44 protein-coding genes (1 of these 44 only partly in view) are annotated in these 45785 nt (G+C 68.7%); 28 read left to right on the forward strand and 16 right to left on the reverse strand.

What is annotated here, in order from left to right; translation table 11 throughout:
- Positions 1 to 414 carry the 3' portion of a MarR family winged helix-turn-helix transcriptional regulator gene (locus tag B2J86_RS09285; RefSeq protein ID WP_173025339.1) on the forward strand. It extends 75 nt beyond the left edge of the window, so 414 of the gene's 489 nt are visible here — the last part of the coding sequence; the start codon falls outside the window, past its left edge; its stop codon occupies positions 412 to 414.
- Here the strand turns inward: B2J86_RS09285 and B2J86_RS09290 are convergent.
- A complete protein-coding gene (locus tag B2J86_RS09290) occupies positions 390 to 1328 on the reverse strand; it encodes a LysR substrate-binding domain-containing protein (protein WP_169170258.1) in 939 nt (312 codons plus the stop codon). The two genes, B2J86_RS09285 and B2J86_RS09290, sit on opposite strands and share 25 nt — an antisense overlap.
- Before the next feature lie 110 nt (positions 1329 to 1438).
- On the opposite strand from B2J86_RS09290, the gene B2J86_RS09295 reads away from it, so the two are divergent.
- From B2J86_RS09295 to B2J86_RS09310, 4 genes are all read left to right on the forward strand, one after another.
- Positions 1439 to 2404 carry a tripartite tricarboxylate transporter substrate binding protein BugE gene (locus B2J86_RS09295; protein WP_169170257.1) on the forward strand — a complete coding sequence of 322 codons (966 nt, stop codon included), beginning with the start codon at positions 1439 to 1441 and terminating at the stop codon, positions 2402 to 2404.
- Positions 2405 to 2530: 126 nt separating this feature from the next.
- Positions 2531 to 3460 carry an N-formylglutamate amidohydrolase gene (locus B2J86_RS09300; protein ID WP_169170256.1) on the forward strand — a complete coding sequence of 310 codons (930 nt, stop codon included), beginning with the start codon at positions 2531 to 2533 and terminating at the stop codon, positions 3458 to 3460.
- A gap of 88 nt (positions 3461 to 3548) precedes the next feature.
- Positions 3549 to 4223: a response regulator transcription factor gene (locus B2J86_RS09305; protein WP_169170255.1), complete on the forward strand. Its 675-nt coding sequence runs from the start codon at positions 3549 to 3551 to the stop codon at positions 4221 to 4223.
- An 81-nt stretch (positions 4224 to 4304) separates the two neighbouring features.
- On the forward strand, positions 4305 to 5747 hold the full coding sequence (locus B2J86_RS09310) for a sensor histidine kinase (protein WP_169170254.1): 1443 nt from the start codon (positions 4305 to 4307) through the stop codon (positions 5745 to 5747).
- A gap of 13 nt (positions 5748 to 5760) precedes the next feature.
- On the opposite strand, the gene B2J86_RS09315 is transcribed toward B2J86_RS09310, so the two are convergent.
- The 3 genes from B2J86_RS09315 to B2J86_RS09325 are packed head-to-tail and all read right to left on the reverse strand — an operon-like array spanning position 5761 to position 7844.
- A complete protein-coding gene (locus B2J86_RS09315) occupies positions 5761 to 6450 on the reverse strand; it encodes an SPOR domain-containing protein (protein WP_169170253.1) in 690 nt (229 codons plus the stop codon).
- Positions 6451 to 6453: 3 nt separating this feature from the next.
- Positions 6454 to 7320, reverse strand: coding sequence for a biotin--[acetyl-CoA-carboxylase] ligase (locus B2J86_RS09320; RefSeq protein WP_169170252.1), 867 nt, complete (start codon positions 7318 to 7320; stop codon positions 6454 to 6456).
- Positions 7317 to 7844 carry an SET domain-containing protein gene (locus B2J86_RS09325; protein ID WP_169636983.1) on the reverse strand — a complete coding sequence of 176 codons (528 nt, stop codon included), beginning with the start codon at positions 7842 to 7844 and terminating at the stop codon, positions 7317 to 7319. The genes B2J86_RS09320 and B2J86_RS09325 overlap by 4 nt, the downstream gene beginning before the upstream one ends.
- Positions 7845 to 7965: 121 nt before the next feature.
- Between B2J86_RS09325 and B2J86_RS09330 the strand changes: the two genes are divergently transcribed.
- The 10 genes from B2J86_RS09330 to B2J86_RS09375 all read left to right on the forward strand — a co-directional run bounded on the left by B2J86_RS09330 (position 7966) and on the right by B2J86_RS09375 (position 22143).
- Complete coding sequence (locus B2J86_RS09330) at positions 7966 to 10911, forward strand: DNA topoisomerase III (protein WP_173025340.1); 2946 nt, start codon at positions 7966 to 7968, stop codon at positions 10909 to 10911.
- A gap of 46 nt (positions 10912 to 10957) precedes the next feature.
- Positions 10958 to 12952, forward strand: a complete 1995-nt coding sequence (locus B2J86_RS09335; RefSeq protein WP_173025341.1) for an ATP-dependent helicase — start codon at positions 10958 to 10960, stop codon at positions 12950 to 12952.
- 141 nt (positions 12953 to 13093) lie between these two features.
- A complete protein-coding gene (locus tag B2J86_RS09340; protein WP_169636209.1) occupies positions 13094 to 14098 on the forward strand; it encodes a glycerophosphodiester phosphodiesterase family protein in 1005 nt (334 codons plus the stop codon).
- Positions 14099 to 14224: 126 nt separating this feature from the next.
- Positions 14225 to 15019, forward strand: coding sequence for a tyrosine-protein phosphatase (locus B2J86_RS09345; protein WP_173025342.1), 795 nt, complete (start codon positions 14225 to 14227; stop codon positions 15017 to 15019).
- 166 nt (positions 15020 to 15185) lie between these two features.
- Complete coding sequence (locus tag B2J86_RS09350) at positions 15186 to 16163, forward strand: tripartite tricarboxylate transporter substrate binding protein (RefSeq protein ID WP_169170245.1); 978 nt, start codon at positions 15186 to 15188, stop codon at positions 16161 to 16163.
- A 102-nt stretch (positions 16164 to 16265) separates the two neighbouring features.
- A complete protein-coding gene (locus tag B2J86_RS09355; protein ID WP_173025343.1) occupies positions 16266 to 17027 on the forward strand; it encodes a 3-oxoacyl-ACP reductase in 762 nt (253 codons plus the stop codon).
- 333 nt (positions 17028 to 17360) lie between these two features.
- Positions 17361 to 17786: a VOC family protein gene (locus tag B2J86_RS09360; protein WP_173025344.1), complete on the forward strand. Its 426-nt coding sequence runs from the start codon at positions 17361 to 17363 to the stop codon at positions 17784 to 17786.
- 27 nt (positions 17787 to 17813) lie between these two features.
- Positions 17814 to 18233 carry a YciI family protein gene (locus B2J86_RS09365; protein ID WP_173025345.1) on the forward strand — a complete coding sequence of 140 codons (420 nt, stop codon included), beginning with the start codon at positions 17814 to 17816 and terminating at the stop codon, positions 18231 to 18233.
- 138 nt (positions 18234 to 18371) lie between these two features.
- Complete coding sequence (locus B2J86_RS09370) at positions 18372 to 20201, forward strand: DEAD/DEAH box helicase (protein WP_173025346.1); 1830 nt, start codon at positions 18372 to 18374, stop codon at positions 20199 to 20201.
- Positions 20202 to 20226: 25 nt separating this feature from the next.
- Entirely contained in the window at positions 20227 to 22143 is a 1917-nt protein-coding gene (locus B2J86_RS09375; protein ID WP_173025347.1) for an AAA family ATPase, read from the forward strand.
- A 399-nt stretch (positions 22144 to 22542) separates the two neighbouring features.
- On the opposite strand, the gene B2J86_RS09380 is transcribed toward B2J86_RS09375, so the two are convergent.
- The gene (locus B2J86_RS09380) at positions 22543 to 23673 is read right to left on the reverse strand and encodes a Fic family protein (protein WP_173025348.1); all 1131 of its coding nucleotides are present in this window, start codon (positions 23671 to 23673) and stop codon (positions 22543 to 22545) included.
- A 280-nt stretch (positions 23674 to 23953) separates the two neighbouring features.
- On the opposite strand from B2J86_RS09380, the gene B2J86_RS09385 reads away from it, so the two are divergent.
- The 5 genes from B2J86_RS09385 (at position 23954) to B2J86_RS09405 (ending at position 27670) form a co-directional block, all read left to right on the forward strand.
- A complete protein-coding gene (locus tag B2J86_RS09385) occupies positions 23954 to 24268 on the forward strand; it encodes a DUF4148 domain-containing protein (protein ID WP_173025349.1) in 315 nt (104 codons plus the stop codon).
- A 228-nt stretch (positions 24269 to 24496) separates the two neighbouring features.
- Entirely contained in the window at positions 24497 to 24883 is a 387-nt protein-coding gene (locus tag B2J86_RS09390) for a VOC family protein (protein WP_169170699.1), read from the forward strand.
- A gap of 143 nt (positions 24884 to 25026) precedes the next feature.
- Positions 25027 to 26034 carry an NAD(P)-dependent alcohol dehydrogenase gene (locus B2J86_RS09395; RefSeq protein WP_173025350.1) on the forward strand — a complete coding sequence of 336 codons (1008 nt, stop codon included), beginning with the start codon at positions 25027 to 25029 and terminating at the stop codon, positions 26032 to 26034.
- 215 nt (positions 26035 to 26249) lie between these two features.
- A complete protein-coding gene (locus B2J86_RS09400; protein WP_173025351.1) occupies positions 26250 to 26858 on the forward strand; it encodes a class I SAM-dependent methyltransferase in 609 nt (202 codons plus the stop codon).
- Positions 26840 to 27670 (forward strand): tRNA-uridine aminocarboxypropyltransferase, encoded by an 831-nt coding sequence (locus tag B2J86_RS09405; RefSeq protein ID WP_173025352.1) that lies wholly within the window; start codon positions 26840 to 26842, stop codon positions 27668 to 27670. Before B2J86_RS09400 ends, B2J86_RS09405 begins: the two co-directional genes overlap by 19 nt.
- A 97-nt stretch (positions 27671 to 27767) precedes the next feature.
- Here the strand turns inward: B2J86_RS09405 and B2J86_RS09410 are convergent, their stop codons facing one another.
- The 3 genes from B2J86_RS09410 to B2J86_RS09420 form a co-directional block, all read right to left on the reverse strand.
- Entirely contained in the window at positions 27768 to 28406 is a 639-nt protein-coding gene (locus B2J86_RS09410; RefSeq protein ID WP_173025353.1) for a DUF924 family protein, read from the reverse strand.
- Between the two features lie 93 nt (positions 28407 to 28499).
- Complete coding sequence (locus B2J86_RS09415; protein ID WP_173025354.1) at positions 28500 to 29498, reverse strand: tripartite tricarboxylate transporter substrate binding protein; 999 nt, start codon at positions 29496 to 29498, stop codon at positions 28500 to 28502.
- A 68-nt stretch (positions 29499 to 29566) separates the two neighbouring features.
- Complete coding sequence (locus B2J86_RS09420; protein WP_173025355.1) at positions 29567 to 30568, reverse strand: tripartite tricarboxylate transporter substrate binding protein; 1002 nt, start codon at positions 30566 to 30568, stop codon at positions 29567 to 29569.
- A gap of 217 nt (positions 30569 to 30785) precedes the next feature.
- Between B2J86_RS09420 and B2J86_RS09425 the strand changes: the two genes are divergently transcribed.
- The 5 genes from B2J86_RS09425 to B2J86_RS09445 all read left to right on the forward strand — a co-directional run bounded on the left by B2J86_RS09425 (position 30786) and on the right by B2J86_RS09445 (position 36621).
- Entirely contained in the window at positions 30786 to 31385 is a 600-nt protein-coding gene (locus B2J86_RS09425; RefSeq protein ID WP_254068023.1) for a DUF1439 domain-containing protein, read from the forward strand.
- A gap of 128 nt (positions 31386 to 31513) precedes the next feature.
- Complete coding sequence (locus B2J86_RS09430) at positions 31514 to 31765, forward strand: hypothetical protein (RefSeq protein ID WP_169170494.1); 252 nt, start codon at positions 31514 to 31516, stop codon at positions 31763 to 31765.
- A gap of 177 nt (positions 31766 to 31942) precedes the next feature.
- A complete protein-coding gene (locus B2J86_RS09435; RefSeq protein ID WP_371736350.1) occupies positions 31943 to 34780 on the forward strand; it encodes a PAS domain S-box protein in 2838 nt (945 codons plus the stop codon).
- 273 nt (positions 34781 to 35053) lie between these two features.
- Positions 35054 to 36085, forward strand: a complete 1032-nt coding sequence (locus B2J86_RS09440) for a pirin family protein (protein ID WP_169170496.1) — start codon at positions 35054 to 35056, stop codon at positions 36083 to 36085.
- 65 nt (positions 36086 to 36150) lie between these two features.
- Entirely contained in the window at positions 36151 to 36621 is a 471-nt protein-coding gene (locus B2J86_RS09445) for a peptidylprolyl isomerase (RefSeq protein ID WP_169636226.1), read from the forward strand.
- Positions 36622 to 36648: 27 nt separating this feature from the next.
- On the opposite strand, the gene B2J86_RS09450 is transcribed toward B2J86_RS09445, so the two are convergent.
- The 6 genes from B2J86_RS09450 to B2J86_RS09475 form a co-directional block, all read right to left on the reverse strand.
- A complete protein-coding gene (locus B2J86_RS09450) occupies positions 36649 to 37113 on the reverse strand; it encodes a universal stress protein (RefSeq protein ID WP_169636227.1) in 465 nt (154 codons plus the stop codon).
- Between the two features lie 107 nt (positions 37114 to 37220).
- Complete coding sequence (locus B2J86_RS09455; protein ID WP_206042718.1) at positions 37221 to 37859, reverse strand: hypothetical protein; 639 nt, start codon at positions 37857 to 37859, stop codon at positions 37221 to 37223.
- Entirely contained in the window at positions 37859 to 38377 is a 519-nt protein-coding gene (locus B2J86_RS09460; protein ID WP_169170499.1) for a carboxymuconolactone decarboxylase family protein, read from the reverse strand. Before B2J86_RS09460 ends, B2J86_RS09455 begins: the two co-directional genes overlap by 1 nt.
- Positions 38378 to 38391: 14 nt before the next feature.
- Complete coding sequence (locus B2J86_RS09465; RefSeq protein WP_173025356.1) at positions 38392 to 39369, reverse strand: tripartite tricarboxylate transporter substrate binding protein; 978 nt, start codon at positions 39367 to 39369, stop codon at positions 38392 to 38394.
- A gap of 38 nt (positions 39370 to 39407) precedes the next feature.
- On the reverse strand, positions 39408 to 40238 hold the full coding sequence (locus tag B2J86_RS09470) for an SDR family NAD(P)-dependent oxidoreductase (RefSeq protein WP_173025357.1): 831 nt from the start codon (positions 40236 to 40238) through the stop codon (positions 39408 to 39410).
- Positions 40239 to 40257: 19 nt separating this feature from the next.
- Positions 40258 to 41163 (reverse strand): amidohydrolase, encoded by a 906-nt coding sequence (locus tag B2J86_RS09475; protein WP_173025358.1) that lies wholly within the window; start codon positions 41161 to 41163, stop codon positions 40258 to 40260.
- A 117-nt stretch (positions 41164 to 41280) separates the two neighbouring features.
- Between B2J86_RS09475 and B2J86_RS09480 the strand changes: the two genes are divergently transcribed.
- Positions 41281 to 42189, forward strand: a complete 909-nt coding sequence (locus B2J86_RS09480; RefSeq protein WP_169636232.1) for a LysR family transcriptional regulator — start codon at positions 41281 to 41283, stop codon at positions 42187 to 42189.
- Between the two features lie 107 nt (positions 42190 to 42296).
- Here B2J86_RS09480 and B2J86_RS09485 read toward each other — a convergent pair whose 3' ends face one another.
- A complete protein-coding gene (locus tag B2J86_RS09485) occupies positions 42297 to 43169 on the reverse strand; it encodes a gamma-glutamyl-gamma-aminobutyrate hydrolase family protein (protein WP_169170504.1) in 873 nt (290 codons plus the stop codon).
- 192 nt (positions 43170 to 43361) lie between these two features.
- On the opposite strand from B2J86_RS09485, the gene B2J86_RS09490 reads away from it, so the two are divergent.
- A complete protein-coding gene (locus B2J86_RS09490; protein WP_169636233.1) occupies positions 43362 to 43709 on the forward strand; it encodes an HPF/RaiA family ribosome-associated protein in 348 nt (115 codons plus the stop codon).
- Between the two features lie 132 nt (positions 43710 to 43841).
- Entirely contained in the window at positions 43842 to 44060 is a 219-nt protein-coding gene (locus tag B2J86_RS09495; protein WP_169170506.1) for a SlyX family protein, read from the forward strand.
- A 38-nt stretch (positions 44061 to 44098) separates the two neighbouring features.
- On the opposite strand, the gene B2J86_RS09500 is transcribed toward B2J86_RS09495, so the two are convergent.
- The gene (locus tag B2J86_RS09500; protein WP_173025359.1) at positions 44099 to 45499 is read right to left on the reverse strand and encodes an aspartate ammonia-lyase; all 1401 of its coding nucleotides are present in this window, start codon (positions 45497 to 45499) and stop codon (positions 44099 to 44101) included.
- Between the last annotated feature and the right edge of the window lie 286 nt (positions 45500 to 45785).

Below are 45785 nucleotides of genomic sequence, written 5' to 3' on the forward strand. Positions count from 1 at the left end.
CGCTTCGATGCGCGCGTGCTGCAGCTGATGGCGCACGACGTCGAGGTACCGCTGGCGCTGTCGAACCTCGCCGCGCGCGATCAGGTCAGCGCCGCCCATGTGCACATCACGCGCCACCTCTCGCTCGCGGGCGACCGCCTGACCGACCTGGCGCAGCGCGCCGGCATGACCAAGCAGGCCATGGCCGCGCTGGTGGACCAATGCATCGCCTGGGGCCTGGTCACGCGCACGGTCGACCCCTACGACGCGCGCGCGCGCCGCGTGTGCTTCACGCCCACGGGCCTGGCCTGGCTGCAGGCCTTCCGCAGTGCGGTGGCGCAGGCCGAGGCCGAGTTCCGCGCCGAAGTGGGCGACGAGGTGGCCGCCGTGGTCGCGATCGGGCTGGAGGCCTATGCCGGCGGCGCGCCGCCCTGATCGGCGGGGGCCGGCTCGGCCGGCTCGGCATTGGCCAGCAGCCAGGTGCGGAAGCTGTCGAGCGTGTGCAGTCGGTTGCGCCCCTCGGGGTAGCAGAACCAGTAGCCCAGGCGGCTGCGGTAGCCGCCGCCGGGCAGCGGCTCGCGCACCAGGCCGGCGCTGATTTCGTCCTGCACCAGGCAGCGCGGCACCAGGGCCAGGCCCATGCCCGCCATCACGGCGCGGATCATGGTCTGGAACTGGTCGAATTGCGTGCCGGCCCAGGGCTGCAGCCCGTCCATGCCGTGCGTGTCGCCCCAGCGCAGCCAGGCGTCGGGCACCGTGACATGGCGCAGCAGCGGGTAGCCGGCCACGTCCTGTGGCTCGGCGATCGGCCAGTCGGCCACGCGCGTGCGCGGCGCGATCAGCGCCACGTCATTGCCGGCCAGATAGTGGGCATGGGCGCCGGGCCAATGGCCGTCGCCGAACAGGATGGAGCAGTCGAGCTCGGGGCGTTCGAAGTCGTAGCCGTGCACATACGGCACGAAATGCAGTGTGATCTGTGGGTGCTGCAGCTGGAACTGCGGCAGGCGCGGGATCAGCCACTTGGCGCCGAAGGTCGGCAGGCTCGACAGGTGCAGGGCGCCGCCGCCGTCGTCGCTGGTGATGAGGTCGAGCGTGGCGGCCTCGAGCTGCGCGAGCACGGCGCGCACGGCCTTTTCGTACTGCGCGCCGGCGGGCGTGAGCGCCAGGCGCTTGCGGCTGCGCTCGAACAGCGGCACGCCCACCCAACTCTCGAGCTCCTTGACCTGCTTGCTGACGGCGCTTTGCGTCAGGTGCAAGGCCTCGGCCGCGCGCGTGACGCCGCCAAAGCGCGCCACGGTGGAGAACGAACGCAGCAGGTGCAGCGGCGGGGCCAGGCGGCGCAGGGACATGGTAGAAACCTCTTTCAACATTCTCAAACGGAATGTTATCAGGCGCAGGCGTTGCTTTGGATTCTGCCGCTGTTGCGCTACTCTTTGTTGGAATCAAAGGAGATCCATCCATGCAACGCCGTCAATTGTTGGCCTCGCTCGCCGCCGCATCTTTCATTCCTGGAATGTCTTTTGCCCAGGAAGGCAAACCCCTGCGCATCGTCATTCCGTTTCCGCCGGGGGGCGCAACCGACATCACGGCGCGCAGCCTGCAAGAGGCGCTCGCGCGCATCCTCAAGCAGCCGGTGGTGCTGGAAAACCGCGCCGGCGCCGGCGGCTCGATCGGCACCACGGAAGTGGCCCGCGCCACGCCCGACGGCCTCACTTTCGGCATTGCGACGCTGTCCACGCACGGCGTCAACCCCGCGGTCTATGCCAAGCTGCCCTACGACCCGGTCAAGGACTTTGTCGGCGTGACGGAAATCGTCAAGGCACCCGGCGTGATCGTCGTCAACCCCAACGTCTTGCCGGTCAACAGCTTTGCCGAGCTGGTCAAGTACCTCAAGGCCAACCCCGGCAAGGTGTCGTACGCCACGCCGGGCAACGGCACCATCGGCCACATGTGGGGCGAGCTGTTCAAGAGCAGCACGGGCACCTCGATGGTCCACATCCCCTACCGCGGCGCCGGCCCGGCCATCAACGACGTGCTTGGCGGCCAGGTGCCGGTGTACTTTGACCAGGTGGCTTCGTCGCTGCCGCACATCCAGGCCGGCAAGCTCAAGGCGCTGGCCGTGTCCTGGCACGAGCGCCTGGACGTTCTGCCCGCGGTGCCCACCTATGGCGAGCTCGGCTATGCGGTCAACAACGACCCGTCGTGGTTCGGCATGGTGGCCCCGGCCGGCACGCCCGCCGCCTTGGTCGAGCGCATGCAGCAGGCTGTGGCCCAGGCGCTCAAGGAGCCCGCGGTGCGCCAGCGCCTGGCGGGCCAGGGCCTGTACCCCTCGGGCTCCACGCCCAAGGAGTTCAGCGCGCAGATCGTGCGCGAAATAGAAAAGATGAAACGCGTGGCTGCCTTCGCCCACGTGAAGATGGACTAAGCCCCACCCCGCTCCCCCTGGCGCGGGCAGCATGCCCTGGCGCCGGCCGCGTCCCGCAGGGGCCGGCCGGGGCTGGCGCAGACCGCGCAGACGTGGGAGCATTTCCCCTGCCACCTGAAGACCCCTATGCACGCAGCACTGAAGTTGATGAACCACCGTTTCCAGAACGCCCAGCCGGGCGCGTCCGGAGAGGCCGGCGCGGCCTGCCGGCCCCCGCCCATGGTGACGCGCATCGCTGGCAGCACGCCGCTGGTGCTGGACTCGCCGCATAGCGGCACCCATTACCCGAGCGACTTTGGCGCCGCCTGCGACCTGGCCACGCTGCGCCGCGCCGAGGACACGCACGTCGAAAAGATCTATGCGTTTGCGCCCGCGCTGGGCGTGGACTGGATCGAGGCGCATTTCCCGCGCATCTACCTCGACGCCAACCGCGACACCACCGAGGTGGACACCGGCATGTTCGACGGCGCATGGACCGATCCCGTCACCACCGACGAGCTGGTGCTGCAAAAGGTGCGCCTAGGCAAGGGCCTGATCTGGAAGTTCACCGACGAGGGCGTGCCCATCTACGACCGCCTGCTCTCGGTGGACGAGGTGCGTGCGCGCATCGCGCGCTGCTGGCAGCCCTACCATGCCGCCGTGCAGCAGGCGATCGAGGCCGCGCACGCGCGCCACGGCTACAGCATCCACATCAACTGCCACTCGATGCCCGCCGTGGCCGCCAGCCACGCCACGCTGCACCCGGGCCTGGTGCACGCCGACTTCGTGGTTGGCGACCGCGAGGGCAGCACCGCCGACCCGGCGCTGTCGCAGCTGATCTGCGCGCACCTGCGCGACTGCGGCTACAGCGTTGAATACAACTACCCCTACAAGGGCGTGGAGCTGGTGCGGCGCTATGGCGACCCGGCGCGCCACCGCCACAGCGTCCAGATCGAGATCAACCGCAAGCTCTACATGGACGAGCAGACGCTCGAACTCCACCCCGAGGGCTTTGACCGCCTGCGCACCGACCTGCAGGCGCTGGTCCACAAGCTCCTGGCGCACGACCCGCGCTGAAAGCGCGGGCGCGGCGCGCGCTGCCGCCTAGAATCCGTGGAAAACCGCTGCGGCGCCATGCCGCGGCCGGACCACAGGAGACACCCGAATGCGCATCCTCATCGCCGAAGACGACCAGGTGCTGGCCGACGGACTGCTGCGCACCCTGCGCAGCTCGGGCGCCGTGGTGGACCACGTGGCCAACGGCAGCGAAGCCGACGCCGCGCTGATGACGAACAACGAGTTCGACCTGCTGATCCTCGACCTGGGCCTGCCCAAGATGCACGGGCTCGAAGTGCTCAAAAAGCTGCGCAGCCGCGGCTCGGCCCTGCCGGTGCTGATTCTCACCGCGGCCGACAGCGTGGACGAGCGCGTCAAGGGCCTGGACTTCGGCGCCGACGACTACATGGCCAAGCCGTTCTCGCTGCAGGAGCTCGAAGCGCGCGTGCGCGCGCTCACGCGCCGCGGCATGGGCGTGACCAGCGCCACCATCAAGCACGGCCCGCTGGTCTACGACCAGGCCGGGCGCGTGGCCACCATCGACGGCAAGATGGTCGAGCTGTCGGCGCGCGAGCTGGGCCTGCTCGAGGTGCTGCTGCAGCGCGCCGGCCGCCTGGTCAGCAAGGACCAGCTGGTCGAGCGCCTGTGCGAGTGGGGCGAGGAGGTCAGCAACAACGCCATCGAGGTCTACATTCACCGCCTGCGCAAGAAGATCGAGAAAGGGCCGATCCGCATCGCCACGGTGCGCGGCCTGGGCTATTGCCTGGAAAAGATTTCCGGCTAGGTCCGCGCCATGCTATTTATTCAATAGCTATTGGCGCTTATCCAGAAAGCGTTTGAGGCACTTTTTACCCCTAAGGCGACCTTGAAGATCTTCCAGCGCGAGCAGCGCTCCCTGTTCGGCGAGATCCTCGACTGGATGCTGACCCCGCTGCTGCTGCTATGGCCGGTGAGCCTGGCGCTGACCTGGCTGGTGGCGCAGGGCATCGCCAACAAGCCCTTCGACCGCGCGCTCGAATACAACGCCCATGCCCTGGCCCAGCTCATCACCGTGCAGGGCGACGAGGCGCGCTTCAACCTGCCCCAGCCGGCCAGCGAGATCCTGCGCGCCGACGACTCCGACACCGTCTACTACCAGGTCAAGGGGCCGGGCGGGCGGCTGCTCTCGGGCGAGCGCGAGCTGCCCGGCCCGGCGGAGGATGAAACGCCCGTGGTCGGCGAGGTGCGGCTGCGCGATGCCGAGCTGCGCGGCATCGCCATCCGCATGGCCTACATCTGGGTGCGCCTGCCCGGCAAGGGGCAGCCGTTGGGGCTGGTGCAGGTGGCCGAGACGCGCGAGAAGCGCAGCGTGCTGGCCACCGAGATCATCAAGGGCGTGATGGTGCCGCAGTTCGTCATCCTGCCGCTGGCCGTGCTGCTGGTGTGGCTGGCGCTGGCGCGCGGCATCCAGCCGCTCAACCAGCTCGAAGCGCGCATCCGCGCACGCAGCCCCGACGACCTGAGCCCGCTCGACAACAAGACCGTGCCGCTCGAAGTGGCGCCGCTCGTGGCCTCGGTGAACGACCTGCTGACGCGGCTGAGCGACTCGATGGCGACGCAAAAGCGCTTCCTGGCCGACGCCGCGCACCAGCTCAAGACCCCGCTGGCGGGCCTGCGCATGCAGGCCGACCTGGCGCAGCGCGAGGGCACGAGCACCGAGGAGCTCAAGCGCTCGCTGCAGCAGATCGGGCGCGCCAGCATCCGCGCCACGCACACCGTCAACCAGCTGCTGGCGCTGGCGCGCGCCGAGGGCAGCAACACGCAGAAGGCGCGCCTCCCCTGCGACCTGGCGCGCCTGACCATGGACGTGGTGCGCGACTCGGTGCCGCGCGCGCTCGAAAAGCACATCGACCTGGGCTATGACGGCGCCCAGCCCGGCGACCCCGGCGTGTGGGTGGACGGCAACCCCACGCTGCTCAAGGAGCTGGTGCGCAACCTGCTCGACAACGCGATCAACTACACGCCCTCGGCCGCCGACAAGCCCGGCGTGGTCACGGCGCGCGTGCTGGCCGACCCGTTTGGCCATGTGCTGCTGCTGCAGGTGGAGGACTCGGGCCCCGGCGTGCCCGAGGCCGAGCGCGAACTGATCTTCCAGCCGTTCTACCGCGCGCTCGGCAGCGAGGCCGACGGCTCGGGCCTGGGCCTGCCCATCGTGCTGGAAATCGCGCGTCAGCACGGCGCCGAGGTGATGGTGGAGGCGGCCCACCCGGACCACCACCCGCCGGGCGCCCGCTTCACGGTGCGCCTGCCGGCCAACGCCGACGCCTAGAGCGCCGCCGCGTTCAGAAGCAGGGGCGCAGCGGCTTGTCCGCCAGCGCCGGGCGCAGCGCCTCGAGCTGCGCGCGCAGGGCGGCATCGACCAGCGGCAGGCGCAGCGTGAAGCTCTCGGCCTCCGCGCGTTCGACCACCACGCGCGCGCTGCGCACCCCCTGGGCCGCCAGCGTGGCCAGGGCGCGCTGCGCGGCATCTTCGGACGCGAAGCGCCCCAGCGACAGGCCGGGCTCCAGCGCCGCGTTGCCGGGCCGGTCGAACGCCACGCCGCGGGCGCGCAGTTCGGTGCGCTTCTTGGCCAGCGCCTCGGCATCGGCAAAACGGCCCATGTAGACCATCCAGCGCCCGGCGGTGGTGCTGCGCTCGAGGTTCCAGCTGTCGGGCGGCAGGGCCGCCGCGGCGCTGCGCCAAGCCTGCGCCTCGGCCGCGTCGAGCCCCCCGGCCTGCAGGCACGCGCCGCGCTCGGCCGGCGCGGCAGACGCCAGCGGTGCCTCGCCCGCCGGATCGGACGCTGGCGCCGGGGCCGGCGCGTCGGCCTTGGGGGGCACGATGCGCAGCGCCTCGGGGGCGATCTGCTGCGCCAAGCGCTGCGGCTCGGACGTCTGCGCCGGCGCCCAGCCCCAGGCGCCCATCAGGCCCTGCGCCCAGGCGAAGTAGCCGGCATTGGCCAGCAGCAGGATAAGCACCAGGGCGCGCAGCATGCGTCAGCCCGGCAGGGTGTGCGCGGCGCTGGCCGGCCGCACGCTGATGTCGCCGCTGGTCACGGCCTGCATGCCCAGCGCGCTGTGCACCAGCAGGGCGCCGTCTTCGGCCACGCCGTGGGCCATGCCCCGGCTGCCGTCGCTGAGCACCACGGCGCGGCCCAGCAGCGCGTCGCGCTGGGCAAAACGCGCCTGCACGGGGGCAAAGCCGTACGCCTCGAACGACTGCAGCATCGCCACCAGCGGCGCCACCACGCGCAGCAGGGCGGCGGGCGCATCGATCTGCGCATCGACCTCCTGCAGGCAGCCCGGCGGCAGCGACATGCCGGCGCCCTCGCGCGGCAGCAGGTTCAGCCCCACGCCCACGACGACATAGCGCAGGGCCGCACTGACGGTGGCGCGGCCGCCGGGCGCCTCCTGCGGCGCCACGAAGCTGGCGGTTTCCACCAGGATGCCGCCGAGCTTGCGGTCGCCGCCGGCGCCGCCCAGCCACAGGTCGTTGGGCCACTTCAGCGCGATGCGCGGCGTGGCGCTGCCCGCCGGCGGCAGCGCAGGCTGCAGGCTCTCGGCCACGCTCACGCCCACGGCCAGCGACAGGCCCGACCAGTCCGCCGGCGCCAGCGGCAGGCCCAGCGAAAACGTCAGCGCATCGCCCGGCGCCGTGTGCCAGGCCCGGCCCAGGCGCCCGCGCCCGGCCGTCTGCTGCTCGGCCACCAGCAGCACGGGCTCGCAGCGGCCGGCGCGCGCGCGGCGCATGAGTTCGCTGTTGGTCGAGTCGATGCAGGGCAGCACCTCGACGGTGAAACCCGGCAGCCGCGGTGCCACGGCCTCCCAGATGGCCTCGGCGGGCCAGCGCATCGGCGTGGTCATGCGGTGCGCTTTGCTTTCTTGGCCTTGCCCAGCGGGGCCGGCGCGGCCGGGCCGCGCTTGGGCGCGAGCAAGGTGCCACGGCAGTTCTGGCTGCCGCACCAGCACGGGTACTCGGCCTTGAGCTTCGCGGTGTAGCGCTCCTCGAGGATCAGGCCGTAGTCGTAGTTCAGTTCTTCGCCGGCCGCAATGTTGCGCAGCGCGGTGATGAAGATGCGGCCGTCCCGCTCGTCGGCAAAGCAGTTCGGGTCGCACGAGTGGTTGATCCAGCGCGAGGAGTTGCCGCCCACGTTGGCGTCGATCACGCGGTCTTCATCGACATGGAAGTAGAACGTGTGGTTGGGGTTGAGCGGGTCGTGCGGGTGGCGGTCCTGCGCCTCCTGCCAGCCGATGACCTCGCCGGTGTATTCGATCAGCACCTCGCCCTCGGCGATATCCTGCACCGCGAACACGCCCTTGCCATGCACGCCCGAACGGCGGGTCTGGATGCGGCGGCCTGCGAAGGCGGGGAGGGCGGTGCGGGGCATGGCAAAACTCTGTTAACTTAAATGAGCACACAGGTGCGTGCGCGTGCACGCGCGTGGAGTCCAGATTGTAGAAGCGCCCGGAGCGTCTCTCCGGGACACGGCCAGCATGGCGAGACCCAACATGACCAAGACACTGGTAATTGCAGAAAAACCCTCGGTCGCGCAAGACATCGTGCGCGCCCTCACGCCCGTCGCGGGCAAGTTCGACAAGCACGACGACCATTTCGAGAACGAGCACTACGTCGTCACCAGCGCCGTCGGCCACCTCGTCGAGATCCAGGCGCCCGAGGAATTCGACGTGAAACGCGGCAAGTGGAGCTTTGCCCACCTGCCGGTGATCCCGCCGCACTTCGACCTCAAGCCCGTCGACAAGACCAAGACGCGCCTCAACGCCGTGGTCAAGCAGGCCAAGCGCAAGGACGTGACGGCACTCATCAACGCCTGCGACGCGGGGCGCGAGGGCGAGCTGATCTTCCGGTTGATCGAGCAGTACGCCGGCGGCGCCAAGCCGCTGGGCAAGCCGGTGCAGCGCCTGTGGCTGCAGTCGATGACGCCGCAGGCCATCCGCGAGGGCTTCGAGAAGCTGCGCAGCAACGAGCAGATGGCGGGCCTCGCCGACGCCGCGCGCAGCCGCTCCGAGGCCGACTGGCTGGTCGGCATCAACGGCACGCGCGCCATGACGGCTTTCAACTCGCAGGGCGGCGGCTTCTTTCTGACCACCGTCGGCCGGGTGCAGACGCCCACGCTGTCGCTGGTGGTCGAGCGCGAGGAGAAGATCCGCAAGTTCGTGAGCCGCGACTACTGGGAAATCCACGCCAGTTTTGCCGCCCAGGCTGGCAGCTACCCGGCCAAGTGGTTCGACCCGCAGTGGAAGAAGAACAGCGACGATGCCGAGCTGCGCGCCGACCGCGTCTGGGCCGCCCATGAAGCGCAGGCCATCGCCGACGCCGCGCGCGGCCAGCCCGCCAGCGTGACCGAGGAAAGCCGGCCCACCACCCAGGCGCCCGGCCAGCTGTTCGACCTGACCAGCCTGCAGCGCGAGGCCAACGGCAAGTTCGGCTTCTCGGCCAAGACCACGCTGGCGCTGGCGCAAAGCCTCTACGAGCGCCACAAGGCCCTGACCTACCCGCGGACCGACTCGCGCGCCCTGCCCGAAGACTACGTGCCCGTGGCGCGGCAGACCTTCGAGATGCTCGCCACCAGCGGCATGGCGCACCTGGCGCCGCACGCGCGCACGGCGCTCGAGGGCGGCTACGTGCGCCCGAGCAAACGCATCTTCGACAACGCCAAGGTCAGCGACCACTTTGCCATCATCCCGACGCTGCAGGCGCCCAGTGGCCTGTCCGAGGCCGAGCAGAAGCTCTACGACCTGGTGGTGCGCCGCTTCATGGCGGTGTTTTTCCCAAGCGCCGAGTACCTGGTCACCACCCGGATCAGCAAGGTCGAGCAGGCCGGCAAAGCGCACCACTTCAAGACCGAAGGCAAGGTGCTGGTCAAGCCGGGCTGGCTGGCGATCTACGGCAAGGAGGCTGCCGCCGAGGTGCCTGACGCCAAGGAAGGCGACAAGGGCCAGAACCTGGTGCCGGTGCAGCCGGGCGAGAAGCCGCTGGCAAGCCAAGTCGACCCCAAGGCGCTCAAGACCAAGCCGCCCGCGCGCTACTCCGAAGCCACGCTGCTGGGCGCCATGGAGAGCGCCGGCAAGCAGGTCGAAGACGAAAGCATGCGCGAGGCCATGCAGGAAAAGGGCTTGGGCACGCCCGCCACGCGCGCCGCCACCATCGAAGGCCTGCTGGCCGAAAAGTACATGCTGCGCGAAGGCCGCGAAATCATCCCGACGGCCAAGGCCTTCCAGCTCATGACGCTGCTGCGCGGCCTCGGCGTGAAGGAGCTCTCGCGCGCCGACCTGACCGGCGAGTGGGAATACAAGCTCGCGCAGATGGAAAAGGGGCAGCTCAGCCGCGCCACCTTCATGGCCGAGATCGCCGCGATGACCGAGCGCATGGTCCGGCAGGCCAAGGAATACGACCGCGACACCATCCCCGGCGACTACGCCCAGCTCTCGGCCCCGTGCCCGAACTGCGGCGGCGTGGTCAAGGAAAACTACCGCCGCTACGCCTGCGTGGGCAAGCCGGGCGCCGAGGGCTGCGGCTTCTCGTTCGGCAAGTCGCCGGCCGGGCGCACCTTCGAGCCGCAGGAGGCCGAGCAGCTGCTGGCCACGCGCAAGATCGGGCCGCTCGAGGGCTTCCGCTCCAAGGCCGGCTGGCCGTTCACATCCGAGATCGTGCTCAAGTACGACGACGAGGCGCACAACTACAAGCTCGAATTCGACTTCGGCGACGACAAGAAGGCCGAAGAGTCGGGCGAGCTGGTCGAGTTTGCCGACGAAAGCCTCGGCCCCTGCCCGGTCTGCGGCGCGCCCGTGCACGAGCACGGCAGCAACTACGTCTGCAGCAAGGCCGTGCCCACGGCCGCGCAGCCCACGCCCAGCTGCACGTTCAAGACCGGCAAGGTCATCCTGCAGCAGCCCGTGGAGCGCGCGCAGATGGCCAAGCTGCTCGAGACCGGCAAGACCGACCTGCTCGATAAGTTCGTGAGCATGCGCACGCGCCGCGCGTTCAAGGCGCACCTGGCCTGGGACAAGGAGGCCGGCAAGGTCAACTTCGAGTTCGCACCGAGCAAGTTCCCGCCGCGCAAGACGCCCGCTGCCGCTGCAAAAACAGGAGCTGCCAGCGCACGCCCTGTAAGCGCTGCAGCCAAAAAAGCCGCAAAACCTGCGGCCGCGAAGAAAGCCGCCGCCAAAACGCCCAAGGCCGCCACCGCCAAGGCCCCGCGCAAGCCCGCCGCTGGCAAGGCGCCGAGCCCGCAGCTCGCCGCCGTGATCGGTGCCGAGCCCGTGGCGCGGCCCGAGGCGGTCAAGAAGATCTGGGCGTACATCAAGGCCCACAACCTGCAGGATCCCAAGGACAAGCGCACCATCGTGGCCGACGACAAGCTGCGCGCCGTGTTCGGCAAGGACCAGGCCGGCATGTTCGAGCTGGCGGGCATCCTGGGCCAGCACCTGGGGTGATGGCCTGGCGGAGCCCGCCCGCCGCGGGCCTTGTGGGAGTGGATGTGTGAGCACCGAGCCTTTGTTCCAGACCCGGGCCTTCGTGCCCACGCCCGAGCAGCGCGCCGTGCAGACGGCCGCTGCGCGCACGCTGGTGATCGAGGCCAATGCGGGGGCCGCCAAGACCACCACGCTGGCGCTGCGCATGGCCGAGAGCTGGCAGCGTGGCACCGCGCCCGACGCGTTCCTCGTCCTCATGCACACCGATACCGCCTGCCAGGCGCTGCGCGACGCGCTGCACAAGATCGGCGTGCCGCCCGCGGTGCGCCAGCGCATGCGCATCGCCACCTTCGAGCAGTTTTGCACCGCCCTGCTGGCCGACGCCAGCGCGCGCCCCGTGCCCGTGCTCGCCACGCCCGAGCAGCTGCGCCCCCATGTCTGGCAGGCCGTGCAGCACGTGGAGCAGGCCGAGGACGAGCGCTGGCGCGATGCCCTGCAACTGCCCGCGCAGGGCGACAGCGGTTTTGTCGAGGAATTCCTGGCCGTGGCCGACCGGCTTAAGGGCACGCTGGGCGACGAGCGCGCGCGCGAAGAGCAGTCCGTCTCGCCCGACTACGCCGACGCGCTGGGCGTGGACTACACACTGCTCAAGGTGTTCCTCGCCTACGAGCGCCTGCGCCAGAACGAATGGGGCGACGGGGCGCTGTTCCGCGGCACGCACGACGCCACCTACGACCTGGCGCGCGCGCTGCACCACGGCGCCGCGCCCGCCGATTACCGGCACTGGCCGCTCGGCGTGCGCGCCCTGTGCGTGGACGAAATGCACGACATGAACCAGGCCGCCTTCACCGTGCTGGCGGCGCTGCTCAACTCCACCTTCAGCCTGTTCTGCGGCGTCGGCGACCGCGACCAGGTCATCCACAGCGCCGGCGGTGCCGACGCCATCTTCATGGCCGGCGCCATCACCGAGGCCACCGGCCGCCCCGTAGTGCGTCTGCCGCTCACGCCCAGCCACCGCTTTGGCAAGCGCTTGGCCGCCAAGGTCGCGCGCCTGGCCGACAAGGCCTACGACAGCGCCGCCGCGCACGACACCGGCGTGGCGCTGCTGTCCTACGGCGACGGCGCGCAGTGCGTGGACCTGGTGCTGGCCGAAGTAGCCCGCTGGCGCGCCACGCCGCGCGCGCGCATGGACCAGTGCGCCGTGCTGCTGCGCCACGCGCACCAGTCGGTGGGCATCGAGAACGCGCTGATCGCGGCGGGCGTGCCCTACACGCTCAGCGGCATGGGCAGCTACCTGCTGCGCCCCGAGGTGCTGCTGGTGCGCGGCCTGCTGGCCGTGGCCACCGACAACTTCGAGAGCGTGGCCGAGCCGCGCACGCGCGAGGCGCTGATGCACGCGCTGGTGTTCTTCTGCGGCGCGCGCATCACGGTGGCCGGGCGCGAGCACGAGTCGCAGCAGGACCTGCTGGCCGATGCGATCCGCAGCGTCACCGACAACCCACTGTTCCTGCAGCACTTCTTCCAGAACCAGATCCTGCCCAACGTCGAGCCCGCCACGCGCCGGCGCCTGTGCGCCGCCGTGGCCGTGGCCCAGGAGCCGTCTGCGCCCGACATGCTGCAGCGCGTGCTCGGTGCGCTCGAGATCGACGCGCTCATCCACGGCGCCCTGGTCTCGCGCCAGCGCCGCCAGGAGGCGCAGGACAACCTCGCCGGCCTGTGCGCGGCCGCGCGCGCCTTTGCCTCGGCGCGCGACTACTTCCTGCACCTGAACCAGACCGAGCAGCGCCAGGGCGCGCTGCGCAGCGCGGCCAGCCTGGTGCTGGCCAGCATCGCGCACGTCAAGGGGCTGGAGTTCGAGCAGGTGGTGATCCCGTACCTGGAGCGCGGCATCTTTCCGGTGCCGCACGCCAGCGCCGAAGAAGAGCGCAACACGCTGTACGTCGGCATGACGCGCGCGCGCCGCCAGCTCACGCTGCTGGCGCACGCCGCGCGGCCCAGCAGCTTCGTGGCGCAGCTGGGCTATGCCATGGCTGCATCTGCCGCAGCTGCGGCGCCGGATTGAAGGCGTGGCCACAGCGCCGCGGGCAGTTGGGCATCCCTGCTGTCACACGGGCCTCCTACAGTTGCCACGCTGCGCGCTCGGTGTGTCTCACTGCCATGCTGTGGCAGCGTCCTTGTCCGTCTTCATGAAAGGCCCTCTGCGATGTTCAAACCCTCCCTGCTCGCGGCGCTGTGCGTGTGCACCCTGGTCACCGTGGGCTGCAGCAGCCTTGGCACCGGCCCAGCCGGCAGCGCCGCGAAGCCGCAGGTGATAGCGCACCGCGGCGCCAGCGGCTACCTGCCCGAGCACACGCTGGCCGGCTACGAGCTGGCGGTGCGCATGGGCAGCGATTTCATCGAGCCCGACCTGCAGCTCACCCGCGACGGTCAACTGGTCGCCATGCACGACGACAGCTTGCAGCGCACCACCAACGTCGCCAGCGTTTTCGCGCAGCGCGGCGGCGCCTACAAGGTGGCCGACTTCACGCTCGCCGAGATCAAGAGGCTCACCGTACAGCCCTTCGGCCCCACGGCCGGGACGGCGCACGCGGGGTTTGTGCCCACGGCCGCGCAACCGCTGGCGGTGCCCACGTTCCAGGAGGTCATCGATCTGGCCAGGGCGCAAAGTGCGGCCACCGGGCGCGAGGTGGGCATCTACCCCGAGGCCAAGCAGGCCGACCCGGACATGGAGGACGGCATCCTTCAGGCACTGCAGGCCAATGGCTACCGCGCCGGCAGCAAGCTGTTCATCCAGTCGTTCAGCGACGCCACGCTGCGCAGCCTGCGCGCCAAGCAGCAGGCGCAGGGCCTGGCCTACCCGCTGGTGCAGTTGGGCTACGCCGCCGTGGCCGAAGACGGCGGGGTGCGCATGCGCGTGCGGGGCCCCGACGGGTGGAGGCTTCTGACGCTGCCCGAGGTGGCCACCTTCAGCGCGGGCGTGGGTGTCTCCGTCGGCAACAAGGCCTACCCGGTCACCCAGGCCTTTATCGACCAGGCGCATGCTGCCGGAATGCGGGTGCACGGCTGGACCTTCAACAAGCCCGATGCCGCACTTGCCGCGGCCGAGTTCCAGAGTTACCTGGCCATGGGCATGGACGGCATGTTCGCCAACTACCCCGACCTGGCGGTGGCGGCGCGCAATGCCTGGGCGGCCCAGCCCAAGCCCTGAGACCCGGCCCGGGGCGCCGGCTGCCTCTGCGGGCCGCCGCAGCCCGGGCCCGCAACCGGCAGGGCGGAGCGCTGCGGGCGCGCTACCCTCTGCGTGATCCCCTGACCGTTGACCGAGGTTGTTGCCATGTCCCTGCACCCCCGTGCCGTTTCTCCTTCCACCACCCCTGTGCCGGCGCGCTCCATCGCCCTGGCCGGCGCCAGTAATTTCCGCGACCTCGGCGGCTACGCCGGGCATGGCGGGCGCACGCTCAGGTGGCGCCGGTTGTTCCGCGCCGACCATTTGGCCGCGCTCAGCCCGGCCGATCTGCAGGTGCTGCGCGAACTCGGCATTGCCCGCACCGCCGACTTTCGCGGCGAGTCCGAGCGCAGCGCCTTTGCCTACGCGCTGCCCGGCGTCGCGCAGCACCACCTCACCATCGAGCCCACCGTGGTGCAGCGCACGCAGCAGCTGCTGAAGTCGGGCCACCAGCTCACCGCGCAGGACGCGGTGGGCCTGATGCAGGACACCTACCGCGGCTTCGTGCACGACAACGCGCCGCGCTTTGCGCAGCTGTTCGAACTGCTGCTCGACAGCGACGCGCCGCTGGTCTTCCACTGCACCGCGGGCAAGGACCGCACCGGCTTTGCCGCCGCGCTCATCCTGCTGGCGCTGGGCGTGCCGCGCGCCGTGGTCATGCAGGACTACCTGCTCACCAACGCGCTCTACCGCCGGCCCGCGGGCGTGGCCAGCGCCGCACCCGACGACGTGCTGCAGGTGCTCTGGCGCGTGCAGGAAGACTTTCTGGAGGCCGCGCTGCACGGCGTCGAAGCCGAGCACGGCGGCATCCAGCCCTATCTGGAGCGCGTGCTGGGCGTCAACGCCGCCGCGCAGCAGCGCCTGGCGGCGCTGTACCTGGAGCCCCGGCCGGCCGCTGCGTGAGGTGCGGATGACCCACTTGGGGGCGCTGCAGAAATCTGCCCGCCCCAGCGCTTAGCATAGCGGCCGCCACACACCGCTGTGCGCCCGGGCGGCGCCGCCACGGCCCGGCCTGCCGGGCGCTGCGACCGCCCCCTTTTTTCATGACCTTTTCTGGAGAATCCACACCATGCACCCTCGCCGCCTCCTGCTGACCACCGCCGTCTGCCTGGCCCTGGGCGTGGCCACGACCGCCCACGCGGCGTGGCCCGACAAACCGATCAAGCTCATCGTGCCCTTCCCGGCGGGCCAGGCCACCGACATCTTTGCGCGCGCGCTCGCCGACCAGCTGGGCCAGCGCCTGGGCCAGCCCGTGGTGGTCGAAAACAAGGCCGGCGCCGGCAGCAACATCGGCAGCGAGTTCGTCGTGCGCGCCACGCCCGACGGCTACACGCTGCTCGTCGCCGGCAGCGCGATGGCCGTGAACCAGACGCTGTACAAGAAGGTCGGGTTCGACCCCACCAAGGACCTCGTCGGCATCTCGCTGATCGCCAAGGTGCCGCTCATTTTCCTGGCCACGCCCGGCTCGGGCATCACCACCATGAAGGAACTGGTGGCCCAGGCCAAGGCCGCGCCCGGGCAGCTCAACTACGCCAGTGCGGGCATCGGCGGCACGCAGCACCTGTCGGGCGAGATGATGAAGGCGCGCGCGGGCGTGTTCATCACGCACATTCCGTACCGCGGCAGCGGCCCCGCGCAGGCCGACTTCCTGGGCGGGCAGGTGCCACTGATGGTGGACTCGGTCACCGCGGCGATGCCCCACATCCAGTCCAAGCGCGCGATCCCGCTGGCCGTCACGTCGGCGCAGCGTTCCTCGCAGCTGCCCGATGTGCCCACCATGCGCGAAAGCGGCATCCCGGCCCTCAAGGACTTCGAGGCGGTCGGCTGGCTGGGCCTGATGGCGCCCAAAGGCACGCCGCCCGAGATCACCCAGCGCCTGAACCGCGAGGTGGTGGAGCTGCTGCGCAGCGAGCCGCTGGCGCGCTTCATTCGCGAACGGGGTTCGGAGCCGGCGCCCACCACCGGCCCCGAGTTCGACCGCTTCATCGCCAGCGAAGTGCGCCAATGGGGCGCCGCCGTGAAGGCGTCGGGCGCCTCGGTGGACTGAGGCTTTTCTGGCGCCGCCCTGGTGTGGCACAACGCTTCCGGGGCGGTGCGCATTTCGTGTCACCAGCTGGCAGTCCAGCAATTTCTACAGGAGGGCAATGCAATGCTGTTATCCGAACAATGGGTGCTCGTGACCGGCGGCGCACGCGGCCTGGGCCAGGCCATCACGCGCGCCCTGGCGCGCGAAGGTGCCGGCGTGGTCATCAACTACCACCGCAGCGACAAAGCGGCCGGGGCCCTGGCCGAAGAGCTGGGCCCGCGCGCCATCGCGCTGCAGGCCGACGTGACCGACACCGCCGCCGTGCAACGGCTGTTTGCCGCCGCGCACGAGCGCGCCGGCCAGCCCATCAGCAGTGTGGTGAACAACGCGCTGATCGGTTTTCAGTTCGACGGCGACGCGCGCCCGCAGATCGGCGACATCGCGTGGCAGCGCTTCCACCAGCAGATCGAAGGCGCCGTGAAGGGCGCGCTCAACACCCTGCAGGCCGCGCTGCCCGCGATGCGCGCGCAGGGCTTTGGCCGCATCGTGAACGTGGGCACCAACCTGTTCCAGAACCCCGTCGTGCCTTACCACGACTACACCGCCGCCAAGGCCGCGCTCCTGTCGCTCACGCGCACGGCGGCCAACGACCTGGGCCCCGACGGCATCACGGTCAACATGGTCTCGGGCGGCCTGCTGCGCACCACCGATGCCAGCGCCGCCACGCCCGAGGCGGTGTTCGACCTCATCGCCAGCCTGACCCCGCTGCGACGCGTGACGACACCGGCCGAGTTCGCCGACGCCGTGCTGTTCTTCCTCTCGCCCTGGGCGCGCGCCGTGACCGGGCAGAACCTGATCGTGGACGGCGGGCTGGTCAAGGGCTGAGCCGGCGCGCAACATCAAACTTGATAGCTTTCAGCGCTTTCCTGGTAAGGGCTAGGGGCCTTTTTTCCTTATATTCTGGCGCCGCCCGATCTGCGTGGCCTGCGGCCTCGGCAGCGGCCCCGGGGCGTGCGGACGGGCGCCAGACGCGCGTGGGAAAACGCCCTTCTTCGCCGTGTCGCAGGTATCCAGGCGTTCTGGGGCTGGACAGACGCGATTTCTTGGCTATGGTTTCCTACGGCGTCCGCCATGGCGTTCCACCGTGGCTTCTTCGCCCGCACCCCGGCGCGCTGCGCGCGCCTGGTGCCTTGTCCCATCCACCACCGGAGACCCGCCATGCAAATCCAGCCCTACCTGTTTTTTGACGGCCGCTGCGAAGAGGCGCTCAACTTCTACCGCAGCGCCCTGGGCGCCAAAGTCACTACGCTGATGCGCTTCAAGGACGCGCCCGCCAACGCGTCGGCCCCCGGCTGCACGCCCCCGCCCGGCGACAAAATCATGCACGCCAACCTGCAGATCGGCGAGGTGCAGATCATGGCCTCTGACGGCGTGGCGCCGGGCGAAGGCGCATTCAAGGGCTTTGCGCTCTCGCTCTCTCCGGCCACCGACGTCGAGGCCGAGCGCCTGTTCAAGGCCCTGACCGAGGGCGGCTCTGTGCAGATGCCGTTTGGCGGCACGTTCTTCGCCTCTTCGTTCGGCATGATGACCGACCGCTTCGGCGTGCCGTGGATGGTCATCGTGCCGCTGCCTGAGAAAGCCTGAGCCGTATCGCACCACCGGAGGCACCCCATGCGCTTCATGATGCTGATGATTCCGGGCGGCTACGAGTCCGCCGCGCCGGGCCAGATGCCCAGCGCCGAGCACGTCGCGGCCATGATGGCCTACAACGCCGAGCTGCAGAAAGCCGGCGTGCTGCTCTCGCTAGAAGGCCTGCACCCGCCCGCCACCGGCGCGCGCGTGTCGTTTGCCGGCGGCCAGGCCCAGGTGCGCCACGGCCCCTTCCCCGAAACCCGCGAGGCGCTGGGCGGCTTCTGGATGATCGACGTGGCCTCGCAGGACGAAGCCATCGCCTGGGCTCGGCGCTGCCCCGCCTCGGGCAACGAAGTCATCGAGGTGCGCCGCGTGCAGGAAATGGAAGACTTCCCCGCCGACGTGCAAGAGGTCGTGGCCGGCTTCCCCGACCTGCAGGCCGTGCCGCCAACGCACTGAGCGCGCGCCCCTTTTCCGCCGCGCCCCGCCCCCCGCGCGCCCCCTGCGCGCCCGCGCGTCCCGCACGGGTCAGCTTCGCTTCAGCCCCATGGGCTATAAGGGCGACACAGATTGATACAAGCGGAGGGTGGCGGAGACATGGCAACGTTGATACCCGCGCTCGGCAGCTGCGCGGGGCGCATGACCGCTGGCGAGCGCCGGCTGGCCGAGCGGCTGGAGCAAAAACTCGAAGGCGACTACCTGCTGTGGTACGACGTGCCCGTCGGCCCCAAGCAGACCCATCCCGACTTCGTCGTGCTGCACCCGCGGCGCGGTGCGCTGATCCTGGAAACTAAGGACTGGCGGCTCGACACCATCCGCAGGGCCACGCGCCAGTACTTTGAAATTGCGCCGGACGGCCAACCCAAGACGGTGATGAACCCGCTGGCGCAGGCCCGCCACTGCGCCATCGAAGTCGTCAACGCGCTTGAGCGCGACCCGCAACTGGTGCAGGCCGAAGGCCGGCACCAAGGCAAGCTCGCCTTTCCCTGGGGCCACGGCGTGGTGTTCACGCGCATCACGCGCAAACAATTCGACGCAGCGGGGCTGGGCGAGGCGATCGAGCCGCACCGCGCCATCTGCCAGGACGAGATGTACGAAGACGCGGACGCCGAAGCCTTTCAGGAGCGGCTGTGGGCCATGTTCCCCCACGCCTTTGGCGGCGCGCTGTCCCTGCCCCAGCTCGACCGCGTGCGCTGGAACCTGTTCCCCGAGGTGCGCGTGGCCGTGCAGGGCGCGCTGTTTGGCGACGCCACCGATGCACGGGCCGACGGCGAAAACGCCGCCGAACTGCCCAGCATCATGCGCGTGATGGACCTCCAGCAAGAGCAGCTGGCGCGCAGCCTTGGCGACGGGCACCGCGTCATCCACGGCGTGGCGGGCTCGGGCAAGACGATGATTCTTGGCTACCGCGCCGAATACCTGGCCAAGGCGCAGACGCCGGCCAGCAAACCCATCCTCATCCTCTGCTTTAACGAGCCCCTGGGCGTGAAATTGGCCAGTGTGATGGACGCCAAGGGCCTGAGCGACCGCGTGCATGTGCGGCACTTTCACAGCTGGTGCCACCGCCAGCTCACCACCTACGGGCAGGCCCTGCCACCCCAAGGCGGCGGCTTTTACGAAGGCTTGGTCGGCAACGTCATCCGCGCCGTGGAGCGCAGCCAAATCCCCGGCGGCCAATACCAGGCGGTGATGATCGACGAGGGCCACGACTTCGCGCCCGAATGGCTCAAGCTCCTCACCCAAATGGTGGATCCCGCCACCAACAGCCTGCTGGTGCTGTATGACGACGCGCAAAGCATTTACGAACGCGCACGCAGCAAACAGTTCAGCTTCAAAAGCGTGGGCATCCAGGCGCAGGGGCGCACCACCATCCTCAAGATCAACTACCGCAACACGCGGCAGATTCTTCACACCGCCAGCCTGGTCGCCGCAGACCTGCTGACGGCAGACGACAAAGACGACGACGGCATTCCGCTGCTCAAACCCGTGAGCTGCGGGCGCGAGGGGCAAGCCCCCGTCATCATCAAACTGCCCACCATGCGCGACGAAGCCTTTGCCATTGCCGACCACCTGGCCAGCGCCCACAAGGAAGGCTTTGCCTGGGGCGACATGGCCGTGCTGTGCGCGGACTGGAAAACCATGGACCTGTGCGCCAGCGCCCTGGCCCAGCGCAAGCTGCCGCACCGCGTGCGCAAGAAGAGTGGTGAATACCGGCCCGGCGCAGACGCTATTCAGGTGATGACCATGAAGGTCAGTAAAGGGCTGGAGTTTCCCGTGGTGGCACTACCCGGCGTGGGGCATATGCCTGGGCCTGGAGAGGATGAGAAGGAAGCGGCGCGGGTGTTTTATGTGGCGGCTACTAGGGCGACACAGCAATTGTTTTTGGGAATTAGTGGTGATGGGGTTTTTGCAAAACAATTTAGCTAACGCAGAAGATATTTAAGGAAAATATATGCTCCTCGGTATGGGTTTGAAGAACTACAAGGTTTATAAGAATGTCCAATTTATACCTATTTCTTCAGGCGCTAGTTTCACCGCTTATCTTGGGCCCAACGGAATTGGGAAGACCTCCATTTTCGAAGCGTTAGATCGATTTTTTAATGGTGGTGAATGGATAGCCAACAACGAATCAAAGAAGGGCTCCGATGATTCGGCGTTTGTTTCGCCTTTGTTTTTGGTCCCAGTGGGTGACATTTCTTTGACAAAGAAAGAAAAAAGACTAGCCGGTTTAATTAGTGCATTTTTTTGGGATTTTTCTGGCACTCCTTACAACCCGTTTGTTAAATCTGTGATCGAAAGCATAGCCGCAGCAACCGCGTTAGGCTACGACAAAGAATCGCACTATTTATTCCTGCTTGGAAACACTCACCAAACGAACGAAATAGAAATTCCATTCTTCGGGAATGATATTAAGAGGGTTTTTGAGGGGCACGCGGATATTGAGTACGAAGAACTTCCAGAGCTTCTAAAAAAGGTGAAGTCTCATTACCGCTATATATATCTTCCAGCCGAGGCTGATTCGTTGAACTTTAGTAGAATGGAGTCAATGTACATCAGGAAGTTGCTGGATGAGGATATTAAAAAGAAAATCCAAGAATCCATTAGCAAAAATAGCATTGACGAAATTAATAGGAAGCTCAAAGAATTTATAGATCAAATAAACCAAACACTCGATCAATATGTTTACAAAGGAAAGCGTAAAGATCAGCTAACGGCAAACGATCTCATCGAGAGGATTTTTTCTGCTTATTTTGGGATAAAGGTCTTACACAAGAAGAACGGAGGAAAGGAGACAACCATAAAGGATCTGAGCTCTGGGGAAAAGAGGCAGGCCTTGATCGACCTTTCTTACGCATTGATTTCTCGATCAAAGCTAAAGGAATATCAAGTCATTTTGGCAATCGACGAGCCTGATGCATCAATGCACGTTGCCGCTTGCCATGACCAGTTCGAAAAAATAGCCAGAATACCAACTCTGTGCACCCCTGCGCCCCAAGTGCTAATTAATACTCACTGGTATGGTTTTCTCCCGGTAATTCGATCGGGGGTGGCGCACTCCTTATCCCGAGGTGCAAGCTCAATTGAATTTTTCTCATTTAACCTGGAGAATTTTAGAGAATACATTAATCAAAATTATACAAAATCCCACGGAAAGTACCCGAAAGAGGTTGAGCTAAAAAGCTATCAAGACATGATTCAGTCAGTGGTTGTTAGCATGCTTCGCGACAAACCATATAACTGGATATTCTGTGAGGGCTTGTCTGACAAAATTTACCTGACCCACTATTTGTCCGCCCTAGTAGAGAGCAATAATTTGCGGATTGTTCCTCTCGGTGGTTTTAAACAGGTTCGCCGCGTTTACGACTATCTGTCAGCGCCATTAAGCGATAAAGAAGCAGGCTTTAAGGGCAAAGCTCTATGTATCGTAGATACGGATGCCCAGAAGGAACATGTGGAACTTAAGAAAGACTCAAAAAATCTTTTCTTCAAACGCTTGGTGCGTGACGAGAGCAAATTGGAAGTATTGGCTCTTGATGCGGATAGCCAGCATAGCTTTCCAACCGAAATTGAATTTGCTTTGCGCGAGGAAGTCCTCAAAGTGCTACTTTCATCCCCTGAGCACCACAAGGAGATGGAAAACTTCTCAGTTCTACAAGAAATTGTTAAAGCGGCATCCGTAACAAAAGGGTCAAATAATTTGTATGACTATTTGAATCTTGGTCCAAAACAGAAAAAGCAATTGATGGACGATTTTTTTGATGTAGGCAATAACAAAGTCAAATTTGCCCAAGCCTATATTGAGTGTGATCCCGATAAAGCTTTAGAGCCCAAGTGGGTGGCTGCTATAAGACAAACTATCAAGGGTTAATTTGGGAAACCCTGCCCTCCTCGCTGCGTGGGCTTTTGTATGTACTCGGCAGGCCGATTGCGAGCGCCCTTGCTCTATCAGCTGTTAGACATGCGGCATCTTTTTTCTGCGCCCAATTGAGAGCGCGAGCGGCGTAAATCGGTGCAGCAGCGAGGTGCGCTCCATAGACTTGCGTATCCGTCGATCCAGCCCCCGGCGATGGCAGCCACCAAGCAGTCCTCCCCTGTCACGCTGGGCCGGCCGGTGGCTTCTCTTGAAGATGCGCACCCATAGATCAGTCTCGCTGGCGTGGTTGGCCTGCAGCCATGCGTGGAGCTACTCGGGCGTTTCGAAGGTGTGGTGTGCCGTGTTGCTCATGTATTGCTAGCTGCTTGCGCTTATCTCACAGCGGATTGCGGCCTATTTTGCACACAGCTCGTACCCAATACTCCGCCCCCCACCTTCCAGCCTGCGCAGCACGCCGCGCTCCAGCAGGTCGCTGATATCCCGCAGCGCCGTATCCGATGAACATTTGGCAATCGTGGCCCACTTGGCGTTGGTCAGCTTGCCCTCCATGCCGTCCAGCACGCGGTTCAGCACCAGCGTTTGCCGCGCATTCATGGGCGTGCCTGCCCAGCGCTGCCAGAACTGGGCTTTGTCCAGCACGCCCGCCAGCGTGGCGTCTGCACCTTGCACGGCGCGCAGCAGGCAGCCCAGAAACCAATGCAGCCACGGGGTGACGTCCAAGGGGCCTTTTTGGGTGGCTTCCAGCTGGTCGTAATAGTCTTTGCGCTCGCGCTGTATCTGGGCGCTGAAGCTGTAGAAACGTTGATGTGTTCCCTCGGCGCGGGCCAGCGCCATGTCGCCCACGGCGCGGCTCAGGCGGCCGTTGCCGTCGTCAAAAGGGTGCAGGGTGACCAGCCACAGGTGGGCCAAACCGGCCTTGATGAGGGCGTCGCCCGCCGGGACGGCCTCAAACCAGTCAAAAAAGGCCTGGGTTTGCGCGGGCAGGGTGGCGGCGGGCGGGGCTTCAAAGTGCACCTTCTCACGCCCCACGGGGCCGGACACCACTTGCATGGGGCCGCTGGCGTCGGTGCGCCATGCGGCCACGGTGATGCGCGTGCGCCCGCTGTAGCCGGTGGGGAACAGCGCCGCATGCCAGCCAAACAGGCGCTCGGGTGTCAGGGGCTGGTCAAAGTTGCGGGTGGCGTCCAGCACCACGTCCACCACGCCGTCCACATGCCGGTCGCTGGGGGCCAGGGCTCCTATGTCGAGGCCCAGCTTGCGGGCCACGGAGGAGCGAACGGCGTCCAGGTCCAGCCGCTCGCCCTCAATGGCACTGGTGGTGATGACTTCTTGTGTCAGCACCTGCAGGGTGGCTTGGTCGCGCTGCGCCAGCCCCAGCTCTGCCATGCGGCCCGCCAGATGGCCTTGTGCGCGGTGCACCTGGGCCAGCGGCGCGGCCAGGGCCGCGGCATCCCAGCGCCACCGGGGCCAGTCGGGTCGCTGCCAGAGGTAGGTGCGGCGGCGGGGCGGTTTGTCGGTCCACATGCGGCGATTATGGGTTTATTCGCCGCGCTTTGTGCGGTGAATATGGGTTGGGAGCCGGATGCCGACCGCCGGCCCGCACAGAGCATGCGTCTTCGCGCCAATATTTACTTCGCGGAAGTATGTGTTGCACAGGACGGTGTATCCAGAGACAGCGGGCAGAGTAGCTTGCTAGGTTCGACGAAGGCCAATGGCAACAACACTTCGTCGAAAAAGCGCCTAGCGCTGGGCATTTGGCTTGGGTGTGGGCGCATTGCAGCTCAATCAACTACAAGGAAATGCCATGAACACGTACTGCACATTCGCGGTCGCCAGTGTTGTGCTGGCCGCTGCCTCCGGCGCCATCGCAGCGCCGCCAGACACCGAAAGCGCCAACACAGCGCAAAACGCCAATACCCCCCTCACCAGAGAAGCCGTCATCGCCGATCTGATCGCATCGCGCCAGGCCGCGCCCACACAGATGCCGCGCGATGGCGAGTGGTACAACGTGCCGGCCCCGCTGGGCGGCAGGGCCCACACGATGCGCTATGACAATGCGGACTCCGCGCAGCAGCCCATGCCGATGCCGAAGCCCATGATGGATTCCACCACCCAGTAAGGACGTGCCGGGCGTTCAGGCCAGGGGCCAAGCTTCGTCCTCGCCACCCCACCCGCCGGTAGCCCGCATTCCGCCCACCTCCTTTCCGCCGGTCCAGCACCCCAACGGCACGCCCGCCCTGGGCATGTGCTGGGTGCTGTCGCGTGCGTCCATGCAAAGACAGCGCTGCGCCCGTAACATCGCCTGCGCTTGCATTTCGCCCGTATCGGGTCAACCAAGGAGAAATCGATGTTCAGTCATGTGATGGTGGGTGTGAACGATCTGGAAAAGTCGAAGGCGTTTTACGACGCGCTTCTGGGCACGCTGGGCATCGCCCCAGGGTTTGCCAACAAGAACCGCTATTTCTACCGCAGCGGGGGCAACACCTTTGCCATCACAACGCCCATCAATGGCGATTCGGCATGCCACGGCAATGGCAGCACGCTCGGTTTCACCGCGCAGTCCATCGAGCAGGCGGACGCCTGGCACGCCGCAGGCATTGCCAATGGCGGTACCCCCTGCGAAGACCCGCCGGGCTTTCGCGAAGGCCCGGGCGGCACGCTGTATTTGGCATACCTGCGCGACCCGGACGGCAACAAGATCTGCGCGCTGCACCGGCCGCCCAAGGCGGCCTGAAGCAGGCTCGAAGTGGCCTGCGCCGCCTGGCGCGGGTCGCAGGCCAGGCCGGGTTGGGTCACTGGCCCTTGTCACAACCACAGGGGCCAGCCACAGGCAGTACCGGCATCCGTTTTTCTTCTGCGACCGATTGAAGGACAGCCATGAAATCCATCCAGCTCCAGCACCCTGGCGGCCTCGATCGCCTGCACTTGGTCGACCTGCCCGCACCCGGCGCGCCCTTGGCGGGCGAAATCCAGGTGCGCATCCATGCCAGCTCGCTCAATTATCACGACCTGGGGGTGGTGGCGGGCAACGCCCGTGCCGCCGATGGCCGCATTCCCATGGCCGATGGCGCCGGGGTGGTGACCGCCGTGGGCGCGGGTGTGACCGAGTTCACCGTGGGCGATGCCGTGGTGTCCTGCTTCTTTCCGCACTGGCAGTCGGGCCGCAACGTGCCCTCCACCTTTGCCACCGTGCCCGGCGACGGCCTGGACGGCTTTGCGCGTGAGCAGGTCAACATGCCGGTCAACGCCTTCACCCATGCGCCCCAGGGCTACAGCCACGAGGAAGCGGGCACGCTGACCACGGCCGGCCTCACGGCCTGGCGCGCCCTGGTCGTGGACGCCCGCGTGCAGCCCGGCGACACCGTGCTGGTGCTGGGCACGGGCGGTGTTTCCATTTTTGCGCTGCAGATGGCCAAGGCCATGGGTGCGCGCGTGGTTGCCACCACGTCGAGCGAAGCCAAGAAGCAGCGCCTGCTGCAGCTGGGCGCCGACACCGTCATCAACTACCTGGAGCAGCCCGAGTGGGGCGATGTGGTCCTGGCCGCCACCGGCGGGCGCGGTGTCGACCTGGTGGTGGAGGTCGGCGGTCCGGCCACGCTGCCCCAGTCCATCCGCGCTTGTGCGCCGGGCGGCCACATCGCGCTGATCGGCGTGCTCACCGGCTTTGCCGGCGCCGTGCCCACGGCGGAGCTGATGCGCAAGCAGCAAACCCTCAAAGGCCTGATCGTCGGCAACCGCGAGCAGCAGCAGGACATGGTGCGCGCGCTGGAGCAATGGAGCTGGCGCCCCGTGATCGACAGCAGCTACCCGCTCGAGCAGATGGCCGAGGCCTTCGCCCACCAGAAGGCCGGCAGGCACTTCGGCAAGATCTGCCTGCGCTTCTGAGCGCTCAGCCAAGACCCCCTGGCAGGGCCCGCAGGTGGCCCGCGCCGGGGCCGACGCCGCGGCAGTGACAGCAAAATTGATAGCTGTCAGCGTATGCAGCACCTGGGCTGGCGCCCAAAAACACCGCAAATACCGCAGCACCCCATGGCGGCGCCGGCTGGGCCATACTTGCCGGCCTGCGGCCCCATTCCGGGGCCGGCCGACAAGGAGCATGCGTGCAATCTGCGAGTGACCAGTGGTTCGACGAGGCGTACTACCAGCGCTACTACTTCGACAAGAAGACCAGCGTGGTCGACCCCGAGCACGTCGAGCGGCTGGGCGCCTTCGTCTGCAGCTACCTCAAGTATTTGCGCGTGCCGGTGCGCCGCGTGCTCGACGTGGGCTGCGGCATCGGGCTGTGGCGCGACGTGGTCGCGCGGCATTTTCCGCTGGCGTCGTTCCATGGCGTCGAATACAGCGCATACCTGTGCGAGCGCTTTGGCTGGGAGCGCGGCTCGGTGGTCGATTACCAATCGGCCGAGCCGTTCGACTTCGTCATCTGCCAGGGCGTGCTGCCCTACCTGAGCGCGGCCGACCTGCAGCGGGCGCTGCGCAACCTGGCGCCGCTGTGCCGGGGCGCGCTCTACGTCGAGGCGGTCTCGCGCGAGGACTGGGAGCGCGACATCCTCGACGAGACGCTGACCGACCCGCGCCTGTTCCGGCACCGTGCGCAGCTGTACCGGCGCGGCCTCTCGAACGGCTTCATCGAGCTGGGCGGCGGTATGTGGCTGAGCCGCCAGGCCGAGGTGCCGCTGTTCGAGCTCGAATGCGCGGGCGGCCGGTGAGCGTGGCCGACGCCGCCACCCCCAGCGCCGCCGTGGGCCACGCGGTGTCGCGCCTGCGCACCGAACGGCTGGCGCGCAGCGCCAAGCCCTTCCTGGCGCGCGGCGGCTCGCGCGTCGAGCGCTGCGCGGGGTGCCGCGTGGCCGCGAGCCACTGCCTGTGCGCGCTGCGCCCGCCCGTGCCGACGCGCGCCGGCGTGTGTTTGCTGATGGCCGACATCGAGCCGCTCAAGCCCAGCAACACGGGCTGGCTGATTGCCGACGTGGTGGCCGACACCTTTGCGTTTGGCTGGGCGCGCACCGAGGTCGATCCGGCCTTGCTGGCCCTGCTGGCCGACCCGCAGTGGCAGCCGGTGCTGGTGTTTCCGGGCGAGTTCGTAGCGCCGCCGCGCGTGGTGACCGAGGTGCCAGCGTGCACCGCCCCGAGCGGCCCGGCGGTGCCCGAAGGCCGGCGCCCGCTGTTCGTGCTGCTCGACGCGACCTGGCCCGAGGCGCGCAAGATGTTCCGCAAGAGCCCGTACCTCGACCGGCTGCCGGTGCTCAGCCTGCGGCCCGAGCAGCTCTCGCGCTACCGCCTGCGCCGCTCGCGCTGCGCCGAGCACCTGTGCACGTCCGAGGTGGCGGCGCTGTGCCTGGAGCTCGCCGGCGAGACCCACGCGGCGCAGACGCTGGAGGCCTACCTCGACGTGTTCACCGACCACTACCTGCAGGCCAAAAACCAGCAGCCGGTGGACTGGAGCGATGCGGCGCATGCGCGCCTGCTCGGTTTGAGCGGGCCGGGCGGTGGGCTGCAGGCGTTGGACCGCGCCGCATAAGGCGTGCCAAACGCGCCTGGTGGCGCCGCGGCATCATCAAATTTAATAGCTGTCAGCGCTCTGTACATCAGCGTTTGCGGCTGATTTCACGGTATTTTCAGAAGCCCGCACCGGGCTGCGCCAGATAGGCGCGCTCTTCGGCCGTGCTCTCGCGCCCGAGGATCGCGTTGCGGTGCGGAAAGCGGCCGAAGCGCGCGATCACGTTCTGGTGCTGGCGCGCGTAGTCGAGCGCGCTGGCCAGCAGCGCCTGGGTGTGCGGCGTGGCCTCGGCGGCCAGTTCGGTGAAGGCCTGCACGCTGCGTGCCTGCAGCGCTGGGTCTTCGGCGTGCTCGAGCGGAAGGTACAGAAAGGTGCGCGCCACGGTGGGCAGGGCGCGGTCGTGGCCTTCGGCGATGGCCTGCAGCGCGAGGGCCAGCGCCTGCGCGTCGCCGGCGAAGCTGCGGGGCGTGCCGCGGTGCACGTTGCGCGTGAACTGGTCGAGCACGATGGCGAGTGCCAGGCTGCCCCAGGGGCCGCGCGCCCAGGTGTCGAGGCGCCCGGCCAGCGCCTCGTCGACCAGCGCGCCAAAGCGCCGGGCGATGTCGGCATCGCCCGCGTCCGACTTCGTGAACCACAGGCTTTGCCGCGTGAGCGCGCTGGCGTCGGTGGGCACCTCGGCGCCGAGCCAGAACGCCAGCACATCGGCGATGCGCGGATCGGCGGCGGACTTCGGGGGCAGGGACGGCGGGGTGGGCATGGCGGCAGGTCTCCGGGTTGGCGCCGGTCGGCGCGAAGGGCCATTGTGCGGCGCTTCACGGCGCGCCGCCCGGCGCCACCGGGTGCGCGGAGATCAGTCCGCGCGGATGCCCGCCTTGGCGACGATGTCCTTCCAGCGCTTTTGCTCGCTGGCGATGAACGCGGCGAACTGCTCTGGCGTTTCGCCACCGGGCACCGCGTCTTCGTGCGCAAAGCGCTCTGCGACGGCGGGCGACTTGAGCGCGGCGGCGCAGGCCAGCTGCAGGCGCTTGACCACGTCGGGCGGCGTGCCCGCGGGGGCCAGCATGCCGTACCACTGCACCGACTCGAAGCCCGGGTAGCCGGACTCGGCCACGGTGGGCATCTGGGGCAGTGACGGCAGGCGCGCCTTGGTGCCGGTGGCGATGCCGCGCAGCGTGCCCTTCTTGATGTGCGTGCCCAGCGCCGGGGTGCCCGCCGAGAACAGCTGGATGCGCCCGGCCATCAGGTCGTTGAGCGCCGGGCCGGTGCCGCGGTAGGGAATGTGCGTGGCCTTCAAGCCCGTGGTGAGCTTGAGGTATTCCATCGCCAGGTGCCCGGCGCTGGCGTTGCCGGCCGAGGCGTAGTTGAGTTCGGTCGGGTTTTTCTTGCTGTACTCGACCAGCTCTTGCAGGTTCTTCGCGGGCACGCTGGGGTGGGCCACGAACAGGCTCGGCACCTTGACGAACAGCGTGACGGGAACGAAGTCCTTGTTCACGTCGTAGCCGGGGTTGTTGTAGATGAACGGGTTCACCGCCAGCGAGCCCACGTGGCCCTGGATGAGCGTGTAGCCATCGGCCGGTGCGCGCGCGGTCTCGAGCATCGCGGGGATGCCGCCGCCGCCGGCCTTGTTGTCCACCATGACGGTGGTGCCGAGGATGCGCGTGAGTTCATGGGTGACCGCACGGCCGACGATGTCCGAGGTGCCGCCGGGCACGAACGGCACGATGAAGCGCACGGTGCGGCCCTTGGAGGGCCAGGCCGCATTCTGGGCGTGCACGACGGTCGCGGGCAGGGCCGCGGCCGCGCCGGCGGCCAGCAGCGTGCGGCGCGTGAGGTAAAGGGGTTCGGTCATCAGGACTCCTGTGATTTGTGGTTATTTGTGGTTGGGGGATGCGCACCCCGGACGGGGTGCTGCGCGGGTCAGTCGGGTTTGACGTCCAGCTGTTTCACCACCTGGGTCCAGGTGGCGATTTCCTGGGCGATCAGCGCCTTGAATTCCGCCGGGCTGCCGCCCGCGGGTTCGGCGCCGTCGGCCTGGAATTTCTTCGGCGTGGCGGGCAGGGCCAGCACCTTGTTCACTTCGGTGTTGATGCGCTGGACGATGTGCGCCGGCAGGCCTTTGGGCCCGATCAGGCCGTACCACAGCGTGACGTCGTAGCCGGGGTAGCCCGACTCGGCAATCGTCGGCACCTGGGGCAGCGCGCTCAGGCGCTTGGGCGTGGTGACGGCGAGCGCCCGCAGCTTGCCCGCGCTGACGTGCGGCAGCGCGCTGGCCGTGGCGGCGAAGTACACGTCCACCTGTTTGCCCAGCATGTCGTTGAGTGCCGCGCCGCCGCCCTTGTAGGGGATGTGGTTCATCTGCACGTCGGCGCGGTTGGCGAATTCGGCGGCGGCCAGGTGCAGCGCGCTGCCCTTGCCCGACGAGGCATAGGTCAGGTGGCCCTTGCGCTCCCTGGCCGCCTGCGCGATGTCCTTCATGCTGTGGAAGCCCGAGTCGGGGTGCGTGACCACGAGCAGCGGGCCCGCCGAAATCTGGGCCACCGGCGTGATGTCGTTCACCGGGTCGAACTTGAGCTTGTAGAGGCTGGGGTTGACGGTGTAGCTCGCCGAGATCAGCGTGAAGGTGTAGCCGTCGGCCGGCGCGGCCAGGCCCGCCTCCACGCCAATCAGGCCGCCCGCGCCGGCCTTGTTTTCCACCACCACGGGCTGGCCCAGCGCGTTGGTCAGGCCCTGGGCGATGTAGCGGCCCACGATGTCGGCCCCGCCCCCGGGCACGAAGGTCACGATGAGCTTGATGGGCCGCGTGGGGTAGTCGGCGCCGGCGGCCGGTGTCTGTGCCGCAGCGGTGTCGCAGGCCAGGGCGGCCAGCAGGCCGCCACCGAGGGAGGCAAGGCGCAAGGAAGTCGGGAAGTGCAGGGGCATGGCGGGGTTCAGGAAAGGGAAGGGACGGAGCTGCTCGGCGGCGGTGGCAGGGCCGGGTGCGCCCAAAGCCCGCATTCTCGGATGGCGCCGCGCAAGCGGTGAGCCCTGTCGGCGGATACCAGATATCAGACAAAGGCATAGCAGGCCGGAACCGGTGCGGCGCCGCCGTGCGCGGGCCTTACAGCCCGTCACAGGCGCCTGCCGCACAATCGGCGCCATGCACTGGTCCGCCCCCTCTTTCCCGTCCCGCAGCGCCCTGCCACGCCGCCACTGGCTCGCCAGCGCGGCGCTGGGCCTGGCGCTGGCCGCCACCGCGTGCACGGGGCCGGCGCTGCCGCGCAGCGTCACGCTGTCGCTCGAGACGCTGCAGGACAAGCTCGCGCAGCGCTTTCCGCGCAGCTATCCCGTGGCTGGCCTGGTCGAGCTGAACCTGCAGGCGCCGCGCCTGGCGCTGCGGCCCGAGCGCAACCGCATCAACGCCGTGGTCGCGCTGCAGGCCCAGGGCGCGGCGCTGCGCCGCACCTACGACGGCACGCTGGACCTGGACTTTGCGCTGCGCTACGAGCCAAGCGACCACACGGTGCGCGCCTACGAGCTGCAGGTGCATGCGCTGCAGTTCGACGGCCTGCCCGCGCAGGCCGCGCAGCTGCTCAGCGGCCTGGCGCCGCAGCTGGCACAGCAGGCGCTGCGCGAGGTGGTGCTGCACCAGTTCCAGCCCAAGGACCTGGCGCTCGCCGACAGCCTGGGCCTGCAGCCCGGGCGCATGACGGTGACGGAGCGCGGCCTGGTGGTCGAGCTGGTCAGCAAGCAGCCCTGAGCGGGCCGGCAGCCGAGGTTGGCCCTGAGACCGGCGCGGGGCCGCCGGCTTCGTTACAGTAGCCCCCCGCGCCACGCCTGGCAGCGCCGGGCGCGCACCCTTCCATCCCTCACCCTCCACATCCCACCATGACCAAGGACCTGGCTCGACAGAGCGAACTCAAGAAGATGGAGCTGTGCGACGCGTGCGCCGGCATCCAGCGCAACTGGCGCCGTGCGCCCGGCCATGCCGAGCTGGTGCAGCGCGGCAACCGCAAGGAAGAACGCGACCACGGCGAGGTCACCATCACGCGCTACGTGTGCGACCGCTGCGGCACGGCCTGGGAGTACGAGAACGACAAGACCAACCAGCAGGCGGGCTGGTCGGTGGTGGGCCGCTGAAGGCCGCTCCCGCGCACCAGGCCCGCGGCGGCGCCCGCAGCACCCGCAGCGCGGCCCCGAATTCATGCGTTGGGCACGCGCCCACTTCGCCCGGCCGCACGCGGTGGGCGGGTAGGGGCTATAAAGGTGCGTATGCACGACGTTACAAAATCCAGCAATTTCCACGGTAGCGGTTCCGTGCCGCCTTTTCTCGTGGCGGGCGGGCGCATGGCCGCACTGGTGGTGGCCTTCGACTGGAGCGCCACGGCCCTGGGGCCATTGCAGGACTGGCCCGTGGACATGACCGCGCCGATCGCGCTGATGCTGCGCTCGAAGGTGCCGATGGTGATGCTCTGGGGCCCCGCAGGCGTGCTGATCTACAACGACGGCTACGCGGCGTTCTCGGGCGACCGCCACCCCGCGATCCTGGGCCAGCCGGTGCGCCAGGCCTGGCCCGAGGTCAGCGACTTCAACCACCAGGTGCTGGAGAAATGCCTCGCGGGCGAGACGCTGTCGTACAAGGACCGGGAGTTCTGGCTGCACCGCACCGGCCAGAGCGAGCAGCTATGGACCGACCTTGACTACTCGCCCATTCTGGACGCCCGGGGCGTCCCCGCCGGCGTGCTGGCCATCGTCATCGAGACCACCGCCAAAGTGCGCGCCCAGCGCCGCGTGAGCAGCGAGCGCGAACGCCTGCACCGCATGTTTGCCCAGGCCCCGGGCTTCATGGCCATGCTGCACGGGCCCGAGCATGTGTTTGACATGGCCAACCCGGCTTTCATGCAGCTCATCGGCCACCGCGATGTGATGGGCAAACCGGTGCGCACGGCGGTGCCCGACGTCGAAGGCCAGGGGTTTTTCGAGCGGCTCGACCAGGTCTTTGCCAGCGGCGAGGCCTTTTTTGCGCAGTCCATGCCAGCGCTGCTGCAGCGCATCCCGAATGCCGCGCCCGAGCAGCGCTATGTCGACCTCGTCTACCAGCCGGTGCGCGGCGAGAACGACCAGGTGATCGGCATCTTTGTCGAAGGCGCCGACGTGACTGCGCGCGTGCAGGCCGAGGCCGCGGTGCGTGCCAACGAGCGGCAACTGCGCGAATTTGCCCAGGCCATGCCCAACCACGTCTGGGCCGCCGGGCCCGACGGCGCGCTCGACTGGTTCAACGGCATCGTCACGCAGTACAGCGGCCTGCCCTTGCCCGCGCTGCAGGAAGGCGGTTGGAAGACCCTGGTGCACCCCGACGACCTGCCCGCGGCGCTGCGCCACTGGAGCGGCGCGGTGCGCGCCGGCACGCCCTACGAGGTCGAGTTCCGCCTGCGCCGCGCCGATGGCGCCTACCGCTGGCACATCGCGCGCGCGCAGGCCATCCGGGATGCCGCGGGGCGCATCACGCGCTGGGTGGGCACCAACACCGACATTGACGAGCAAAAGCGCACTACCCGGGCGCTGGCGCACCTCAACGACCACCTTGAGCAGCAGATTGCCGCGCGCACCGCCGACCGCGACCGCATGTGGCGCCTCTCGACCGACGTCATGCTGGTGTGCGACCTGGAGGGCAGCATGGTCTCGGTCAACCCGGCCTGGACGACGCTGCTGGGCTGGCCGCAGGCCGATCTGGTGGGGCGCAACTTCCTCGAGTTCGTGCACCCCGACGACCTGCAAGCCACCCACGCGGAAATGGCCAAGCTGGCGCAGGGCATCACCACTTTCCGCTTTGAAACCCGCTACCGGTGCCAGGACGGCAACTACCGTCTGCTGGTGTGGACGGCGGTGCCCGAAGTGGGCTTCGTCCACGCCGTCGGGCGCGACGTGACCGCGGACCGCGAGGCCGCGCAGGCGCTCAAGCGCACCGAGGCGGCGCTGCACCAGGCGCAGAAGATGGAGAGCATCGGCCAGCTCACGGGCGGCGTGGCGCACGACTTCAACAACCTGCTGCAGGTCATCTCGGGCAACCTGCAGCTGCTCGGGCGCGCGGTGGCCGGGCAGGAGAAGCCCCAGGGCTATGTGAAAAGCGCGCTCGCCGCCGTGCGCCGCGCCGCCAAGCTGGCCGACCAGCTGCTGGCGTTCTCGCGCCGCCAGCCGCTCGCGCCCACGACCGTCAACCTCGGGCGCTTTGTCACCGGCCTCGAGGAGCTGCTGCGCCGCACGCTGGGCGAGAACATCGCGATCGAGACCCTGGTGGCCGAGGGGCTGTGGAATTCGCTGGTCGACCCGACGCAGGTGGAAAACGCGCTCTTGAACCTGGCCTTCAATGCGCGCGACGCGATGAACGGCAGCGGGCGGCTGACCATCGAGGCGAGCAATGCCGTGCTCGACGAGGCCGATGTGCACGAGCATCCCGACCTGGCGGCGGGGCAGTACGTGCTGCTGGCCGTCACCGACACCGGCAGCGGCATGGCGCCCGAGGTGCTGCTCAAGGCCTTCGAGCCGTTCTTCTCGACCAAGTCCGAAGGCAAGGGCACGGGCCTGGGGCTGTCGATGGTCTACGGCTTCGCCAAGCAGTCGGGCGGGCATGTCAAGGTGCTGAGCGAACTCGGCCAGGGCACGACCGTCAAGCTGTTCCTGCCGCGCAGCCTCGACGACGAGGCCCCCGCGCTGGCGGCGCCGGCGCAGGAAGGGGCCGGCGGCAGCGAGACCATCCTGGTGGCCGAGGACGACGAGGGCGTGCGCGCCACCGTGGTCGAGCTGCTGCAGCAGCTGGGCTACCAGGTGCTGCAGGCGCGCGATGCGGCCTCTGCGCTGGCCATCGTCGACTCGGGCGTGCCGATCGACCTGCTGTTCACCGATGTCGTCATGCCCGGCAGCCTGCGCAGCCCCGAGCTCGCGCGCCGCGCGCGCGAACGCCTGCCGCACCTGGCCGTGCTGTTCACCTCGGGCTACGCGCAGGACGCCATCGTGCACGGCGGGCGGCTCGACGCGGGCGTCGATCTGCTGGGCAAGCCCTACACGCAGGACGCGCTGGCCCGCAAGATCCGCCACGTGCTGGCCTACCAACAACGCGCGCCGGCCACGGGCCGCGATGCGCTGCCAGCGCACTGAGACGGCCGCGCCCCGCGCCGGCCGCGGCGGGGCGCAGGGCCATGCGGCTGCGCTATCAAAAAAGAGAGCTGCCAGCGCTGACTGGGCCTGCGTTTTCGCCGCTTTTGGCATAAAAACAAGGCGCCCGGAGCGGGGCGCCGCGCAGGCGCGGCTGCAACACACTGTTCCAGTGCCGGCCCTTTTCTTTTGTGCCCCCGGCGCCCATCTGGGGCTGTACCCGCCGCTTGGCCGCCGCACCTGCGCGGCGGCGATTTCACTCCCAGGAGCCTTGCCATGACCTCTCCCATCCTGCACGCCGAGCCGCTCGGCCCGCTGTGGCCCACGCTCGATCCGTTTCTGTTTTGTGCCCACCACGACGACGCCTACCCCGCGGGCAACGGCGCCATGGCGCCGGCGGTGGCGCTGGAAGGCCGCGCCATCGGCAGCGACTTCAGCCGCAAGGACGGCTGGAGCATGTACCACGGCGACACCGTGCCCGGCTTCCCGGGCCACCCGCACCGGGGCTTTGAAACCGTCACGCTGGTGCGGCGCGGCCTGATCGACCACTCCGACTCGCTCGGCGCGGCCGCGCGCTTTGGCGGCGGCGATGTGCAGTGGGTCACGGCGGGCAAGGGCATCCAGCACTCGGAAATGTTCCCGCTGCTCAACGATGCCGCGCCCAACCCGCTCGAGCTGTTCCAGGTCTGGCTGAACCTGCCGGCGCGCCAGAAGTTGGTGGAGCCGCACTTCACCATGCTGTGGAACGAGCGCATTCCGCGCCTGGTGCACCACGACGCGCAGGGCCGCGCCACGACCGTCACGGTGGTGGCCGGCGCGCTGCCCGGCGCCCCGCCGCCGCTGGCGCCGCCGCCCGAGTCGTGGGCCGCGCACCCCGGCTCCGATGTGGCGATCTGGACGCTGCACCTGGCGCCGGGCGCGCAGTGGCCGCTGCCGGCCGCGCAGGGCCAGGGCACGCGCCGCATGCTGTACTTCTTTGCCGGCGAAGGCCTGCGCATCGGCAGCGAAGCGGTGCATGCGCACGCCGCGCTGGAGCTTGCGGCCGGGCAGGACCTGCCGCTGGTCAACACCGGCGGGACGCCGGTGGAATGCCTGCTGCTGCAGGGCCGCCCGATTGGCGAGCCGGTGGTGCAGTACGGCCCCTTCGTCATGAACACGCAGCAGGAGATTGCCCAGGCGCTGCAGGACTACCGCCGCACCCAGTTCGGCGGCTGGCCCTGGCCGCAGGCCGACCCGGTGCACGGCAGCGCGCCGCGGCGCTTTGCGCGCTACCCCGGGCAGACCGAGGACGAGGTGCCGGGCGCCTGAGCGACAATACCGGCTGCCATTTTCCGGGCCCGCGCGGGGCCCGGTTCCGACAGAGATCACGCTGCATGAACATCACCAAAGACACCGCCGTCACCCTGGCCTACACCGTCACCAGCCCGCAGGGCAAGCCGCTCGACGCGGGCAAGCTGGCCTACCTGCACGGCGGCTACGAGAACATCTTCCCCAAGGTCGAGGCCGCGCTCGAAGGCCAGGCCGCAGGCTTTGCCACCACGCTCGACCTGTCGGCCGAGGACGCCTTTGGTGCGCGCGACGAGGCGCTCGTGCGCACCATCCCCAAGAGTGAGTTCCCGCCCGGCGTGAAGGTCGGCGGCCAGCTGCAAGGCGTGGGCGAAGACGGGCAGCCGCAGGTCTTCCACGTCGTCAAGATCAAGGGCCCCGAGGTGCACCTGGACGGCAACCACCCGCTGGCCGGGCAGGCGCTGCGCTTTGCCTGCAAGGTGGTGGCGGTGCGCGCCGCCTCGGCCGAAGAGGTCACCCACCGCCACGTGCACGGCGAGCACGGCCACCACCACTGAAGCCGCGGGCGCGGCGGCCGAGGGGCTTCAGTCCGGCGCCACGGCGTCCGAGCCGCGCACCAGCAGCACCGGCACGGGGCAGGTGCGCACCACCTGCTCGGCATCGCTGCCCAGCAGCATGCGGCCCACGCCGCGCCGCCCGTGCGTGCCCAGCACCACCAGGTCTGCCGGCCACTTTTTCACCTGCTCCAGCACCAGGTCGGCCAAGCGGCTGCGCACGCCTTCCTCCATGGCCGTGTCCGCCGCGATCCCTTCCGCCAGCGCCTGCTGGTGGCCGTCCTGCAGGATTTTCTGGCCCTCTTTCTGCAGCGCGTCATAGACGTCGCCGCTGAAGGCGCCATAGGCGCCCATGCCCAGGGTCAGCGACAGTGCGTCCACCATGTGCAGCAGGCGCAGCTGGCCGCCCGTGAGGCGTGCCAGGCGTATGGCCTCTGCCAGGCCCTGCAGGGAGGTGGGGCTGCCGTCGATCGGCACCAGGATCCGTTGGTACATGGCGTTCTCCTTGGGCCCCGGATGTGGCGGTGGGGCGGGGAGAGTTTGCCTTCTTTGCGGCGCCGGCACCACTGCCGCGTGCGGCGCGGCGGGTGCGGCCGGCGGGCTCAGGGCGCTGCCAGGGCCCGGAACATGGTGCGTTGGGTGTTGGTGAAATGCGGGCGCGTGGTGTCGCTCCAGGCCGTGGCGCGCACCGCCAGCCAGGCGGGCGAGCCCAGGGCTTCTGCGGTGACCAGGTCGTAACAGGCCAGCGACAGCGGGCCGTGATCGTGGTTGAGCAGGCGTCGCGCGTGGATGCAGCCGGGCACGGCAGCCAGGCCGGGCATGTGCTCGCCGTCGTACCAGCGCGCAATCTCGGGCATCCAGCCGTCCTCGGGGTCCATCTCTACGACATAGTGCGCCGTCGGCACCGCGCCGCTCGAATGGCCGGCGCGCTCGAACACCAGCTCCAGCCGCGACAGCAGGACCTCGCACGCACCGGGCAGGGCGCTTTCGAGCGTGGCCTGCAGCGGCGCCAGGTCGGCGGCGGCGAGCGCGGTGCGCTGCGCCAGCGCGCAGTACAGGTAGGCACTGCGCAGCGCAGGCGACCAGGCACTGCGCTGCACGCGCAGGCCCAGCGGGCTGTGCGCCAGCGCCGCCTGGACGGTGCCGGTCGCCTGTTCGGCCTGGGCGGCATCGGCCGCGCTGGTTTCGGGCCAGCCGATCTGCAGCAGCAGAAAGTCGGTGGGGTGGGCGTGGGGCTGCATCAATGTCCGATCTGCAAGGCGACGAGAAAACGCGACACCATGTTGTAGGCGCCGATGGTGGCGCACAGGTCCACTTGGCCCTGCGCATCAAAGTGCGCGCGCACCTGCTCGAACAGGGCGTCGGGCACGTCGATGTCGCGCGTCATGGCGTCGGTCAGCTGCAGCGCCACGCGCTCGGCCGGCGTCCAGGGCGCATCGGCCGGCAGCGCGGGGCTGCGCGTGGCGTCGATGGCCGCCTGCGACGTGCCGGCCTTGAGCGCGTGCGGCACATGCGCATCGAACTCGTAGGGCGCGCGGTTGAGCACCGCCACGCGCAGGATCACCAGCTCGCGCAGGCCCGCGTCGAGGCTGCTGCGGTTGCGCACGGCCGAGAGCATCTGCTCCCAGCCGTGGGCGATCGGCGGGCTGTTGAGCAGCGCCTGGTACAGCACCGAGATGCGGCCGCGTTCGGCCAGGATCTGCGCCTCTTGCGCAGCCAGTTCCGGGCGCGTGCCCGGCAGGATGGGGTCGATTCTCATCAGGGGTTTCTCGGTCAGTCGGGGGTCACATTGTTGGCGCGCACGACGCGGGCCCATTTGTCGCTGTCGCTGGCCAGCACCTTGGCGAGTTCGGCCGGGGTCGAGCCCGCCACTTCGGCGCCCGAGGCTTCGAGCTTGGCCTTGATGGCGGGCGTGGCGAGCGCGCGGCGCACGGCCTGGCTGACGCGCTCGGCGTCGGCCGCGGGCGTGCCCTTGGCGGCAAACAGCGCGTACCAGTTGTCCGAGTCCACGCCGGGGATGCCCATCTCGGCAAAGGTCTTCACGTCGGGAAAGCGCGGGTGGCGCTTGGCGGCGGCCAGGCCGATGGGCTTGAGCTTGCCGGCCGCGATGTGGCCGACGAGGCCCGGGATGTCGCCGAAGAAGCCGTCGACGTGGCCCGCGATCACGTCGGTGATGGCCGGTGCCGCGCCTTTGTAGGGGACGTGCATGAGCTTGATCTGGGCGTGCTCGTTGAGCAGCTCCATCGCCAGGTGCGGCACGCTGCCGGTGCCCGACGAGGCCATGGTCAGCGGGGCCGTGGCGCGGCGGGCGGCCTCGACGAACTCGGCGCCGCTGGGGTAGGGCGCCTTGGCGTTGACCACCAGCACCTCGACGTTGTTGACCACCAGCGACACGGGCGTGAGGTCGGTGGCCGGCTTGTACGACAGCTTGGGGTACAGGGCCGGGTTGATGGCCACGGCGCCCACGCTGGTGAGCCACAGGGTCTGCGCGTCAGGCGCCGCGCGCGAGACGAAGTCGGCCGCGATGGCGCCATTGGCGCCGGCCTTGTTCTCGACGATCACGGTGTGGCCCAGTTCCTTGCCCAGCTGCTCGGAGAGCGTGCGCGCCACGAAGTCCACCGGGCCGCCGGGCGGGAAGGCGACGATGATGCGCGTCGTCTTGGGCTGGGCCAGCGCGGCGCCCGAGACGGCCAGCGCGGCGGCCGCCAGGCCCAGGGTCATGGCGCGGCGCGCAAGGTGCATGGAAGTCATGGGTGTCTCCTATGGGGGTGAGGGGAAGAAAAAAGCGTTCAGCCGCAGCGCACGGACATGCCGCCGTCGACCACGATCTCGGTGCCGGTGACAAAGCGCGATTCGTCGCAGGCCAGGTACAGCGCGGCGTTCGCGGTGTCGCGCCCGTCGCCCATGAAGGGCAGCGGAATGCGCGCCTGGCGCTCGCGCAGCAGCGCCTCGACGTCGCCGCCCGCGCGCTGGCCGGCCAGGCGCACCTCGACCATGGGCGTGTGCAGCTGGCCCGGCACCACGGTGTTGGCGCGGATGCCCTGCTGCGCGTACTGCACGGCGAGCACGCGCGAGAACTGGATCACGCCGGCCTTGGTCGCGGCATAGGCGATCTGCGCCGCGCCGGTCCAGCGCAGGCCCGAGGTCGACGAGATGTTGATGACGTTGCCGCTGCCCTGCGCCAGCATGTGCGGCAGCGCGTGCTTGCAGGTCAGGAACACGCTCTTGAGGTTGTGGTCGATCTGCGCGTCCCACACCTCCTCGCTCATCTCGACCGGGCCGCCCTTGGCCGAGCCGCCGACGTTGTTCACCAGCACGTCGAGGCGGCCGAACTCGGCCACGCAGGCGGCGATGGCGGCAGCGATGGACGCGCTGCTCGTCACGTCGCAGGCGCCCGCGGTGAAGCGGCCGCCAGCCTGCGCGATCAGCGCAGCGGTTTCGCCCAGGCGGTCGGCGTCGCGGTCGACGCCGAACACGTGCGCGCCCTCTTGCGCAAAGCGCACGGCAATGGCGCGGCCATTGCCCCAGCCGGCGCCGACCGAGCCGGCGCCGGTCACGAAGACCGATTTGCCGGCCAGGCGGCCCTGGGGGTTGACGGGGGTGGAGGCATCGAAGGTCATGGCAGGTCTCGGCAGTGCATCAAAGGATAGGAGCGGCGGCGCCCAGGGCGCCGAAGCGGTAGAGTTTTTGCGGGTTGTCGACCAGCAGCGCCTGCAGCGCGGCGGGCGTGGGCGCGATGGCCGCCAGGCTGTCGACCAACTGGCCGTCGTCGGGCACGTGGGTGTGGTTGGGGTGCGGCCAGTCGGAGCCCCACAGGCAGCGCTCGGGGGCTGCCGCGACGAGGCGGCGCGCCAGCGCGATGCCTTGGGCATAGGGCGGGGCCGGGTCGATGCGGTCGATGCCGCTGACCTTGACGTAGAAGCGCGCGTCGCCGAGCAGCAGCTGCTCGAGCGCCGCGAAGTCGGGGTGCTCCGCGCCCTGCGTGGCGTCGACGCGGCCCATGTGGTCGATCACCACCGGCACGGCGCTGCGCTGGAGCGCGGGGCCCAGGCTGTGCACCAGGCTGCTCTCGAAGTGCACCTGTAGGTGCATGCCCACGGCGGCCAGGCGCGGCGTGAGGGCGACGATGTTTTCCACGCTGGCCGACGCGGCCAGGTGCTTCATGAAGTTGAAGCGGACGCCGCGAAACCCGGCCTCGGCCAGGCGCAGCAGCTCGGCGTCGCTCACGGCCGCGGGCACCAGGGCCACGCCCAGGTAGTGGCCGCCACCGGCGGCGATGGCGTCTTCGACCACGCGGTTGTCGAAGCCGTGGACGGCCGACTGCACGATCACGCAGCGCGCAATGCCCATCTGGCGGTGCAGCGCGAACAGCGTCTGCTTGCCGGCGTCGGCCGGCGTGAAGCCGCGCGATGCGGCGTAAGGGAACTCGGCGGCGGGGCCGAACACATGCACGTGACTGTCGCAGGCGCCCGCCGGCAAGGCCAGCGTCGGTGTGCTCGGCTGCGGCAGGTAGGTCAGAACGGGGGGCTGGGTGTCGGGTGTCATCGCGGGCGGCAGAAAATCGATGGCCGATTGTGGGCCGCGATCGGCGTTCCGCGTTCTGCCGTCGGTCTATACCAGCTATCCGTAAAATGCATGGCCATGCACCTTCCTGGAGCTTCGATGGACCTGACGCGCTTGCAGTATTTCGTCGCCGTGGCCGAGGCCGGCAGCTTCAGCCGCGCCGCGGCCGCGCTGCACCTGTCGCAGCCCGCGCTGAGCCGCCAGGTGCTGCTGCTCGAAGAGGAACTGGGCCAGCGGCTGCTCGAGCGCACGGGGCGCGGCGCCACGCCCACTGACTCGGGAGAGGCCCTGCTGGTCCACGCGCGCGCCATTTTCGAGCTGACCGCGCAGGCCCGCGCCGACATGGCCGAGCGCCAGCGCAGCCCGCGCGGGCGCCTGACCATCGGCCTGCCGCCGCGCGTGGCGCACGTGCTCACGGCCGACCTGGTGCAGGGCTTCCTGCAGCAGTTCCCCGACGCCGCGATCACGGTCGAGGAGAACCTGAGCCTGCGCCTGCGCGAATGGCTGGTGGCCGGGCGCGTGGACCTGGCGGTGCTGTTCGACCCGCCGCATTCGCCCCAGCTGCAGACCGAAACCCTGGTGCGCGAGCCGATGGTGCTGATCAGCACCGAGCCGCTGCCGCCCAAGGTGCGCCTGGCCGCGGTGGCGCAGCGCAGCCTGGTCATGCCGCGCGGCCCGCATGCGCTGCGCCAGCTGCTCGAGAGCTACACGCGCCCGCGCGGCATGCAGCTGAAGATGGTGGCCGAGGTCGATTCGGTGCAGACCGTGCTGTCGCTGGTGGCGCGCGGCGTGGCCGACACGGTGCTGCCGCTGAGCGCCACGCGCGCCTGGATCTACCCGCAGACGCTGCACGTGGCCGCGATGGTGGCGCCGGCGATCCGCAACCGCCTGGTGCTCGCGGTGCCAAAGGCGCGCCCCGGCACGCAGCTCAGCCGCTACGCCAGCCAGCTGCTGCGCACGCTGGTGCAGCAGCATTTCGGCGACGCCGAGCCCCTGGCGGGCGCGTAGCCCGGCCCGGTGCCGGGCCGACCGCTGTCGTGTGCTCCCGTTTCAATAGCTTCTGGCGCTTTTCCAGTAAGGGCTGGAGGCCAAAAAGACACAAAACTCCGAGCCGCTCAGTGGCGCCGCAGCAGCGCCTGGCGCAGCAGGCGCGTGGCGCGGTCGCGGATGTGCAGCGGACTCCGGCCGGGCGGAGGCGGGCGCACCTTGGCGGCGCTGCAGGCGGCCAGGAAGTCGTTGAGGATCGCAGTGTCGTCGAGCGTGTCGGCGCCGAGCCGGTGGAACTCGGGGTGCCACTGGGTGGCGGCGATGTAGCCGCGCCCCGGGGCGGCGCGGCGGCGGATGGCCTCGGGCACGACGTCGGGGTGGCTGAAGGCCTCGATCTCGAAATCCGGCGCCAGCCGCTTGATGCCCTGGTGGTGGATGCTGTTGACGCGTGCGCGCCGCACCCCCGGGTAGAGCTGTGCCAGGCGCGAGCCGGGAACGAACTCCACATCGTGGAAATTCTGGTCGTAGGTGCTGGCGTTGCGGTGCTGCAGCGCGCCGGGGCGCTGCGTCTCGATGTCCTGGTAGAGCGAGCCGCCAAAGGCCACGTTGATCAGCTGCAGCCCGCGGCAGATGCCGAAGATCGGCTTGCCGGCCTGGGCAAAGGCCTCGACCACGGCCAGGTCGTAGAGGTCGCGCACGCGGTCGCCCTCCCAGGCCGCGCGCAGCGGCGCCTCGCCATAGCTGCCGGGCCAGACATCGGCGCCGCCGTGCATGACGACGCCGTCGAGCCAGTCGGCGTAGTGCGCCAGCGTGACGTCGCCGCGCGCCGTCTCGCCCGTCGGGCAGGGCACCATCACGACCAGGGCGCCGGCCGACATGATCCAGTGCGCGACGGACTGCTCGACGTACTGCAGCGTCTTGCCGGTGAACAGGGAGCGGGAGGGATCGGCGTGCTGGAAGCAGGCCGACAGGCCAATCTTGAGGCGACGGGAAGCGGGCATGCGCCTTTGTAGCACCGCTGGCGCGCCCCGGCTGTAGGAAGGCGGCGCGCATTCACGCGCACCCGTGCGGGGCACCGCCGCCGCATTTGACGCGCGTCAAGCGCTGCGGGTACGGTGCAGGCATGATGGCATGGACCGCGGGTCCATGATTTCACCCCCGGCCTGCGGGCCGGACCATGCAAAGGAGCCAACATGCAAGTACAGGTGCACACCGACGACAACATCCAGGGCGGCGAGTCGCTGGCCCGCTGGATCCAGGAAGAGACCACGGCGCGCCTGACCCGCTTTCGCGACCACGTCACGCGCGCCGAGGTCTTTCTGACCGACGTGGCCGCCGGCAAGACCGGCGCCAACGACAAGCGCTGCCGCATTGAGGCGCGGCCCGCCGGGCGCCAGCCCGTCACCGTGACGGCCGATGCCGACAAGGTGGCCGACGCCTTCACGGGCGCGGTCGACAAGCTGGTGCGCGCGCTCGACACCGACCTGGGCCGCGCCAAGGACAAGAACGCCCGCGAGACCATCCGCACGCAGGAGGAGTGAGCGCCGCGCCGGCGCGCGCATGCTCATGCATCGAGAGCTGCCAGCGCTTGACCGTCAAGCGTTCGCGGCTCTTTTTGCAGGTATTTGATGGGCGGCGCCGCAACCTGCGCCCCGTTGCGGTCCAATCGCGCGATGGACCCCACACACGACACCGACCAGCGCCTGACCGAGCTCGAGATCAAGGCCAGCTACAGCGACGACCTGCTGGAGCAGTTGAACCTGCTGGTGTACCGCCAGCAACAGCAGATCGACGCGCTGCTGCAGGAAGTGCAGCGCCTGCGCCACCAGATGCCCGAGGGCGGCAGCGCCGCGCCGCGCAACCTGCGCGACGAACTGCCGCCGCATTACTGAAACGCAGGGCAGCGCCCCGGGGCGGACGCTGTGGCCGATCAGGCGGCGCTGAGCGCGCCGGCCTGGGTGAGCTTCTCGGCCACGAGCAGCTGGCGCATCTCGGCCTGGCCCATGATGCCGAGTTCTTCGGCGGTGACCGCGATGGTCTTGCCGCTGGCCATGGCGGCCTTGGCGATGGAGGCGGCTTTTTCGTAGCCGATGATCGGGTTCAGCGCCGTCACCAGCGTGATCGACTCGGCGATGCGCAGGTCCAGCAGCGCGTGGTTGGCCTCGATGCCCTCGACGCAGTTGACCTGCAGCGTGCGGCAGGCGCTCGCCAGGTGCGTGAGGCTCTTGTGCAGCGCCCAGCCCATCAGCGGCTCGAACGCGTTGAGCTGCAGCTGGCCGGCTTCGGACGCCATGGTGATGGCGACGTCGTTGCCGATCACCTCGAAGCACACCTGGTTCATCACTTCCGGAATCACCGGGTTGACCTTGCCCGGCATGATCGACGAGCCGGCTTGGCGCGCGGGCAGGCGGATGTCGCCCACGCCGGCCTGCGGGCCCGACGAGAGCAGGCGCAGGTCGTTGCTGATCTTCGAGAGCTTGCTGGCGATGCGCTTCAGGATGCCCGAGATGTCGACGAAGGCGCCGGTGTCGGACGTGGCCGCGATCATGTCGGCCGCCGCGGTGACGGGCACGCCCGAGAGTTCGGCGAGCTTGGGGATCACGGCGTCCACGTAGCCCACGGGCGCGTTGATGCCGGTGCCGATCGCCGTGCCGCCGAGGTTCACCTCGGTCATCAAATAGGCCGATGCGCGCAGGCGCTTTTCGTCGTCGGCCACCATGCTGGCAAACGCTGCGAATTCCTGGCCCAGCGTCATCGGCACGGCGTCTTGCAGCTGCGTGCGGCCGATCTTCAGGGTGGCGGCGAATTCGCGCGCCTTGCCCTCGAAGGCGCCGCGCAGGCCCGCCAGGGCCTGGAGCAATTCCTGGATGCCGAACCAGGTCGCGAGCTTGAGCGCTGTGGGGTAGGCATCGTTGGTGCTTTGCGAGGCGTTGACGTGGTCGTTCGGGTGGAGCACGTCGTAGCGGCCTTTGGGCAGTCCCAGGTGCTCGAGGGCACGGTTGGCGATCACCTCATTGGCATTCATGTTCGTGGAGGTGCCGGCGCCCCCCTGGATGACGTCGACGACAAACTGGTCGTGCAACTGGCCGGCAATCAGGTCGTCGCAGGCCTGGGCGATGGCACTGGCCTGGGTGGCGTTGATGGCGCCGAGCTGCAGGTTGGCGTGGGCTGCGGCTTTCTTGACAAAGGCAAAGGCGCGAATGAGTTCGGGCATCTGGGCCACTGTGTGGCCGGTGATCGGAAAATTCTCCACCGCGCGGGCGGTGTGGACCCCCCAGTAGGCCGCGGGGGGGATGGTCTTGACTCCGATGAAGTCGCTTTCTTGGCGCATGGATCTGCTTTCGTGGACGGAAAACCGCAATACAAGGACAAACGCCGCCCGGTCACAGGCGGCGTTGGGAGGTCGGGCCAGCAGGTGCGGTGCGCAGCCTTGTGGGCCGGCCGCACGCGTGGCAACGCCCTGTGCCATGGGTCTGCAGCGCAAGCCCATGGCACAGGGCGTGTGCATGCATTATCGCGGCGCGCCTGCATAAAGTCCATAGTTTTGCGCATAACGCGGTCGGGGCACGGCGCGCCCGCCTCCGCCGTGCCCGCCTCCGCCGTGCCTGCGGCGGTCG

Origin of the sequence: Acidovorax sp. SRB_14, assembly GCF_012932145.1 — a bacterium.
Classification (GTDB): domain Bacteria; phylum Pseudomonadota; class Gammaproteobacteria; order Burkholderiales; family Burkholderiaceae_C; genus Simplicispira.

What these genes read in the sequence shown, in the direction of transcription:
- B2J86_RS09290 (WP_169170258.1), bottom strand. Translation starts at nt 1,328, where the DNA reads ATGTCCCTGCGCCGCCTGGCCCCGCCGCTGCACCTGCTGCGTTCGTTC.
- B2J86_RS09295 (WP_169170257.1), top strand. Translation starts at nt 1,439, where the DNA reads ATGCAACGCCGTCAATTGTTGGCCTCGCTCGCCGCCGCATCTTTCATT.
- B2J86_RS09300 (WP_169170256.1), top strand. Translation starts at nt 2,531, where the DNA reads ATGCACGCAGCACTGAAGTTGATGAACCACCGTTTCCAGAACGCCCAG.
- B2J86_RS09305 (WP_169170255.1), top strand. Translation starts at nt 3,549, where the DNA reads ATGCGCATCCTCATCGCCGAAGACGACCAGGTGCTGGCCGACGGACTG.
- B2J86_RS09315 (WP_169170253.1), bottom strand. Translation starts at nt 6,450, where the DNA reads ATGCTGCGCGCCCTGGTGCTTATCCTGCTGCTGGCCAATGCCGGCTAC.
- B2J86_RS09320 (WP_169170252.1), bottom strand. Translation starts at nt 7,320, where the DNA reads ATGACCACGCCGATGCGCTGGCCCGCCGAGGCCATCTGGGAGGCCGTG.
- B2J86_RS09325 (WP_169636983.1), bottom strand. Translation starts at nt 7,844, where the DNA reads ATGCCCCGCACCGCCCTCCCCGCCTTCGCAGGCCGCCGCATCCAGACC.
- B2J86_RS09330 (WP_173025340.1), top strand. Translation starts at nt 7,966, where the DNA reads ATGACCAAGACACTGGTAATTGCAGAAAAACCCTCGGTCGCGCAAGAC.
- B2J86_RS09340 (WP_169636209.1), top strand. Translation starts at nt 13,094, where the DNA reads ATGTTCAAACCCTCCCTGCTCGCGGCGCTGTGCGTGTGCACCCTGGTC.
- B2J86_RS09345 (WP_173025342.1), top strand. Translation starts at nt 14,225, where the DNA reads ATGTCCCTGCACCCCCGTGCCGTTTCTCCTTCCACCACCCCTGTGCCG.
- B2J86_RS09350 (WP_169170245.1), top strand. Translation starts at nt 15,186, where the DNA reads ATGCACCCTCGCCGCCTCCTGCTGACCACCGCCGTCTGCCTGGCCCTG.
- B2J86_RS09355 (WP_173025343.1), top strand. Translation starts at nt 16,266, where the DNA reads ATGCTGTTATCCGAACAATGGGTGCTCGTGACCGGCGGCGCACGCGGC.
- B2J86_RS09360 (WP_173025344.1), top strand. Translation starts at nt 17,361, where the DNA reads ATGCAAATCCAGCCCTACCTGTTTTTTGACGGCCGCTGCGAAGAGGCG.
- B2J86_RS09365 (WP_173025345.1), top strand. Translation starts at nt 17,814, where the DNA reads ATGCGCTTCATGATGCTGATGATTCCGGGCGGCTACGAGTCCGCCGCG.
- B2J86_RS09370 (WP_173025346.1), top strand. Translation starts at nt 18,372, where the DNA reads ATGGCAACGTTGATACCCGCGCTCGGCAGCTGCGCGGGGCGCATGACC.
- B2J86_RS09375 (WP_173025347.1), top strand. Translation starts at nt 20,227, where the DNA reads ATGCTCCTCGGTATGGGTTTGAAGAACTACAAGGTTTATAAGAATGTC.
- B2J86_RS09380 (WP_173025348.1), bottom strand. Translation starts at nt 23,673, where the DNA reads ATGTGGACCGACAAACCGCCCCGCCGCCGCACCTACCTCTGGCAGCGA.
- B2J86_RS09385 (WP_173025349.1), top strand. Translation starts at nt 23,954, where the DNA reads ATGAACACGTACTGCACATTCGCGGTCGCCAGTGTTGTGCTGGCCGCT.
- B2J86_RS09390 (WP_169170699.1), top strand. Translation starts at nt 24,497, where the DNA reads ATGTTCAGTCATGTGATGGTGGGTGTGAACGATCTGGAAAAGTCGAAG.
- B2J86_RS09395 (WP_173025350.1), top strand. Translation starts at nt 25,027, where the DNA reads ATGAAATCCATCCAGCTCCAGCACCCTGGCGGCCTCGATCGCCTGCAC.
- B2J86_RS09405 (WP_173025352.1), top strand. Translation starts at nt 26,840, where the DNA reads ATGCGCGGGCGGCCGGTGAGCGTGGCCGACGCCGCCACCCCCAGCGCC.
- B2J86_RS09410 (WP_173025353.1), bottom strand. Translation starts at nt 28,406, where the DNA reads ATGCCCACCCCGCCGTCCCTGCCCCCGAAGTCCGCCGCCGATCCGCGC.
- B2J86_RS09415 (WP_173025354.1), bottom strand. Translation starts at nt 29,498, where the DNA reads ATGACCGAACCCCTTTACCTCACGCGCCGCACGCTGCTGGCCGCCGGC.
- B2J86_RS09420 (WP_173025355.1), bottom strand. Translation starts at nt 30,568, where the DNA reads ATGCCCCTGCACTTCCCGACTTCCTTGCGCCTTGCCTCCCTCGGTGGC.
- B2J86_RS09425 (WP_254068023.1), top strand. Translation starts at nt 30,786, where the DNA reads ATGCACTGGTCCGCCCCCTCTTTCCCGTCCCGCAGCGCCCTGCCACGC.
- B2J86_RS09430 (WP_169170494.1), top strand. Translation starts at nt 31,514, where the DNA reads ATGACCAAGGACCTGGCTCGACAGAGCGAACTCAAGAAGATGGAGCTG.
- B2J86_RS09440 (WP_169170496.1), top strand. Translation starts at nt 35,054, where the DNA reads ATGACCTCTCCCATCCTGCACGCCGAGCCGCTCGGCCCGCTGTGGCCC.
- B2J86_RS09445 (WP_169636226.1), top strand. Translation starts at nt 36,151, where the DNA reads ATGAACATCACCAAAGACACCGCCGTCACCCTGGCCTACACCGTCACC.
- B2J86_RS09450 (WP_169636227.1), bottom strand. Translation starts at nt 37,113, where the DNA reads ATGTACCAACGGATCCTGGTGCCGATCGACGGCAGCCCCACCTCCCTG.
- B2J86_RS09455 (WP_206042718.1), bottom strand. Translation starts at nt 37,859, where the DNA reads ATGCAGCCCCACGCCCACCCCACCGACTTTCTGCTGCTGCAGATCGGC.
- B2J86_RS09460 (WP_169170499.1), bottom strand. Translation starts at nt 38,377, where the DNA reads ATGAGAATCGACCCCATCCTGCCGGGCACGCGCCCGGAACTGGCTGCG.
- B2J86_RS09465 (WP_173025356.1), bottom strand. Translation starts at nt 39,369, where the DNA reads ATGACTTCCATGCACCTTGCGCGCCGCGCCATGACCCTGGGCCTGGCG.
- B2J86_RS09470 (WP_173025357.1), bottom strand. Translation starts at nt 40,238, where the DNA reads ATGACCTTCGATGCCTCCACCCCCGTCAACCCCCAGGGCCGCCTGGCC.
- B2J86_RS09475 (WP_173025358.1), bottom strand. Translation starts at nt 41,163, where the DNA reads ATGACACCCGACACCCAGCCCCCCGTTCTGACCTACCTGCCGCAGCCG.
- B2J86_RS09480 (WP_169636232.1), top strand. Translation starts at nt 41,281, where the DNA reads ATGGACCTGACGCGCTTGCAGTATTTCGTCGCCGTGGCCGAGGCCGGC.
- B2J86_RS09485 (WP_169170504.1), bottom strand. Translation starts at nt 43,169, where the DNA reads ATGCCCGCTTCCCGTCGCCTCAAGATTGGCCTGTCGGCCTGCTTCCAG.
- B2J86_RS09490 (WP_169636233.1), top strand. Translation starts at nt 43,362, where the DNA reads ATGCAAGTACAGGTGCACACCGACGACAACATCCAGGGCGGCGAGTCG.
- B2J86_RS09495 (WP_169170506.1), top strand. Translation starts at nt 43,842, where the DNA reads ATGGACCCCACACACGACACCGACCAGCGCCTGACCGAGCTCGAGATC.
- B2J86_RS09500 (WP_173025359.1), bottom strand. Translation starts at nt 45,499, where the DNA reads ATGCGCCAAGAAAGCGACTTCATCGGAGTCAAGACCATCCCCCCCGCG.